The organism is Nonomuraea sp. B12E4, from assembly GCF_039871825.1.
Classification (GTDB): domain Bacteria; phylum Actinomycetota; class Actinomycetes; order Streptosporangiales; family Streptosporangiaceae; genus Nonomuraea.
Genome location: NZ_JBDPME010000012.1, coordinates 115,344 through 171,614 on the forward strand (window position 1 = coordinate 115,344; position 56,271 = coordinate 171,614).

Sequence of the window (56,271 nt, forward strand, 5' to 3'; positions counted from 1 at the left end):
CTTGGCCTCGATCAAGGCCAGGGTGAGCTTGGACCCGATGAGGGGAATATCGCGCCGCTCGCGCAGCAGATATGGCACCGCCCCGATATGGTCTTCGTGGGCGTGCGTCAGCACCACGGCTTCGATGTCGTCGAGCCGGTCCCTGATGTATTCGAAGTCGGGCAGGATCAGGTCGACGCCCGGCTGGTCCGGCTCGGGGAACAGCACCCCGCAATCGACGATCAGCAAACGGCCGTCATATTCGAAGACGGCCATGTTCCTGCCGATCTCCCCCAACCCGCCGAGCGCTACGATGCGCAGGCCGCCGTCGGGCAGCGCCGGAGGAGGGCCAAGCTCAGGATGCGGATGACTCATGCCTGGCCCCCACGGTCAGATCTTGTTCTCAAAACTCCCGGTTCCTCCCCATTCCTATGCGTCTGCCAACTTCACCCCGCCGGCTACCAGACAAGTACGCAGCTCGGCGATTTGCTTCTCTGTGGCGTCCACCAGCGGCAGCCGCACCGGACCCACCGGCACGCCCACCAGGCTCAGCGCCGCCTTGGTCATGATCGCGCCACCCGCGCGCATCATGATGCCGTCCACCACGGGGGCCACCCGAGTGTGGAGATCGCGCGCCTCCGTGACGTCGCCACTCCTGTGCCGCTGGATCATCTGTGCCAAGTCCGCGCCGACCACGTGCCCGACGACACTCACGAACCCGGCCGCACCCACGGAGAGCCAGGCCAGGTTGAGCAGGTCGTCGCCAGAGTAGAAGACGAGGTCCGTGGCCGTCATCACCTGGCTGCCCGCGAACAGATCGCCCTTGGCATCCTTCACAGCCACGATGCGCTCGTGCTGCGCGAGACGAATCAGGGTCTCCGTCATGATCGGCACGCCACTGCGCCCCGGGATGTCGTACAACATTACGGGAAGGTCGGTCGCATCCGCTACGGCGGTGAAATGCTGATAAAGGCCCTCTTGCGGGGGCTTGTTGTAGTAAGGCGTCACCACCAGCAGCCCGTGGGCGCCGGCACGCGCCGCCTGCTTCGCGAGCTCGACGCTGTGGCGAGTGTCGTTGGTGCCCGCCCCCGCCACCACGGTCGCGCGATCACCGACCGCCTCGAGAACGGCGCTGACGATTCGCTGCTTTTCCTCGTCGGAGGTGGTAGGCGACTCACCGGTCGTCCCATTGACGATCAAGCCGTCATTGCGCTGCTCATCCACCAGATAGGCGGCGAGACGTCGTACAGCCACATAATCGACCTCGCCGTCGGACTTGAACGGCGTGACCATCGCGGTCAGCATACGGCCGAAGGGTGCGTCGGTGGTTCCAGTTGGCGATGCCATAGTGCGAACGCTACCTGGATTCAGAAATCCGTTGGACGTCGCCACCCCGCTTTGCCTGCCTGGAGCCGCTTTTTGCCCCCTTTCGCCGGCATCTCACCATCCAGCCCCCCTCGCGATCCCCTCTCTGATCCTCCTCCGCCAGATGCCCGGTACAGACCCGGCCAACACTCCATCAACCCCGCGCCGTCACAGCGCTCCACAGATCGACCCAGGCTCCCAAAGCTCCATACCCGGTCCGACCGAATTCTCCGGCCGGACCGTCACAGGCTCACCTTGCGCCAGGGATCGCCCGCCTCCCATCGCGTCCAGCAGAGGAGGACAAACCTCCGGCGCCACCACAAAGGGCCGCGCGAAGCAGATCACGCAGGACGGACTTCACGCTGGCACCGCACACCAAGCCCGAAGCGGATGGGTGACGTCCCCGCATAGCGGCGTGGTTGCTCACGCGCTGAGCCCCGTTTGCCCAGCTGGACAGCACACGACGAGATCGCGTTGATACACCAGCCAGCGGGACGCCGCCTGCGGAATGAGATGAAGCCGAACGGGCTGAACCAATGCAGAGCGCCGTAGCACGGGCCGGACAGGCCAGCCCGATCCAGGCTCCGGTGGGGTGTCTGGCGACCATTGGTGGATCGACATGGGATCGCCCGTTCTCGCACGTTCCTGGGCCGTCGGCAACCTCTCATTCGGCACATTCCCACCATCAGCCGAACAGTCCCACCCTGGTGGCCGGAGCGGCTTTCAGGGTAGTGACCGCAGTTTTGGCTGGTCTTGGTTGGGCACCGAAGGAAGTCGGCGGTCCGCCATGGGAAGGGGAGTCAACGCTCAGGTGCCACAGGACGGCTTGCCCAGGGGGCTCGGTGACCAGACTCCGGAGGACGACCCTGCGTTCAAGTGTCGCGACCGACGCATCCGCTCCGAGTTCCGGAGAGTGTCCGCACCGACGGGGGGACTTTCACCGTGTAAGGCCACCCGCTCTACCAGCCGTCCGGACCAAGGGCCGGGACACTCGCCGGCCAGGGCCATCGCGTGCCGCCAGGGACAGCCTTGGAGGTCTGTTGTACCGGTGGGACAGCGACGTACGATGCGCGGCGGCGGGATCAGGGATCGCCCCGCTGGGGGCGTGGTCACAGGTGTGATCGGAAGCGTGGGCATCCCGTCGCCACCAGCAGAAAGAGTCGGCGACCAGCGCAAGGAGGGCTCAGGACGTACGGCCGATCGAGGGTGCGGGCATTGGAAGAGGCCGCCGATATGTGCTCGGGGGTACACACAGCGACGACCTCTACCGGAGAATCGGTACCCCTTACATCGGCGTTACAGGGTTTCTCCGATAATTTTCCGCCATCGCAAAGTTGGGGCTCCAGCACTCCTCGATGACGGTCGGTTACCTGTCGAATACGGCAACATAGGGCAACGCCTCACACGAACCCCCAGGGATGGACTAGTGGCCACCTCAGATCCGGTCTACCTGCGTGTCGTCGAAGACATTCGACGGCAGATCACCGACGGCTCCCTTCCCCCCGGCGCGCCCATTCCTTCGCGGGCGCAGCTGACCCGCAAGTACCAGGTCGGCGAGACCGCCGCCCGGCACGCGCTACGCGTGCTCGCGGGCGAAGGCCTCATCATCGGCCGCGTGGGCTCGGGCCATTACGTCAGGGAGCGCCCCGACCTCACATCGCTCCACCGATGGCGATTTCTCGACCATCCGGCCCCGTTCGCGGCCGACCTGCAGTCCCAGGGCAGACGCGTGACCTGGGACTGGCACAGCGAACCCACCGAGGCCGGCCCCGACCTCGCCAGACGGCTACGCGTCGGCGAGTCGACCGCGCTCACCAAAACCCACTACGTCTTCCGTGGCGACGGCAGGCCACTGCAGTTGGCCACGTCCTACGAGCCACGGGAGTTCGCCGCCCATTCGGAGGAGGAACGACGAAGCCTGGTGGCAAGGTTGTACGCGCATGGCATAAAGATCACCGAAGTCGTGGAGAGCGTGCACACTCGCATACCTCGTCCGGCGGAGAGCGACGCACTCGATCTGGCGGCCGGCGTTCACGTGCTGCACATCGAACGTACGCACTGGGCTGGCGATCGTCCCGTGGAGACGAGCGACATCGTCATCCCGGGCGATCGCTTTCGGATCACTTACAGCATGCCGGTTTAGAACCCAGGACCCCGGGCGGGTGTCTCGCCTCGCCCGGGATTTTCAATGTGACGGATCGGATTCCCACGTCCTGTCGGCGGAGCGACGCAACGCGGGAGATGAGGCGATAGCACGTCGAGACCGCCTGCTGTGGCGCTCGGCCCGAGACGATGGCCACCCCGGGAAACTCCAGCACCGGCACCCCGATCGGCTGCTCCGCTCCCGGCGAGGATTCCACGTCCCCGATGAGGGCCCCCGTCCGATGTGACCCCATCCCGCAAGCCCTGGGTGTCTGTCATCGCCATAACCGATTTCCGTACCCTTCACCTGGTCGCGATCATCGATTCCCGAACCCAGAAGGTCGTCCCGCGTCACGACGCCACGCCTGTGACCAGGCGAAACCCGTACCACGACGCCTGCGGACGAAACCGTTGTTCCACGTACTGATCGCGAGCATCGAGGGGTGCCGGCTGGGGCGCATCAAGGTGGGGTGATGCTCCGCCCGTACGCGGGGACTTTGGCTTGCCCTTTTCGAGGTGACGGGGTTGGCGCCGTACGAGGTGGCTGTGCGGGCTGGGGCGTTGATGTGTTGAGGGCGGCCATTGGAACGGTCGGATTGTTCGATATTTCGTGCATGTGTTGACGTGTGGAAGCCGCCTGCTCGTGCTGAACGTGCAGGTCAGGGATTGTCGGTGCGCGTTGATACAACGGTTGCGGAGGGTGCCGATGCGAGTCAAAGACCTGCCCAACAGAGACAGGCCACGTGAACGGCTCATGGCCAGCGGAGCCGCCGCGCTGGCCGATTGGGAGTTGCTGGCCGTGCTGCTCGGCTCGGGATTCCGCGGGTCGAGTGCCATGGACCTGGCAGCCCGAGTGATCGAGCATTGCGGGGATCTCAATGCGCTCAGCCATTCCGATCCGCATCGGTTACTGGCCGTGCCCGGTGTCGGTCCGGCGAAGGCCGCACGGGTGGCCGCGGCCTTTCATCTCGTACGGCGAGCGGCTGCGCGGCCCGAACGTGAGCGGATCACCAGCACGTCCGACCTGGCCGAGTCTTGCGCTCCGCTGTTGCACGGCCGCAGGCACGAACGGCTGGTCCTGGTGACGTGCGACACGCGTGGCCGGGTGCTCAAGCGTTCCGTGCTGACGGAAGGGGGGACCGACCACACGGCGGTGCCGATCCGGGAGGTGATCAGGGAAGTGCTCACCGCGGGTGGGGTGGTGTTCGGGGTTGCCCACAACCATCCGGGCGGTTCCCTCGAGCCGAGTCCGGACGACCTGGAGGCCACGGCGCAGCTCGTCGAGGCCGCCGAGACGGTCGGGCTGCGACTCCTGGACCATCTGATCATCACAGATGGGGCCTGGCGCCGGATCCCCACGTAAACCAAATCCACCGTGGACTATAAACGCACCGGACATGAAAGGGAATCTTCCTATGCATAGCGCCGAACCACAGTTTTCCAAGAGACCGCCATGAGAATCTAATGGGGCGCGGGTCAGGGCCGACTCGGACGTCAGTCGGCCCTTTCTCGCCATGGCGGGATCCCATGCCATCCTGGAAGGTATGGGATCACGTCGGCGGGTTCGCAACGATCTCAGGCGGAGCTCCTCGCTCACACCGAATCTGGGTGGGGGCTCCGTCTGGGATGCCTCACCCAGGATCGAGGGGGGCTCCCGATCAGGGTCCCATGCCTTGGTTCCGGGTTGAATCCGGCCAACATTTCACGCCCAGGTTCGGGGCGCTGGCGTCCATCTTGGATTCTCTATCCGGATTCGGGTAAGGGCTCCGCCCGTGGGACCCGTAAGGCTCGTTTCCGAGATCGGTCGATTCCCCGAATTCGCCCCGAGTTGCGTACGTCGAGTAGGGTTGGCGTGCTTGCCCGAGTCACGGGCTTCAGGGAACTATGACGCCCCCTAGCATGGGCCGTGAGCGCCGCTTGAGCAGCTTCTTCCTCAGCCGGCCATGGGCGCCGCCTCGCCCGAGGAGCACAACAAAGTCGGGGCCACTGGTTGAAATATGCTTTACCGTCAGACCAGCTAGACGCCACAATGTTGCCTGCGGCCATCGCCTTGGAGCCCTTCGATCTGAACTGCGTCTTCGAAGGGCGATGCGATGGCCGTCACCATTTTTCGCCATCCCCGTGTCGCCGTTTCCGTCGCATGTCCGTGCGACCGAAGGCGATGTCGATGTGCGCTCTTCGAGGCCTGGTAAGGCATAAGTTACCTTTCAAGCGCGGAGCCTTACTCCTTATGCCTACAACCTTACGACAAGCAGTTGGGCATCCGACAATAGGGCCACAATGTGCTTTTACGCTCAGCACGATTTGTCGATTGAAACTGCCCACGCGGTTGGGAGTCGGTCATGGCAGGGGGCGCAGTTCGGCTCGTGTGGTGGGGCAAAGTGGCGGCCCGCATTACGGTTTAGCCCCTCACTCTCGCTCAGCCCTGTTGGCTAAGGCGTGACGCCGCGACAACTCCCACCGGTGCGCGACCTGGACTGTGCCGGCGAGGGTGGTGGCCTGCCAATTGGTGGGTCAACGATCTCGTCGTGCGCTGTGACGGCCGGTGCGGGTGGCGCGGCGGCTGGAGTTCTCGGCGCTGGGTCTGTGCATCTGCCCGGGTTGCGGGCCGGTGTATGCCGCCGGGCCTTACGCGGGTCGGGCCGATACGCGGGTCGGGCCCGTACACAGGCCGAGCCCCGCACACAGGTCAGTTTGGTCGTCGGCCCTCGCAAGCCGTGGCGCAACTGAGGCTCGTCGCCAACCTAGTGCGCGGCTTCAGGCTTGCGAGGGCGGTGGAAGGCCCCCGGCAGGTGCTGTGCCTGGAGTTGGCACCTACCGGGGGGCGACAGGCGTGGCCCACCAATGCCTGTCGCGGTACACGGGCTCGTGTGAGTGAGTGCTGTCGAGACCCGTGAGAGCCCGGCTCAATGGCGGCAGGAATGAGCCGGGAGGCATAGGGAGTGAGTTGAGATCCAAGGGCGTCAGCAGTCTCATGAGGAGTCGGCCCCCGGATCGGCTGGGGTGGGCGTGGTTCTGTGAAACGGGTGAGGGAGTGCACGGCCTACTGGCCGTATGGGGAACGCGGCGGTTTGCCAACGGAATGTTGGGGGTTGCGAATTGCTGGGTCGGGGTTGGGTGGCAGGACGCCCTGGCTGGATTTGCAGCGCAATGGCCCGGGGGCTGCGTCGCCATCGCCGTGGCGCGGTCGGGGGCGGTACGGGACAGGTGGTGGCCCGGCGTCTTGTGGGGCCGGATTTCCTGGGCAGGAGCATGGCCACGTGTGGCAGCGTCGCGCGGGAGGTCTGTCGTGAGCCGCCAGGCGGCGGTGAGCATCGGGTGGGGCTGGGGGGTTTCGAACGGGCGCGGTCTCGTTGTGGCGAGCGTCGGCCGCCAGAAATTTGGCCGTAGGTCGCGAAGGCCATGCGTATTGCGCAGGCCGGGCGCGTCCTCCCGTTCGCGAAGGTACGAAGGTCGTGCTGGTCACGCTGGTCGTCCTGGTCGCCGGGGTCGTGCTGGTCGTCCTGGTCGCCCGGGTCATGCTCGTCACGCTGGGTTGTGCCGGTCGCGCTGATCGTCCTCGTCACACAAGATTGCGCAGGTCCTGCGCCTCGCAAAGGTGGCGAAGGTCGAGGAAGCCATCTGGTCGCGCAAGTCATACAAGGCTCGCAGGTCGCGCAGGCCGCTCAAGGCGCGCATGTCGCTCGAGGGCGCGCGGGACGGGCTCGTCACGCAACGCAGGGCGCGCGGGACGGGCTCGTCACGCAAGGCCGCGAAGGTCCTGCTTCTCGCAAAGGTCCTGCCAGATGGCGGATGAGGCCGGGCTTCCCCTGGACCGCAGGTGTGTTCGCCGGTGGGATGTCCAGAACAGGGCTGCAGGGGCGAAGGTCCAGATCGGGCTCAGGGTCGGGTTCGGCGTCGAGATCGGGCGCCGGGTCGGGTTCGGGTTCGGGTTCCAGTTTGAGCGCTGGTTCGGGGTCCGGGGCGGGCTTGGGGTTCATTTCCGGCTCGGGCTCCGGTTGGGACTTGTCGCTTTTGTCTCCTCTGTCGAGGAGTAGCTGCCAGACTTTTCTTACCGTCGAGCCGAGCCGGCTACTGAATTCCTCCGTCGTTATTATCCCGTTTTTGCGGGTTACCTTGCGAATGAAGGTGACGCCGCCGGCCTGGCACAGTTCGTAGACCACTGATCGGCACTCGCAGGTGTAGTCCCGGACGCGGAACCGGCCTCGCGGGGCTTCTGGCATCCATCTGATGGTGATAGATGCCAGTCCGGCTACTGGTACGTGGCGACCGTGCTGGTCGCCCTCCTCCCATTGCATGGCTTCACCATACACCCATCCGTCTTCACTGGTCTACAAGACGTATGTAGAGACTCAAGTGAACGTCTACTTTGAGCAGGCATGTACGGTTTCGTCTATAATCCGAGCGTGCTAGATCGCGAAGGACCCGTACCTATTTACAAGCAGGTCGCCGAACTGGTCCGCGATCAGATCGAACGCGGCGAGCTCAAAGCAGGTGATCCCGTACCCAGCGAGGCCACCCTGGAAAAGGACTACGAAATCGCCCGGACGACCGCCCGCCGGGTCGCGCGCGAACTCCGGGAGCAGGGGCTCGTGTACACGGTCCAGGGCGAGGGCACGTTCGTCGGCCGGCCGGGAACGCCACGCTCCCCGAGAAAGACGCCGATTTATCAGAAGATCGCGGACGACGTCGCGGACAGCATTCAGCGCGGCGAGATCTCGCCGAATCGGGCCATTCCCGGCGAGAAAGTCATGATGCGGCAATACGGCGTCGCGAAGGTGACGGTACGGCAGGCGGTCGCGTACCTGCGGGAGCAGGGATGGGTCTTCACGGTCCCTTATCGGGGCACATACGTGGCGACTCCCGAGAAATGGCCCATAAATCGGGGATCATAATCTCCCGCCTTGACGGTGCCGTTGTATACCCTTGATGCGTGCTGAATCGCGAGGGTGACACTTACCTCTATCTGCAGATCAGCGACGTCATCAGGTCGCGCATCATGGCCGAGCTCTCCCCCGGGGATGTGGTGATCAGCGAGGCGGGGATCCAGCGAGAGTTCCAGGTGGCCCGCACCACCGCACGCCGGGCGATCCGGGTGCTGCGCAACCAGGGGCTGGTGCACACCCGTCAGGGCGAGGGCACGTTCGTGAGCTCCCCCGACGAGTTCGGGCGGCCGTCAGGGCCGCAGACCCCGCTCTACCGGCACATCGCCGAGGACGTCAGGCGACGCATCAAGGCCGGCGAGCTGCCCGCCTCCCATCCGATCCCGAACGAGGCCGCGCTGGTGCGGCAGTTCGGCGCCGCCCGCGAGACCGTCCGCCGGGCCGTGGCGCTGCTCAGGGAGCAGGGATGGGTCTGCAGCGTCCCCCATCGCGGCAGCTACGTCACGCCCGAGGATCGCTGGCCCGGCTGAGCGACGACCCGATACCACAGGCAGACCACGATCGAGTCGCCCGCCACCGTGTGACCCACGTCCGACCAGAAGCGGCGATGGGCCTCCCGCCAATCGGCCGTCGACCGGAACCCCTCGCCCTCCGCCTCGGCGAACTCCCAGGAGACCTCGGCGAACGGCATCAGCTCCACCCTCGTTATCTCGAGCTCCGCCACGCTCTCACCCGAGTCGCCCACGAGGATCAGGTGCTCGCCGACCCGCTCCACCTCTTCGCCCTCGGCCTCGTAGTCGAGGGCGAGTAGCCCGGCCGTCGCCTGCTTGCGGCCGGACAGGGTCAGGTCGGTGAGCCACGTACGCATCTCGCCCGGGGTCCCCAGCTCCATGGTCCTGAGTCCGTCTCTACGAGGCCACATGCCGCCAGATTAGAAGACCGGGATGATCTCCTCCGGATCGATGAAGTCCACCGGCACGCCTTCCAGATCCAGCTCCGGAATGGCCGGGAAGGCGATGCCCCAGCGTTCGACGATCGCACGGATCTTGGCCATGGCCACGCGCCAGTTCTCCGCCTGCTCCTCGTACGACAGCACACCCAGCCCCGCCTGCCTGGCCTCGTCCATGAGGACGCGGTGGTTGGGCAGGAAGTACGGCGGCAGCTCCCAGAAGCCCTCCGGCGGCTCCCAGAGGATCATGCTGAGGAAGACGAAGCCGGCCCGGAGCTGGCGCGTGATGAGGGAACGTACGCCGTCCGTCAGCCCGGGCCATTCGTTCTCGAGAATGGTCATGCAGATCTGAAGATGGCGGGACTCGTCCCGGCCGATGCGCTTGAACATCTCGCCGAAGACCGGATGCTGCGTGCCCGACGACATGCCCCTGAAGAGGGTCGAGGCCGCCATCTCCCCCATCATGAAGCTGGTGAACAGCACCGGCAGCGAGTATTTGCCCACGGCCGAGCTGTAGCCGTTCCAGTAGCGGCCGCCGTTGTGGTAGAGCCAGCCGATGTTGTTGTGCGCGGCGCGTTCCAGGTCGTCGGTGGGACTCCAGTCGAGCGGGCCGCCCGGCCAGAGCTTGGCGATGGTGCGCTGGCAGCATTCCTCGTGGTTCATCTCGTCGCGGGTGATCGAGAAGAAGCACTTCCTGACCGGGTCCTCCTCGTGCTTCTCGAACGCCTGGATGGTGGCCCGGGCGAACACCGCCGGCCCCGAGGCGTCGAAGTTGGCCAGGACCGCGAACCAGTACATGATGCCCAGCCGCTGCTCCCTGGTGAAGTCCTCCGCCCTGAGGCCGTCCCAGGGAAGATCGGCCGGGTTCCAGACCATGCGCTTGGACTTCTCGTAGATGGCGGCGAGCTTCTCGGTCTCCACTCGCCATTCCATCGGATAGATGTTGGGCTGCGGGATCTCCGGCGGCGGCCAGAACCCGCCCTCTGGGATCGTGAGGTCTGCCATATTGTGACACCTCCCCTCATATCCTGCGGCGATGCGTCACGTCTTTCAAGTGCGGGCACGCTGCGTGATGATGACGCAGGTCAGTACGGCCAGCGCGGCGACCATGGTGGTCGGGCCGAATCGCTCCCCCAGCAGAAACCAGGCCCAGAGGAGCGTCAGGAGGGGCTGCGTGAGCTGGGTCTGGCCCGCTCTGGCGATCCCGCCCTTGGCCAGGCCCGCATACCAGGGGATGAAGCCGATGAACATGGAGATCGCCGACACGTAGGCGAAGCCCGCGATGGCGTGCGGGGCCGGGGTCACGGGGGTGGTCAGGGCCAGGACCGCCGTGACGGGGAACGTCAGAGGGAGGGACAGGACCAGGGTGTGGGAGATCACCTGCCAGCCGGGAGTCTGCCTGGACAGGCGGCCGCCCTCCGTGTAGCCGACGGCCGCCGAGACGAGGGCGCCGATGAGGAGGAGGTCGGACCAGGTTGGGGTGCCGTGGCCCTGGGCGAGGGTGAAGGCGGTGACGACCAGGGCGCCTGCCGTACTGGCTGTCCAGAAGAGCGGGCCGGGGCGTTCGCCGGCCCGCAGGACGGCGCAGACGGCCGTGGCCGCGGGGAGGAGGGCGATGACCACCGCGGCGTGGGACGTGCTGGTGCCCAGATCCAGGGCGAGGGAGCTGAAGACGGGGAAGCCGAAGACCACGCCCAGGGAGATCAGGGCGTAGGCGGGCCAGGTGTGTCTCGGGGGGAGGAGGGGACGGCCGGTGGCTCTGAGGCAGGCCGCGGCCAGGACACCCGCGACGGCGGCCCGGCCCACGGCCACCAGCCACGGGTCGAAGCCCTCCAGGGCGTAGACGGTGCCCGGGAAGGAGCCGGAGAAGGCCAGGACGCCCAGGAAGGCCAGGGCCGTGCCCTGGCGGGCCTGACGGGAACTCGGCGGGCGACGGGATCGGGCGACCGGGGACGGGGAGGGGAGCGCTACTTCGGGCATGGGAGTAGCGCTATCGTGATCCTTCATGGACAACGATAGCAGTGTCGATCAGATCACCGCGATACTGCGTCAGGAGGCCGAGCGGCTGGCGCCGGGGGCGCGGTTGACGTCCAGCAGGGAGATCATGCGGCGCCACAACGTCAGCCCCGTGACCGTCTCCAGGGCCATCGGGCAACTGGCGGCCGAGGGGCGGGTGGTCACCAAGCCGGGGATCGGTGCGTTCGCGGCTCAGCCGGTCGGCGGGGCGCGGGATACCGCCGACCTGTCCTGGCAGACCGTGGCGCTCGGGGCCCGGATGGTCGACGACGAGCCGGTGGCGGCGTTGCTGGGGGCGACACCCGACGGGACGGTGCCACTGACCGGCGGTTATCTGCGGCCGGGGCTGCGGCCCGACAAGCAGTTGGCGGCCGCGGCGGTGCGGGCCGTGCGGCGGGCGGAGGCGTGGGCGATGCCGCCGCTGACGGGGGTGGTGGAGCTGCGGAGATGGTTCGCCACACAGGCCGGGGGTGACGTGACGGCGGGCGACGTGCTGGTCGTGAGCGGGGGGCAGGCGGCGCTCACCCATGCCCTGCGGGCGCTCGCAGCTCCCGGTACGCCGGTGCTGGTCGAGACGCCCACCTACCCCGGAGCGCTGGCGGCGGCCAAGGCGGCGGGACTGCGGGCCACGGCCGTACCCATGGACCGGGACGGCGTACGACCGGAGCTGCTGGCCGAGGCGTTCGCCGTGACCGGGGCCCGGGTGTTCTTCTGCCAGCCCACGCTGCACAACCCGACGGGGGCGACCCTCACCGTCGAGCGCCGGGAGCAGGTGCTGCAGGTGGCCAGGGCGGCGGGGGCGTTCGTCGTCGAGGACGACTACGCCCGCTTCCTGACCGCGCAGCCACCGCCCTCGCTGGCGTCCATGGACCGGCACGGCACCGTGGTCCACCTGGTGTCGCTGACGAAGATCCTCTCCCCCAGCCTGCGGGTGGCCGCCGTGATCGCCCGGGGGCCGGCCGCCCGGCGGCTGCGGGCCGGTCAGCTCGTGGAGTCGTTCTTCGTGGCCCGGCCGCTGCAGGAGACGGCGCTGGAGTTCGTCGGGTCGCCGGGCTGGCGGCGGCACCTGGCGGCGGTACACGGCGAGATCGGCACCAGGCGCGACGCCCTGGCGGCGGCGCTGGCCGCGCGCATGCCCACGGCGGAGCTGCACCTGATGCCCATCGGCGGGATGCACCTGTGGGTGCGGCTGCCCGCCGAGGTCGATGAGCAGGCGCTGGTGGAGGCGGGCAAGCGGAACGGGGTGCTGGTGAGCCCGGGGCGGATCTACTATCCGTCCGAGCCCCAGGGGCCGCGGCTCCGGGTGACGCACATGGCCGCCGCCCATCTGGCGGAGTTGACCGAAGGAGTGCGGCGGCTGTCCCAGGCACTGGCCGAGGTCTCGTCGTGACAGAATTCGGAGATCCCCGGGTTGACGTCTGATGATGCCTTGCGGGGGTACATGGTGGAATGCGGCGACCGTACCGAGACGCGGGCTTACCGGGCGAGGAAGCGGGGTTCGCGTCGTCTCCAAGGGTCAAACACCGATACGGTGTAACTCGTGCCTTGTGGCATGGACGGCAGGCGAAGGAGCGGGCCCAGATGGCAGACGTAGGCGTCCGGGCGGCCCGGCGCGAGGATGTGCTCCAGGTTGCGAACACTCAGATCCGCGCCTGGCGCTACGGCTATCGGGATTTCCTCCCCGAAGGCCCACTCGAGCAGATGACAGGCGCGGCGGCCGAGAAGATGTGGCTGCGCCAGTGGGACGAGGCGATCGTCGCCCCGCCCACGCCCATGCACAGGGTTTTGGTCGCGGTGGAGACCATCCTCGACACCGAGGGTTTCCCCGCCCTCGGCGCGGGCGGCAGCGCCGCGCTGACCACCCCACGCGGCGGTGAGCGCGTGGTGGGCCTGGCCTCCCACGCCCCGGCAGAGGACCCCGACCTCGACCCCAGCGTGGTGGCCGAGATGCTGACGCTGCTGGTCGACCCCGATTTCGTCCGCCGGGGCCACGGCAGCCGCCTGCTCAACGCCACAGTCGACCACCTGCGCGAGGACGGGTTCCGCCAGATCGTCACCTGGGTGTTCGCCGACAACCACGCGGTGCTCGGTTTCCTGGAGTCGGCCGGTTGGGGCGAGGATATGGCCGAACGCGTTCTTGACATGGGCCGTCCGATCCGGATGGTCAGGCTCACCACGGATATCAGCTAGAGGTTTCGACAGATATGGCAACACCCGGCCAGTGGATCGCCGGCGCCCGCCCGCGCACCCTCCCCAACGCCATCGTGCCCGTCATGGTGGGCACCGGCGTGGCCATCGGCGAAGACGGTTTCGTGTGGTGGCGGGCGATCCTGGCGCTGCTCGTGGCGCTTTCGCTGCAGATCGGCGTCAACTACGCCAACGACTACAGTGACGGCATCCGCGGCACCGACGACCAGCGGGTCGGCCCGATGCGGCTGGTGGGGTCGCGCGCGGCCACGCCACGGCAGGTGCTGGTCGCCGCGCTGGGCTGTTTCGCGGTCGCCGCGGTGCTGGGGTTGATCCTGGTCCTCGCCACGCAGGCGTGGTGGATCCTGCTGGTGGGCGCCGCGGCCATCGCCGCGGCCTGGTTCTACACGGGGGGCAAGCGTCCCTACGGCTACCGTGGGCTGGGCGAGCTGGCCGTGTTCGTGTTCTTCGGGATCGTGCCCGTGGTGGGCACGGCCTACGTACAGACCGAGCACCTGAGCTGGCCCGCGTTCTTCGCCTCGATCCCGGTGGGCCTGCTGTCGTGCTCGATGCTCGTGGTCAACAACCTGCGTGACGTCGGCACGGACGGCAGCTCCGGCAAGCGGACGCTGGCCGTGCGGCTGGGGGCCGAGCGCACCCGTACGCTCTACGTGGCCCTGCAGGTCGTGCCGTTCGTGGTGGCGCCGGCGATGATCCCGGTGACGCCGTGGGCGGCGCTCGTGCTGCTCGCCGTGCCGCTGGCGATCCCGCCGATCAGGACGGTGCTGGACAAGGCGGTGGGCCCGGCACTGATCGCGGTGCTGCAGCAGACCGGTAAGTTGCAGATGGCCTACGGCGTGCTCTTCGCGGTGGGTCTGGCCATCGTCTTCTGACGAGGGCGGTGAGACCGGCTTCTGACAAGGAGGAGAGCGGTGAAGGACTTCGTCGCCGGACTGCCCAAGTGCGAGCTGCACCTGCACATCGAGGGCACGCTGGAGCCCGAGCTCAAGTTCGAGCTGGCCCGCCGTAACGGCCTGGAGCTGCCGTACGCCTCCGTGGCGGAGATGCGGGCCGCCTACACCTTCGACAGCCTGCCCTCCTTCCTGACGATCTACTACGAGAGCATGTCGGTACTGCGCACCGAGCCCGACTTCTACGACCTGGCCATCGCCTACCTGCGCCGGGCCGCCGAGCAGAACGTCCGTTACGCCGAGATCTTCTTCGACCCGCAGGCGCACACCTCCCGGGGCGTGCCGTTCGACGTGGTGATCCGCGGGCTGCGGCGGGCGCTGATGGACGCGCAGGCGCGGCTCGGTGTGCGGGCGCAGCTCATCATGTGCTTCCTGCGCGACTTCCAGGCCGAATATGCGATGGCGACGCTGCTGGAGTCGCTGCCGTACAAGGAGTGGATCGTGGGCGTCGGGCTTGACTCCGACGAGAAGGGCAACCCGCCGGTCAAGTTCGCGGCGGTCTATGAGCGTGCCCGGCAGGAGGGCTACCTGCTGACCATGCACTGTGACGTGGACCAGGACGACGCGATCGAGCACATCCGCCAGGCCGTCGAGGACATCGGGGTCGACCGGATCGACCACGGGGTCAACCTCCTGGAGGACCAGCGGCTGGTGGAGACGGTCGTGGCGCGCGGCCTGGGGCTCACCTGCTGCCCGGTCTCCAACGGTTTCGTCACGGGCTCGTTGCAGGCCGAGGGCATTCGCAAGCTCATGGATCTGGGGGTGCGGGTGACGGTCAGTTCCGACGATCCGGCGTACTTCGCGGCGTACGTGCAGGAGAACCTGATCGCGTTGCAGGAGGCGCTGCAGCTCACCCGGGAGGAGCTGGCGCAGCTCGAGCGCAACGCGTTCGAGATCGCCTGGCTGCCCCGGCAGGTCAAGGACGCGTATGTGGCCGAAGTGGACGCGTACGTCTCCCGTTGATGTTCTGAATCGTTAGCTTGAGGGGCTAACGGGAGCGCCCATTTGCAGTCGGCCGGCGGCGACGGACCGGTGCTCGACGCGATCAGCAGCGGCCGCCCGGTGACGGCGACGGACCTGGCGGCGGACGCCCGCTGGGGCCGCTGCACCGCCGACTCCCGGGGGATCCGCAGCCTGCACTCCGAGGGCCTGGAGTCCGAGGGCGGGCCGCTGGGTGCGCTCACCCTCTCTTAGTGCGGCGACACTGCGCCATGACGATGCCCTCCCACGAGGGTCCAGCCGGGCGCGGGGCCCTTCCCGTGGGTGGACGGACCCGCGCGCGTTCGCGGCCACGGTGGCGGATTTCCTGACCGGGCCTACGGGCTAGCGGCGCATCACCACGCGCGGCGCCACCTCGATGCCCAGCTCGCGCTCGTGGGCCACCAGCGCGCGCAGCTCCGGCCCCCACTCGGCCTCCGGCATCACCGAGAACCCGTGCCGCGCGTACCACGGCGCGTTCCAGGGCACGTCCCGGTAGGTCGTCAGCGTCACCGCGGGCGCCCCGCAGGCGCGGGCGTGGTCGATCACGGCCGTCACCAGCCGTCCGCCGATGCCCTGCCGCATGCTGTCCGGGTGCACGGCGAGCTGCTCCAGATGCAGGTTGTCATCCACCCACCCGACCAGCGCGAAGCCCGCCGGGGGCTCCCCCTCGACCAGCACGGGGCCGGGACCGGAAGCCTCTTCGATCATGGTGGTGCCCGGCGGGAACACGATGCCCACCTGCTCGAACAGCCCGTCAGCCGCCTGCTCGATCGAGGCCAGCCCGGCGAGCTCCCCGGCCTCCGCCCATCGCACCATGCCGACACGATCTCATGTTTCGGGCGCATCGCGCCGCTCGTATTAGTGTTGATGATCGCAGGCCCGGCTGTGCGGAGCCGGAACCCTCTCCTCACGACGTGCCCACGACCCACGGGTGGTGGGCACGTCGTGCACGGCCCCGGTCGGGGGCCGAGCGTCGTGCACGGCCCCCTGGTCAGAGGTCGAGCAGGGGCTCCAGGCCCACCGTGAGGCCCGGCACCTCGCGCACCCTGCGCACCCCGAGCAGCACTCCGGGCGTGAACGCCGACCTGCTCATCGTGTCGTGCCGGATCGTGAGGATCTCGCCGTCGCCGCCCAGCAACACCTCCTGGTGCGCGATGAGCCCGGACAGCCGCACCGCGTGCACGTGCACCCCGCCGACGTCGGCTCCGCGGGCGCCGTCGAGGGCCGTGGTCGTCGCGTCGGGCATCGGGCCGAGCCCGCCCTTGCCGCGCGCCTCGGCCACCAGCTCAGCGGTGCGCCGGGCCGTGCCGGAAGGGGCATCGGCCTTGTTGGGGTGGTGCAGCTCGACGATCTCGACGGACTCGAAGTAGCGGGCCGCTTGCTGCGCGAAGTGCATCATGAGCACGGCCGCGATGCCGAAGTTGGGGGCGATCAGGCAGTTGGTGCCAGGCGAGCCCGCCAGCCACCCTCGCACGGTCTCCAGCCGCCCCTCGTCGAACCCGGTCGTGCCCACCACGGGGTGGATGCCGTGCCCGATCGCCCATTCGAGGTTGCCCATGACCACGTCGGGATGGGTGAAATCGACCACCACCTCGGCGCCTCGCAGCCCCTCGATGGGGTCGTCCTTGTCGAGCGCGGCCACCAGCTCCATGTCGGTGGCCGCCTCGACCGCCTTGCACACCTCGACGCCCACCCTGCCGAGGGCGCCCAGCACACCTACCCTGATCACAGGGGCAACCCTATCGGACGGCGTCGCTGAAGTCCTTGTCGCCGTACGGGCCGATCACGGCGAGCGTGAGCGGCCGGTTGAACACGTCCGCGGCCACCTCGGAGATCTCGTCGGGGGTGACGGCCTCGATGCGCGACAGCACCTCGTCCACCGACATCAGCTCGTCGTAGACCAGCTCGTTCTTCCCGATTCGGGACATCCGCGAGCCGGTGTCCTCCAACCCGAGCACGAGCCCGCCACGCATCTGCCCCTTGCCACGCATGATCTCGTCGGCGCTCAGGCCCTCGGCCACCACCCGAGACACCTCGTCCCGGCAGATCTTGAGCACGTCGTCGATCTTCGACGGCAGGCAGCCCACGTAGATGCCGAACTGCCCGGTGTCGGCGTAGGCCGAGGTGTAGCTGTAGGCGGAGTAGGCCAGGCCGCGCTTCTCCCTGATCTCCTGGAAGAGCCTGGACGACATGCCGCCGCCCATTGCCGCGTTGAGCACGCCCAGCGCGAACCTGCGCTCGTCCGTACGGGCCATGCCGGTCGTACCGAGCACCAGGTTGGCCTGCTCGGTCGGCCGGTCCAGCACCTTGACGCCCGACCGGGTCTCGGCCCCGGGACCGCTGGTGCGCGGCGGCGCGAACTCCGCCGGGCCGGACAGCGCGCCGGCCCGTTCGTAGGCCCTGGTGACCAGTTCGACGACCTGCTCGTGCCGTACGTTGCCCGCCACCGACACCACCGTGCGGCGGGGCCGGTAGTAGCGGTGGTAGTACTCGGCGATCCGCTCGCGCCCCAGGGCGTTGATCGAGTCGACCGTGCCCAGGATGGGCCGGCCGATCGGCGAGTCTCCGTAGAGCGCGGCGGCGAACTGCTCGTGCACGACGTCCGAGGGGTCGTCGTCGTGCATGGCGATCTCCTCCAGGATCACGCCACGCTCGGACTCGACGTCCTCGTCCGTCACCAGCGAGCCGGTCACCACGTCGGCGAGCACGTCCACCGCCACCGGCAGGTCCTCGTCGAGGACCCGGGCGTAGTAGCAGGTGTACTCCTTCGCGGTGAAGGCGTTGATCTCACCGCCGATGCCCTCGATGGAGGCGGAGATCTCCATGGCGTCGCGCGTCGGAGTGCCCTTGAACAGCAGGTGCTCCAGGAAGTGGGTGGCCCCCATGTGCTCGGGGGCCTCGTCACGCGAGCCGATGCCGACCCACATGCCGACCGCGACACTACGCACGGTCGGCATGGTCTCGGTCACCACGCGCAACCCGCCCGGCAGGACAGTACGCCTCACCACCCCGGCTCCGTCCTTGCCGGGATGCAGCGTGGTGGTGGTCACAGGGCCTCCGCGCCACGTTTGTCCGTGATCCCCGTCACGGGACCTCCTTCACCGGCCACGTGACCGAACTCGGTTGTCACCCTCACGAGTTGCGGTCGTCGCCGTCGGTGCGGGTGCTGCGCACGCGGGTGCGGGTGCGGCGGGGCTTGTCCGGCTTCTCCTCGGCGGCCGGCGCGGCGGCCTCGGGCTCGGGAGCGGACTCGGAGCCACCCTCGGCGGGCTTGCCCTCCTTCTCCGCGGCCTCCTTCTCGATGACCTCGACCGGCACCAGGGAGAGCTTGCCCCGGCCGTCGATCTCGGCGATCTCGACCTGGATCTTCTCGCCGACGCTCATCACGTCCTCGACGTTCTCGATGCGCTTGCCGCCGTGCAGCTTGCGGATCTGGGAGACGTGCAGCAGGCCGTCCTTACCCGGCATGAGCGAGATGAACGCCCCGAAGGCGGCGATCTTGACGACCGTGCCCAGGTAACGCTCCCCGACCTCCGGCATGTGCGGGTTGGCGATGCCGTTGATCGCCGAACGGGCCGCCTCGGCGGACGGGCCGTCGGTGGCGCCGATGTAGATCGTGCCGTCGTCCTCGATGGTGATCTCGGCGCCCGTGTCGTCCTGGATCTGGTTGATCATCTTGCCCTTGGGGCCGATGACCTCTCCGATCTTGTCGACCGGGACCTTGATCGTGATGATGCGCGGCGCCGTCGGGTTCATCTCCGCCGGGGAGTCGATGGCCTCCTGCATCACGTCGAGGATCGCCAGGCGGGCGCCCTTGGCCTGCTTGAGAGCGGCGGCCAGCACGGAGGCCGGGATGCCGTCGAGCTTGGTGTCCAGCTGCAGGGCGGTGATGACGTCCTTGGTGCCGGCGACCTTGAAGTCCATGTCGCCCATGGCGTCCTCGGCGCCCAGAATGTCGGTCAGGGTGACGTAGGTGTCGCCCTCGCCGATCAGGCCCATCGCGATGCCCGCGACCATCTCCTTGAGCGGCACGCCGGCGTCGAGCAGCGCCATGGTGGAGGCGCAGACCGAGCCCATCGAGGTCGAGCCGTTGGAGCCGAGCGCCTCGGAGACCTGGCGGATCGCGTACGGGAACTCCTCGCGCGAGGGCAGCACCGGGATCAGCGCCCGCTCGGCCAGCGCGCCGTGACCGATCTCGCGGCGCTTGGGCGAGCCCACCCGGCCGGTCTCGCCGGTGGAGTAGGGCGGGAAGTTGTAGTTGTGCATGTAACGCTTGGTGCGCTCGGGGTTGAGCGTGTCGATGACCTGCTCCATGCGCAGCATGTTGAGCGTGGTGATGCCCAGGATCTGGGTCTCGCCGCGCTCGAACAGCGCCGAGCCGTGCACCCGCGGCACCACGTGGACCTCGGCGGACAGGGCGCGGATGTCCTTCGTGCCGCGGCCGTCGATGCGCACGCCCTCGTTGATGACCCGCTCGCGCATGAGCTTCTTCATCACCGAGCGGAACGCGGCGGAGATCTCCTTCTCCCGCCCCTCGAACTCGGGCAGCAGCTTCTCCCCGGCCAGCGCCTTGACCTTGTCGAGCTCGCTCTCGCGCTCCAGCTTGCCGGCGATGGTCAGCGCGGCGGCCAGCTCGGTCTTGACCGCGCTCTCGACCGCGGCGTAGACGTCGTCCTGGTAGTCGAGGAAGACGGCGTATTCGGCGGTCTCCTTGGCGGCGACCTGCGCGATGCGCGACTGCGCCTCGCACAGCACCTTGATGAAGGGCTTGGCCGCCTCCAGGCCCTGCGCGACGGTCTCCTCGGTCGGCCCGACGGCACCGTCGGCGACCAGCTTGAGCGTGTCCTTGGTGGACTCGGCCTCGACCATCATGATCGCGACATCGCCGTCGTCGAGCACGCGCCCCGCCACGACCATGTCGAACGTGGCCCGCTCCAGCTCGTGGTGCGTCGGGAAGGCCACCCACTGACCGTCGATCAGCGCGACGCGCACGCCGCCGATCGGGCCGGAGAACGGCAGCCCGGCGAGCTGCGTGGACAGGGACGCGGCGTTGATGGCCACCACGTCGTAGAGGTGGTCAGGGTTGAGCGCCATGACGGTGGCGACAACCTGGATCTCGTTACGCAGGCCCTTGACGAACGACGGGCGCAACGGCCGGTCGATCAGCCGGCAGGTGAGGATCGCGTCCTCGGAGGGACGGCCCTCACGACGGAAGAACGAGCCGGGGATGCGGCCCGCGGCATACATGCGCTCTTCGACGTCGACCGTGAGCGGGAAGAAGTCGAAGTTCTCCTTGGGCGATTTGGACGCCGTGGTGGCGGAGAGCACCATGGTGTCGTTGTCGAGATAGGCGACGGCGGAACCCGCCGCCTGGCGCGCGAGTCGGCCGGTCTCGAACCGGATCGTACGCGTGCCGAAAGAGCCGTTGTCTATGACGGCTTCAGCGGTGTGGACACCCTCCACGGGGGACCTCCTTGTGGTCGGTCTCCCGCGCCCTTTCCACCGGCACCCTCGTTAGGTGCAGCGCCGGTCTTCGATCGAAGCGCCCGGTCACAATCTCTCTGTCATACCTACCGGAAGCCACTACCGAGGACCGGCCCGCAGGCGTCGCGGGTCGCATGGTGCTGAGCGGACGCGGGGGCTGTGTGTCTCGGATATTCAGTTGTACGCCAGGTACGCGGCCGTTTCACGTCGCCACGCGCCTGACGGTGCGGCCGCGCCGATATGGAAAGGGGAGCGGCGCGGACGCCGCTCCCTTCACGCTATCGGCGCAGGCCGAGCCGCTCGATGAGCGAGCGGTAACGCTGGATGTCGACCTTCTGCAGGTACTTCAGCAGGCGGCGCCGGCGCCCGACGAGCAGGAGCAGACCACGACGGCTGTGGTGGTCGTGCTTGTGCGTCTTCAGGTGCTCGGTGAGCTCGCTGATGCGCTTGCTGAGCAGAGCGATCTGCACCTCCGGCGACCCGGTGTCGCCTTCGGCCGTCGCGTATTCGCTGATGATGGTCTTCTTGGCAGCGGTGTCGAGGGACACGGCTCTCCTTCGATCTACGGACACGCACGAATGAGATAAAGGTGCGAACGACCGTGCGTGCCTACAGTCGCCGCGTGAAGGCCGTCATGGGCAGCGCGCAACAGCGCCGTCACAGAGCCGACATGCAAGGCTACCACCTTGGGCCGGGTGCTCCGCCGCATCGACATCATCCTCCTGCGAGACTGTCGCCATCCGCAGGCATCATCCGCCGTCGGCGGCCCTGCCTTGCGGCATGCCCTTCTCACAGAGAGGACACCCGATGCGGATCGGAATCTTGCTGTTCGAGGACGTGGAGGAGCTCGACGCGGTGGGCCCGTGGGAGGTGTTCGGGATGTGGGAGCGTCTGTGGCCGGGCGAGGTCGAGCTGCTCACCCTCGCCCGTACGGCCGGTCCCGTCAGGGCGGCCAAGGGCCTGACACTCCTCGCCGACCACGGCTTCGCCGACGCGGGCCGGCTCTTAGCCCAAAAGACCCACCCACCGGTCAGCGGGCGCTTCCTGGACTGAGGTGCGCCAGCGTCGGTGGGTGGTTGGCGGTGGCGCGCGTACAGGATGGTGATGGTCTTAGCAAAGGAAATGGTCTTAGCTTGTGAGGCGGCGGGTGGCGGCGACGTCGCCGCGGATGCCGGCGATCAGCGCGTCGATCGAGTCAAAACGCGTGTTCCCGCGCAAGTGCGCGATGAACTCGACCGCCACGTGCACCCCGTAAAGCTCAAGATCATCACGATCCAGCGCATAAGCCTCAACCGTCCGAGGCACCCCCTCGAACGTGGGATTGGTGCCGACCGAGATCGCCGCCGGCCACCGCTCCCCCGCATAGAGAGCGGGCAGGTTGGCCACGGGCACGCACTCCAGCCACCCCGCGTACACCCCGTCCGCCGGAATGGCCGTCTGCTGCGGCGTCTCGACGTTGGCGGTCGGGAAGCCGAGCTGGCGTCCCCGCTGGTAGCCGCGCACGACGACGCCTTCCACCCGATGCGGCCGCCCCAGCATGGCAGCGGCGGCCTCGACATCGCCCGCGACTAGCCGCTCGCGGATCGCGGTCGAGGAGACGTCCGCGAGCTTGGGCACGACCTCCACCGCGAAGTCGTATTTGTCGCCCATCATGCGCAATGTCTCAACATCGCCGCTAGCCCCGCGCCCGAACGCGAAGTCCTCCCCCACCACGACGGCGGCGGCCTTGAGGCGCTCGGCCAGGATGCTCTGGGCGAAGTCGTCAGCGCTGGTCCGCGACAGCTCCAGCGTGAACTCCAGCACGTCGACCTCGTCCACCCCCAGCCCGGCCAGCAACTCGGCCCGGCGCCGCGGGTTGGTGAGCCGCTGCGGCCGCGCCCCCGGCCGCACCACCTCGTCAGGATGCGGCTCGAACGTGACGGCCACGCTCCGCAGCCCTCTCTCGCGGGCGCTGGCGACGGCACGCTCGACAACCCGCTGGTGCCCGCGGTGGACCCCGTCGTACACGCCGATGGTGACGACAGACCTTCCCGAACCCTGCACGCTAGGCCCCATTCGCTTGTGGCGGATCAATCCACACAAGCGTGCCATGCTCGTCCTCGTTCCCTCCAATCGAGCCCCGGGCGGCCACGTCAGGGGCGGTAGGATCGCACATCATGCCTCGATACGCGCTTCTGATCCTGCCTGCCTTCAACCGGGTCTACGGTGAGAGCTCCGTCCGGCTGACCCTGAGCGAGCTGGCCGTGTTCGGCAGGCGCGCGCTCGGCGACGAGGTGCCGGCCGGCGAGGAGACCGAGATCGGCGGCGTGCCGTACGTGACGTTCGAGACCCCGACGCCGCTCACCCAGCCGGACATATCCCTTTTGTCAAACCTTTCATCGGTTTACGCGATTTTTCAGGTCGAAGGCGAGCTGCTCAGGCCGCTGACCATGGACCGCCTCGACCGGCTGAGCAGCGACCTGATCACCATCCAGAAATACGCCGGCAAGACCAACGAGCACTTCACCAAGCTGCTGCTCAACGTCACCGTCCTGGCGTGCGACAAGGAGCTTGGCGACCGGCTCGCGGTGTTCGACCCGCTCTGCGGCCGCGGCACGACCCTCAACCAGGCTCTCACGTACGGCTACGACGCCTACGGCATCGACGTGGACGGCAAGGACTTCGAGGCCTACACCGGCTTCATCAAGACCTGGCTGCGCAACAAGCGGCTCAAGCACACCGCCGAGACCGTGCCGGTGCGCCGCGAGCGGGCCCTGGTGGGGCGGCGGCTGAACATCACGTTCGGCCTGTCGAAGGAGTCGGTCAAGGCGGGAGACGTCCAGCACCTGACCATGGTCAACGCCGACACCCTCAGGAGCCGCGAGTTCTTCAAGTCGCGCTCGTTCGACGTCCTGGTGACCGACGCTCCCTACGGCGTGCAGCACGGCAGCAAGGGCGGGCACGGCGGCCTGTCACGCAGTCCGATGGAGCTGCTCAGGCAGGCCGTGCCGATCTGGGCCGAGTTGCTGCGCCCCGGCGGCGCCATGGGCATCGCCTGGAACACCTACGGCGGCAAGAGCGCGGAGCTGGCCGCGATCCTCAAGGGCGCGGGCCTTGAGGTGATGGACTATCCCGGCTTCGAGCACTGGGTGGACCAGGCGATCGTCCGCGACATCATCGTCGCCCGCAAGCCCGCCTGACCGCTCAAGCCCGCCTATATCGCCAGGACGCGAAGAACGGCGAGCGCTAAGGCACGAAGACGGCAAGTGGCTTGGCCACCCGGCCCTGCTCCTCCACCAGCGCCAGCAGCTCGCCCTCGGGCCCGAACACCCCGATCGGCCCCTTCCCGAGCCCGGCCGCCGGCAGGCGCCCGCCGTGCCCGATGACCCGCGCCTCCTCGGCCGTCACGTCCCTGCGCGGGAACGCCGCCGCCACCGCCTCCCCGATCGGCAGCACCACGCACTCCTCCGCGAGCTGCTCGATGCTCCTGGCCAGCGACAGGTCATAGGGCCCCACCCGGGTACGCCGCAGCCGCGTCAGATGCCCTCCGACCCCCAGCGCCGCCCCCAGGTCCCGGGCCAGCGCCCGGATGTAGGTGCCGCTGGAGCAGGTCACGACGGCGTCCACGTCCACCACGTCGGCACCCGCCGTATTCCGACCGCGCCTGACGTCCAGCACCTCGAACGACCGCACCGTCACCGGCCGGGCCGCCAGCTCCACCGCCTCGCCGGCCCGCGCCGCCTTGTAGGCCCGCTGCCCGTTCACCTTGATGGCGCTCACCTGCGGCGGGACCTGCAGGATCTCCCCGGTCAGCGCCGCGATCCCCTTGCGGATCTCGGCCTCCGTCACCTCCGCCGCCGAGGCCGTGGCGACGACCTCGCCCTCGGCGTCGTCGGTGTTGGTGCTCACCCCGAGCCTCATCGTGGCCTCGTAGACCTTCTCCGTCAGCGCGAGGTGCCCGAGCAGCCTGGTCGCCTTCTCCACCCCGACCACCAGCACGCCGGTGGCCATCGGGTCGAGCGTGCCCGCGTGCCCCACCCGCCGGGTGCCCGCGATGCGCCGCATCTTGGCCACCACGTCGTGCGAGGTCCACTCGCCCGGCTTGTCGACGATGATCAACCCGCTCTCCGCCATCACACCGCCCTGCTCGAACGCCGCCGCGCCTTCGCCAGCTCGCGCCTGAACCTCGTCATGGTCTCCGCCTCGCTGACGTGTGAGGTGTATCCGGCGGCGTCGTGGTGACCGCCGCCACCCAGTGCCGAGCACACGGCCCCCACGTCCACCGCGCCCTTGGACCGGGTCGACACCTGCCAGTCGCCGTGGTCGTCCTCCTTGAGCACGACAGCGACCTCGGCCTCGTCCGTACGTCGCACGATGTCGATGATGCCCTCAAGCTCCGCGTACGGCAGCCCCTGCGCGGCCCGGTCGACCCGCGTCACGTGGGTCCACACCAGCCCGTCCTCCAGCCTCACCCGTTCCAGCGCGGAGGCCAGCACCTTGAGGTAGCCGAACGGCGAGCGGTCCCACAGCTCGCGGGCGATCTCCTCGGTCCGCAACCCGGTGGCCACCAGCCTGGCCGCCATCTGGTGCACGGCGGGCGTCGTCGAGGGGTAGCGGAACGAACCCGTGTCGGTCACCAACCCGGCGTAGAGACACGTGGCGATGTCCCGGTCGAGCCGCCCGCCGAGCCGGTAGACCAGTTGCTCGGCCAGCATCGCCGTGGCCGCGACCGTGGAGTCGACGAGGCTGAGCGTGCCGAACCCCCGGTTGGAGGGATGGTGGTCGACCACGATGACCTCACGCGCCCGGGCGGCGTTGTCGCGCAGCAGCCCCAGCCGCTCCGACATCGAGGCGTCGAACGTGATCACCAGCTCAGGCGCGGCCGGGAAGTCCTCCGGCGGCACCAGCATGTCCTGACCCGGCAGAAACCGCAGCAACCGGGGCACCGCGAAGTTCCGGTCGCCGAACGACGCCACGACCCGCTTGCCCATCGAGCGCAGCACGAACCCGACGGCCAGCATCGAGCCGAGCGCGTCGCCGTCGGGCGTCACGTGGCAGGCCAGCGCGACCTCCTCGGTCCCGCCGATGAGACGCAGCGCCCGGTCCCACGAGATCTCGGGGATCGCACCGCCGGGGCACGGAGCCGCGCGGGACGGGCGGTCTGCTCTGTCGCGTACGTTGGGCGTCACGCGGGGTCGTCCCCGCCAGGCTCGGCCACCTCGTCGGGCTTGCGGTAGGGGTCGGCCTCGCCGGCGTAGGCGGCGCCCTGGGCCTGGCGCGCCACCTCGGCGTCCCTGGCCCGGGCGGCGGTGATCAAATCGTCAAGCTGGCGCGCGCTGTCAGGCAGGGGGTCGTGCTTGAACGTCAACGTGGGGGTGAACCGCACGCCCGTCTGGCGGCCCACCTCGGAACGGATGATCCCCTTGGCGCTCTCCAAGGCGGCGGCACTGTCGGCCCGCTCGGCATCGGAGCCGAACACCGTGTAGAACACCGTCGCCTCGCGCAGGTCCGCCGTGATGCGTGTGTCGGTCACGGTGACGAAGCCCAGGCGCGGGTCCTTGATCCGGCGCTCCAGCATCTCGGCGACGATCTGCTGGATGCGGTCGGCGAGCTTGCGCGCTCGTGCGGCGTCCACCATGTTCGCTCCCCCTCACGCACGTCCTGGCCGTGCTGTCGTTCAATCTTCGTCGTTGTAGAGCCGGTGCCTGGCCGACAGCAGCTCGATCTCGGGGCGGAAGGCCACCATCCGCTCGCAGGCGTCCAGCACCTCCTGGCAGTTCGCCGCGGAGGCGGAGACGACCGCGACGCCGACCTCGGCCCTGCGGTGCAGGTCGAGATGGCCGGTCTCAGCCACGGCGATGCTGGGATAACGTCGCTGCAGCTCGGCGATCAGCGGCCGGACGACAGAGCGCTTCTGCTTCAGCGATCTGACATCGCCGAGCAGGATGTCCAGGGTAAGGGCACCCACATACATCGTTGGCAACCACCGCTTTGACCTGGTGTGGTGAGCGCACCCCCGGCCTGCTGCGGTGGGGACCAGGCCAGGGCGCGCGAGTGGCGCCCGGCGGATGTCCCTCCGGGCGCCCGGCCGCGCGTCACACGCGCGGCTTCTCCCGCATTTCGAATGTCTCGATCACGTCGTCGATCCGGAGGTCGTTGTAGCCGACCCCGATACCGCACTCGAAGCCCTCGCGGACCTCGGTCGCGTCATCCTTGAAGCGACGCAGGGACGAGACGGTCAGGTTGTCGGCGACGACGACGCCGTCGCGGATGATCCTGGCCTTGCTGTTGCGGACGATCACGCCGGAGCGGACCAGCGAACCGGCGATGTTGCCGATCTTCGGCACCTTGAAGATCTCGCGGACCTCCGCCGTGCCCATCTGGACCTCTTCGAACTCGGGCTTGAGCATGCCCTTGAGCGCCGCCTCGATCTCCTCGATCGCCTGGTAGATGACCGAGTAGTAGCGGATGTCGACGCCCTCGCGCTCGGCCAGGTCGCGCGCCCGAGGCTCGGGGCGCACGTTGAAGCCGATGATGACCGCGTTGTCGTCGGCGACGGCCAGGTTGACGTCGTACTCGGTGATCGCGCCGACCGCGCGGTGCAGGACACGGAGCCTGACCTCGTCGCCGACGTCGATCTTGAGCAGGGCGTCTTCCAGGGCCTCCACCGAACCGGACACGTCACCCTTGATGATGAGCTTGAGCTCGTCGACGCGGCCCTTCTCGAGGTCGCTGAACAGCTCTTCGAGGGTGCGGCGACGGCTCGACTTCGCCATGTCGGCGCTGCGCTTGCGCGCCGCGCGCTGCTGGGCGATCTGCCGGGCCATGCGGTCGTCGGTGACGACGATGAAGTTGTCACCGGCGCTCGGCACGGCCGTCAGGCCCATCACCAGGACGGGACGGGACGGCGTGGCCTCCTCGACCGGGTCGCCGTTGTCGTCGAGCATCGCGCGGACGCGGCCGAAGGCCTCGCCACACACGATCGAGTCGCCGACGCGCAGCGTGCCGCGCTGGACCAGGACGGTCGCGACGGGGCCGCGACCCTTGTCGAGGTGTGCCTCGATCGCGATGCCCTGGGCGTCCATCGTCGGGTTGGCGCGCAGGTCGAGCTCGGCGTCCGCGGTCAGCACGATGGCCTCGAGGAGCTGGTCGATGCCCGTGCCGTTTTTCGCCGAGATGTCGACGAACAGCGTCGAGCCGCCGTATTCCTCGGCCACCAGGCCGTATTCGGTGAGCTGGGCGCGCACCTTGTTGGGGTCGGCGCCCTCCTTGTCGACCTTGTTGACCGCCACCACGATCGGCACGTCGGCCGCCTGGGCGTGGTTGAGGGCCTCGATCGTCTGCGGCTTCACACCGTCGTCGGCCGCGACCACCAGCACCGCGATGTCGGTGGACTTGGCACCACGGGCACGCATGGCGGTGAACGCCTCGTGACCCGGGGTGTCGATGAAGGTGATCTTCCGGTCTTCGCCCTCGTGCTCGGCGGAGACCTGGTAGGCGCCGATGTGCTGGGTGATGCCACCCGCCTCGCGCGCCACCACGTTGGTCTTGCGGATGGCGTCGAGCAGCTTCGTCTTACCGTGGTCGACGTGACCCATGACGGTCACGACCGGCGGACGCGCGGCCAGGTCGCCCTCGTCGCCCTCGTCCTCGCCGAACTCGATGTCGAAGGCCTCGAGAAGCTCGCGGTCCTCCTCCTCCGGGCTGACGACCTGGATGTTGTAGTCCAGCTCGGCACCCAGGAGCTGCAGCGTCTCCTCGTTGACCGACTGGGTCGCGGTCACCATCTCGCCGAGGTGCAGCATGATCTGCACGAGCGAGGCGGGGTTCGCGCCGATGCGGTCGGCGAAGTCGGCCAGCGAGGCGCCGCGCGGCAGGCGGATCGTCGCGCCGTTGCCGCGAGCGACCTGCACGCCGCCGATCGCCGGCGCCGACATGTTGTCGAACTCCTGGCGCCGCTGGCGCTTGGACTTGCGACCACGCGCGGGACGGCCACCGGGACGCCCGAAGGCACCCGCGGTGCCACCGCCACGGCCACGGCCGCCGCCACCGGGACGGCCGCCGAAGCCACCGCCGCCGCCGCCACCACCACCGGGACCGCCGGTGCCGGTGCGCGGACCTGCGCCGCCGCCGCCACCCGGACGGCCGGCGAACCCGCCGCCGCCGCCACCGGGACGACCGCCGCCACCGCCGGGACGGCCACCGCCGCCACCACCGGGACGACCGCCGCCACCGCCACCGCCACCAGGCCCGGGCCGGCCGCCACCGCCGCCGCCCGGACCGGAGGGACGACCCTGCGGCATCATCATCGGGTTGGGACGCGGGCCACCGGGGCGGGGACCACCCGCACCGGGACCGGGACGCGGGCCACCGGGGGGCGGGCCCGGCCGCGGCCCGGCGCCGCCGGGCCTGCCTTCGCCGCCGCCACGGCCCTGCGGCGGGCGCGGCATCGCGCCGTCGCGCGGCGGACCGTCACGACGCTCGCGCTGCCCGGGGCCGCCACCACCGTCGCGGTTGCCGCCCTGGCGCGGCGGACGGGACTGGCCCATGCCGCTGGCGTTGGAAGAGAACGGGTTGTTGCCGGGACGCGGGCCCCGGGGACCCGGCTTGGGACCCGGGCCGGGACGCGGACCGCCACGGTCGCCACCACCGGAGGCGGGACGCGGCGCCTGCTGGCCGCCGCCACCCGCGGGACCCGGACGGGGGCCGGGCTTGGGACCCGGGCTCGGACGCGGGCCGGGCCGCGGGCCCGGAGTGGGACGAGCGGGCGCGCCACTCTCGAAACGCGCCTGCGGGGCCCCGGAGGTCTCACCTCGCGCGGCCTCCGGCTGCTGCTGGGGCTGGTGTGGCATGGGCACCGGCGGGCGCGGCTGACCGCCGCCCGCGGGACCCGGACGCGGACCGGGCCTCGGACCCGGACGCGGAGCAGAGGGGATCGGCGCACCCGAGGCGCCATTACCGGCCTGGCTGTCCGCCGGCCGGGGCGCAGCCTTCGGCGGCTGCGGCTTGTTGGACGGCGAGCCGCCGCCCCTGGAGGGCCCACCCTTCGATGCGCCCAGAGCTTCGGTGAGCCTGCGGACCACCGGCGCCTCGATGGTCGAGGACGCCGAACGGACGAACTCTCCCATCTCTTGGAGCTTGGCCATGACGACCTTGCTCTCTACGCCGAACTCCTTAGCGAGCTCGTATACCCGGACCTTCGCCACTGCACTCCCTTACTCGGCCCGGGAGGCTGGCTATGCCGTCCGGACCGTCGCTACCTTGACGTCTTCATCGCCGCGTGCTCATCAGGCGCTCATAGCAATCTGACTCCGCCCATCAACTCGGCGTCCTACATGACATTTCGTGGTTCTCCCTCCAGGTGCGCCCGCAAGCGCAAGACGTCAAGCGGCCCCGGCACGCGGAACGCGCGCGGGAACGCTCGGCGGCGCTCGGCAAGCTCCAGACAACTCAGGGACGGGTGCAGCGATGCACCGCGACCCGGAAGCCGTCCTCGCAGGTCAGGGATCACATGATCCTCAACCCGCACCAGGCGGAGCAGCTCGGACTTAGCCGCGCGAACCCTGCAGCCCACACATGTGCGCTGTGGGACCGCTTGGCCACCATATTCCAGCTTACCGTGTTGACGCATCTACGGAACCGGCGGCATCTTCGGCCTGAGTATCCGGCCGGATGTCGATCCGCCATCCGGTGAGCCTCGCGGCGAGCCGGGCATTCTGCCCTTCCTTACCGATGGCCAGCGAAAGCTGGTAGTCGGGCACGGTCACCCGCGCCACGCGCCCTTCGAGATCGAGAACCTCCACGTGGGAAACACGTGCGGGCGAGAGGGCATTCCCCACGAATTCGCCCGGATCCTCGGACCAGTCGATGATGTCGATCTTCTCGCCGTGCAGCTCGGTCATCACGTTGCGCACGCGCGAGCCCATCGGGCCGATGCACGCGCCCTTGGCGTTGACGCCGGGCTTGCGGGACCTGACCGCGATCTTCGTGCGGTGGCCCGCCTCGCGCGCCACCGCGGCGATCTCCACGGTCCCGTCGGCGATCTCCGGCACCTCCAGCGCGAACAGCTTCTTCACCAGCCCGGGATGCGTGCGCGACAAGGTGACGGAGGGGCCCTTGTGACCCTTCTTCACCTGCACCACGTAGGCGCGGATGCGCTCTCCGTGCACGTATTCCTCACCGGGGACCTGCTCGGCGTGCGGCAGCACGGCCTCGATCTTGCCGAGGTCGACCAGCACGACGCGCGGGTCCTTGCCCTGCTGGATGACGCCGGAGACCAGCTCGCCCTCGCGGCTGGCGAACTCACCGAAGTTGATCTCGTCCTCGGCGTCGCGCAGTTGCTGCAGGATGACCTGCTTGGCGGTGGTGGCCGCGATCCGGCTGAAGTTGTTGGGCGTATCGTCGAACTCCCTGACGACCTCGCCCTCCTCGTCCAGCTCGGCGGCCCAGATGGTGACGTGACCGCTGCTCCGGTCGAGCTCGGCCCGCGCCTTGGCGGCGGCACCGTCGGTCCGGAAGTAAGCGATCAGCAGCGCGTCCTCGATCGCCTTGACGACCAGGTCGAAGGAGATGTCCTTTTCCCGCTCCAGGCTGCGCAGGACGCTCATGTCGATGTCCACGACGGCTCCCCCCTAGCCTTCGCCGTCGACGTCGTCGAGTCGGCGGAACTCCACCTGTACCCGTCCCCGGGTCAGGTCCTCGTAATCAAGCCTGCGTGCGGTGCCCGCGATATCGAGGTCGACACCGCTGTCATCCGCGGTCAGAATGCGGCCTTCCAGCACAGAGCCGTCTCTCATCTCCGCCTTGACCAGCCGCTTGGCGGCCCGGCGCCAGTGCCGCGGCTCGGTGAGGGGACGGTCGACGCCCGGCGAGGAGACCTCCAGCGTGTAGGCCGCCGGTCCCATCGAGTCGTCGTCGTCGAGTGCCGTGGAAACGGCCTGGCTCACGTCTGCCACGTCGTCCAGGCTCACGCCGCCGTCCCTGTCGACGATCACGCGGAGCAGCCGTCTCTTGCCTGCCTGGGTGACCGTGATGTCCTCCAGGTCGAGGCCCTCCGCGCTGACCACGGGCTCAAGGAGCTTCATCAGGTGGTCGCGGGGTGATGCGCTGCCCATATCGACCTCCCCTATTGTCATGTCTCAGCCGGGCGGACCTCGCCTCAGGCTCGCGCCGCGTGGCCGCTCAGCCAGCGACGACAGTTGACACCCTATCCGTATGCGGGCACGGAAAGAGCGCCACTCGTCGTGGTCGAATGGCGGGCGTCGCCTGACAGCCATCGTGGGTGCCAGCCCGTACGATGCTATCTGCGTCCGTAGTTACTGGAGGTCCAAGCCCGTGCGCCCGCTTCACCTGTCCCGGCGAGCCTTGCTGGCGGGCGGAGCGGCGGCTCTGACCGCCTGCAGCCCCTCCGCGCCCGCGCCCGCGCCGACACCCCAGGCCACGGACACCCCCGAGAGCCGGCTGCTGAAAGACCTGATCGCGGAGAAGGAACGCACGATCGCACTCTATTCTTCCCTGATCGCCGGCGGGGCGCAGAAGCTGGTCCCGTTCCGCGACCGCCACCAGGCGCACCTCAACGAGCTGCGCAAGCACGTGACCGTCCCCCCGTCACCACGCCAGGTCTCGGGAACGGCACAGCCCTCGCCCTCGCCGTCGGCCACCCCGCAGCGAGTGTCGCTGTCCCGGTTGCGGGATCTGGAGGGCAAGGCGGCGGCCCAGCGCGTCCGCCGGCTCGCCGACGTCTCGCCCGGGGTGGCCCAGCTCATCGCCAGCATCGGCGCCTGCGAGGCCGCTCATGTCAGGGCGCTGCCGAGGTCCCTGTGAGCGTGGTGGCGGGAGCACGGGTGACATGATCGCGATGACGGGAGCATGGTGAGCGACACGAGCGCCGACGACGTCGGGAAACTCAGCAAGGCGCTGGCGGCGGAGCACGCGGCGGTTTACGCGTACGGGCTGCTGGGGGCGCGGACGTCGGGTTCGCTGCGGGACAGGATGACCTTGGCGTTCGAGGCCCACCGGGCGCGTCGCGACCAGTTGCGCACCTACCTCAGGGCGCGGGGCGGCCGGCCGGTCGAGCCCGACGCGTCCTACGCGCTGCCGTTCTTCCCCGGCGACGCCACCCTGGCGGTCCGGCTGGCGGTTCATCTGGAGTCCGGCATCACGGCCGCCTACCTGGAGCTGGCCGCCGCGCGGGACACGTCGTTGCGCCGCTATGCCGCGCTGGCCATGCAGGATGCCGTGAGTCGCTCCTACGGCTTCCGGCCCGACCAGCCCGCGGCATTCCCCGGCATGCCGGTCGCCGCGACCCCCGCGCCCTCAGTGGTAAAGGACTGAGAGCAGGTCGGGGCCGAGGCGTTCCACGGCGCCGGCGTCGAGCCGGCAGGAGACGACCGAGCCGCGCCGGTGGGTGCGCACGAGCTGGGCCTCCCGCAGCCGGCGCGGGTGCCGGGAGACCTGGGGCGCGGTCATGCCGAGCTGTGTCGTCACGTCGGTCCTCGCCCTCCGGAAACCCTCGTGAGCACGCCCCGGGACCGCACGCGGCCGCCGGCCGGAGTCACCGGCGGGCGACCGCGGGGACGGTCCGGCGGGTGTCAGGCCATCGCTGCCAGGACGCGGTCGGCGGCCTCGACCAGCGGGATCTCCGACTTCTCGCCCGAGACGCGGTCGCGGAGCTCCACCACGCCCTGCGACAGCCCCCGGCCGACGACCACGATCGTCGGGATGCCGAGCAGCTCCGCGTCCTTGAACTTCACGCCGGGCGACACCTGGGCCCGGTCGTCCACCAGCACCCGCGCCCCGCGCGACTCCAGCTCGGTGGCCAGCTCCAGGGCGGCCTCCACCTGGTTTTCCTTGCCGGTCCCGACGATGTGCACGTCGGCCGGGGCCACCTCGCGGGGCCACACCAGGCCGAGCGAGTCGTGGGACTGCTCGGCGATGACCGCCACGGCGCGCGAGACGCCGATGCCGTAGGAGCCCATGGTGATGCGGATCGGCTTGCCGTCGGGGCCGAGGGCGTCGAGGCCGGCGGCGTCGGCGTATTTGCGGCCGAGCTGGAAGATGTGGCCGATCTCGATGCCCCGGTCGATGGACAGCGCCGAGCCGCAGCGGGGGCAGGGGTCGCCGGCGCGCACCTCGGCGGCCTCGATGGTGCCGTCGGGGGTGAAGTCGCGCCCCGCCACCACGTTGGCCGCGTGCCTGCCCGCCTCGTTGGCGCCCGTGACCCAGGACGTGCCGGTGACCACCCGGGGGTCGACGAGGTAGCGGATGCCCAGCTCGCGCAGGGCCTGCGGGCCGATGTAGCCGCGCACGAGGCCGGGGTGCGCGGCGAAGTCGGCGGCCTCGAAGATGGCGGGCTCGCCGGGCGACAGCGCCGCCTCCAGGCGCTTGAAGTCCACCTCCCGGTCCCCCGGAACGCCGATGACCAGCGTCTCCGTCTTGCCGGAGCCCGGCGTGAAGACCTTGACGACGACGTTCTTCAGGGTGTCGGCGGCGGTGATCGACAGGCCGTGGTGCTCGTTGACGTAGGACACCAGGGACTCGATCGTGGGCGTGTCGGGCGTGTCGAGCACCTGCAGCGGCGCCGCGTCGTCGATCGCGCGGGCGGCCGGGGCGGACGTGACGACGGCCTCGGCGTTGGCCGCGTAGTCGCAGGAGCGGCAGGCCACGAACGTGTCCTCGCCGGTGGGCGTGGGCGCCAGGAACTCCTCCGACGCCGAGCCGCCCATCGCCCCCGACATGGCGAACACGACCTTGTAGTCGATGCCGAGCCGGTCGAACGTGCGGATGTAGGCCTCCCGGTGCTGCTCGTAGGAGCGCTTGAGGCCGTCGTCGTCGAGGTCGAAGGAGTAGGAGTCCTTCATGACGAACTCCCGCCCGCGCAGGATGCCCGCCCTGGGCCGGGCCTCGTCGCGGTATTTGGTCTGAATCTGGTAGAGCGTGACCGGATAGTCCTTGTAGGAGGAGTATTCGCCCTTCACCATGTCGGTGAAGAGCTCCTCGTGGGTGGGACCGAGAAGGTAGTCGGCGCCCTTGCGGTCCTGGAGCCGGAAGATGTTGTCGCCGTATTCGGTCCAGCGGCCGGTGGCCTCGTAGAACTCGCGGGGCAGCAGGGCGGGGAAGAGCACCTCCTGGCCGCCCATCCGGTTCATCTCCTCGCGGATGATCCGGGTGACGTTTTCCAGCACCATCTTGCCCAGGGGCAGCCACGAGTAGATGCCGGGCGCCACGCGGCGGACGTAGCCGGCGCGGACCAGGAGCTTGTGGCTCGGCACTTCCGCGTCTGCCGGGTCGTCCCGCAGGGTGCGAAGAAACAACGACGACATGCGCAGCAACACGGCTACTCCTTGCTCGTACCTGGATGTGATGGCTTACAGGCTATCCAGTCAGGGGGGCCGCTCGCTCGGCGTTATCCGCGGGCCACCTCCGGGGTCACGCCGGCAGCGGGACCCAGCCCGCCACGGAGGCCGCGCAGCCGACGGTGATCAGGCCGGCGAACAGCGCCGACATCGCCAGCGCGCGCACCCGCCGGCGCGCGTTCCTGCGCAGCGCCGACACCAGGACGACGGTCAGCAGCCCGACCGCCACCGCGGGCCCGGGCCAGAACACCTGCTCGCCGGCGTCGAGCTCGGGCGCCACACGGTTCACCACGTGCGCGATCAGCGCCGCGCCGACGGCGCCCCCCGCCAGGTCGCCCCACAGGTCGTCCCGGCGGGTCACGTACGCCAGCAGGCCCACGGCGATGGGCGCGAGTGTCGACCAGTCGAACCCGGCTGTGCTGCCGCCGACGACGGTGAAGGGGGCCATCCCGCCGAACGCGCTCGCGCCGATGGCCGCGGCCAGCATCGAGACCACCGCCAGGAACGTCGTCAGCAACGCCCACCCGAACCCCGACGCGCTGGCCCCCACGACCAGCGCCACGGCGAGATAGACGTAGGGGTCGAAGATCTGGCCGGCCCATCCCGGGCCCTGGCCGGCGACGAGCACGCCGGCCAGCCCGACGGCGAGTCCTCCCGCGAAGGCCGCCACCAGATGGCGTTCGATGCCGCGCTGGCGACGGTCGTATTCGGCGAAGTCCCGATAGTCGATTCTCGGGCCTTCCATCTCCATTCCCTGGTAGCGATCCCCCCACTGCTTACCCGGAAGGCCACACAGAGATTATGCGGCGTTACAAAAAAGGCAAATTATGGTCATCGACGTTGTAACGCAAACAATCGCTTGGCGAACAAGCTGCCATGACGCCCGCCGAGGAGCTCCGCGCCCACCTCGCCGACCGGCCCGGCGCGCCATGGCGGGAGCCGGGTGCTGTCGCCCCGCCCGTTTCTACGGTCGGCGGCGATGGCCGCCGCCCCCGCCTCGCACGTCTTCGCCGGCTAACCGCCGAGCAGTTCTTCCCAGGGATGGCGGGTGTTGGTGCGCCGGGTGGTGTCCAGGGCCTCCGACAGGCGCCAGAAGCCGGGGCGCTCGCGTACGGTCGCCCGGCCCATCGGGTCGATCGCGCGCAGCTCGAACCGCACGCCCATCACGTCGAGCACGGCCGAGCCGTCCCCGCCGGGGCCGGCCTCGGTGACGAGCGAGCCGTCGAACTCCGGGTCGCGCACCTCATCGGCGAGCAGGGAGGCCACCTCGGCGGCGTACGGGCCGTCGCGCCACTCGATGTGCCAGCTGTGGTCGGCCCCGCGCCACCACGTCAGGTCACGGCAGGACTCGATGAAGTCGGCCTCGGTCGCGAGCGCGGCCATCACCCGGCCGAACGCCTCGTAGCGGCGGGCGCTGGTGAGCGAGAGGTCGTCGTCGGCGGCGTCGGGGTCAGCGCCGTCCTTCGGCCGCCGCGGCGCGTGCTTTCGCTTCACGAGCAACCACTCTGATCGCGTGCGCGCCCTTCCCGCAAGTGTTTACCACCGATACGCACTACCTAGCGAGCGCTTGGTTCACCAATTTCCGGAGGCGCGATGACGTCCCCACGGATCTCCCGCCCCGGCTGTCGATCCGGGACGTGGACGGCCGTGCCCCGGCCGACGAGAACCAAGGTGAGGTGCTTCTCCGCCCGGGAGCGGTGATGACCGGATACGTTGGCAGCAGCGCCGATCATGCGGTGTTCGCCCGAGACGGGTTCATCTGGACCGGGGATCGGGGATACATCGATCACACTGGCCGGTTACATCTAGTGGGACGCGTGTAGCCGGGTCTTAGGAGGCAGCGTGACGTTGCACGTGGCGGTCATCGGGTCGGGCCCCGCCGGGATCTATACGGCCGAGGCGCTGGTCAAGCAGGCGGCCGAGCAGGTCGAGGTCGATGTCCTCGAACGCCTGCCGACCCCGTACGGGCTGGTCAGATACGGGGTGGCGCCCGACCACACCTCGATCAAGTCGATCGCCAACTACCTGCGCAGGGTGCTGGAGCTGCCCCAGGTGCGCTTCCTGGGCGGCGTCACGCTGGGCACCCACCTGTCCGTCGACGACCTGCTGGGCGCCTACGACGCGGTGGTCTACTGCACGGGGGCGATGGTCGACAGGAAGCTCGGCATCCCGGGCGAGGACCTGCCGGGCAGCGTGGCCGCGACCGACTTCGTCAACTGGTACTGCGGGCATCCCGACGTGGACCCCACCCGGTTCACGCTCGACTCCTCGGAGGTCGCGGTGATCGGGGTGGGCAACGTGGCCGTGGACGTCGTACGTGTCCTGGCCAAGACCTCCGACGAGCTGCGCGCCACCGACGTGCCCCACGACGTGCTCGAACGCCTCGAAGAAAGCCAGGTCAAGGCCATCCACATGGTCGGCCGGCGGGGTCCCGAGCACGCCAAGTTCACCCTGAAGGAGCTGCGCGAGCTCGGCGAGCTGGCCAACGCCGACGTCTGCGTGCGCCCCGAGGAGGCCGTCGTGCTGGGCGGCGACTTCCCGCGCCAGATCCAGGGCAACATCAAGGTCCTGCAGTCGTGGTCCACCCGCGAGCCGGTCGGCCGGCCGCGCCGCCTCGACGTGCGGTTCTGGCTGCGGCCCGTGGAGATCCTCGGCTCCGAGCGGGTCGAGGGCCTCCGGCTCGAACGCACCCGCCTGTCGGAGGAGGGCCGCGTGGTCGGGACCGGCGAGTTCGAGACCCTGCCGGTCGGCATGGTGCTGCGCTCGGTCGGTTACCAGAGCGTCCCGCTGCCCGGGGTGCCGTTCTCGGAGCGGACCATGACCGTGCCCAACGAGGCCGGGCGGGTGCGGGACCGCGAATACGTGGCGGGCTGGCTCAAGCGCGGTCCCACCGGGGTGATCGGCACCAACAAGTCCGACGCCGCCGAAACGGTCCGCACACTGCTCTCCGACCTCGCCGATCACGAGGAGACCCCTCGGGGGTCCATCGACGCGCTGCTGGCCGAGCGTGGTGTGCGGCCTGTGACCTACGACGACTGGCTCGCCATCGAGACCGCCGAGGCCGAGCTGGCCAAAACCCTGGGCCGGGGCGAACGCGTCAAGATCGTCGGGCTGGAGGCCATGCTCCGTGCGTGCCGTCCGTCCTGAGGGCTTCGAGGAGACCTACCGCGCCCAGCAGGCCCGCTTCCCGATGGCCGAGCCCGGCTGGCAGCCGGTGCACACCGTGTACGTCCCCGCCGACCGGTTCTCCGCCGGCACCGTCTCCGAGTGGGGCGATCAGGCGTTGTCCCTGGTCAAGGCGCATCTGGCCGGGCCTTATGAGCTGGGCGAGGTGTTCGGGCCGGCCGAGGGGCTGGCCGCCGCCGTGCACGGGCGGGTGCTGCGCAAGCTGTCGGCCGAGCCGATCGAGGACCTGCGGATCGACTTCGAGGACGGCTACGGCGTGCGGCCGGACGCGGAGGAGGACGAGCACGTGGCGCGGGCGGCCGAGGCCGTGGCCGCCCTGCACGCGGCGGGGGCGTTGCCGCGGCGGTGGGGGCCGCGGGTGAAGTCGTTCGCCGACGGGGATCCGGAGCGGGCGGTGCGGACTCTGGAGGGGCTCGTCGCCGGGGTGGTGGAGCGGGTCGGGGAGTTGCCGGGCGGGTTCACGGTGACCTTTCCGAAGGTGCTGATGGAGGCATACCTGGGGCAGTTCGCCGAGGTGCTGGAGCGGCTGGAGGCGGCTCAGGGGGTGCCCCGGCTGCGTTTCGAGATGCAGGTGGAGGCGCCGCAGACGCTGGCGTTCCTGCGCGGCGAGCTGGCCGGGGCGCTTGACGGCAGGCTGGCGGCGGCGCACTTCGGCGTGTTCGACTACACGGCCGCGATCGGGCTGCCGCCGCACGAGCAGCGGCTCGACCATCCGGTCTGCGACCATGCGCGGCACGTGATGCAGACGGCGTTCGCGGGCACCGGGGTGGAGCTGTCGGACGGGTCGCTGGCCGCCGCACCCGCCTCGGACTCGGCGCGGGACGTACACGGGTTGTGGCGGCGGCACGCCGAACTGGTCGAGCATTCGTTGCGGCACGGCTTCTACCAGGGCTGGGACATGCATCCGGCGCATCTGGTGAGCAGGTTCACCACCGTCTACGCCTTCCACCTGGCCCGTTATGACGGTTACCGGGAGCGGGTGCGTGCCTGGGAGGAGCGGCGAGCGGCCGCAGACGGGCTCATGGACGAGCCCGCCACGATCCGCACCCTCACCGCGGCCCTACGCCGAGCAGACGCCGCCCTCCCCTGACCTCTGGGTGTCACACCACGCTGCCCTGACCATCGGCATCGCCCCCGGACGAACGCCGCACTCCCCCTGACGGCCTGACCGCCTGAGCTTCAGTCGCGTTCCACCAGGGCTCGCCACTGCCGGACGAGCCGCCATTCGACCGGGTCCGACCAGGTCGCCCGGACGGCGGATCCCACGTGGAAGGCGCGGATGCCATAGTCCAGCAGGGCGGGCACGTGCCCCGGCCGGAGACCTCCGCCGGCCAGGATGATGGAGCCGTCGCCCGCCTCGGCGCGCGTCTTCAGCACCGGCAGGCCCTGGCCCACCCCGGCGGGCGAGCCGGAGGTGAGCACGGTGGCGAGGTTGGGCAGCAGGCGCACGGCCCGCCAGGACGCCTGTACGTCGGCGGCGTGGTCGACAGCCCGGTGGAACGTCCACGGGAGCGGCGAGACGGCGTGGATGAGCGCCTCGGTGGCCGCGAGGTCGACGACGCCCTGGCCGTCCAGAAACCCGAACACGAATCCGGCCGCTCCGGCCTGCGCCAGCGCCTTGGCATCGCGCCGCAACCGGTCCAGGACGTCGGCGTCGGCCACGAAGTTGGCGTCGCAGCGGAGCATCACCATCTGCGGCAGAGGGCAATCGGCGGCGATCGCGGCCACGGTCTCGGGCGATGGGGTCAGCCCGTCGGCCGCCATGTCGGCGACCACTTCCAGCCGGTCGGCTCCGCCCTGTTCAGCGGCCACGGCGTCACGCACGTTCAGCGCGATCACCTCGAGCAGGGATCCGGTCATGCAGGAGAGGTTATATGGTGCTCTGACCCATTCTGTCGCCGATGACAGAGAACCTCACTTCACCCCACAGCGCTCCTACGTCCTCGCTTCCGGCCAACCACGTCCGCCGCATCCCGAGCGATCGTGGGGCGGTCGATGGCAGGGGCGTCTCAATGGTGCTCTCAGCGGTCCGTGGCGGGTGCGGGTGCAGGGGGCGCCGGAGTAGTCCGCTGCCCCTGTGTGCCCCCTTCTGAGAGGCTCTCGGGGCGCCGGAAGGGTCTGCGGCGGCGGGCTCGTCCGCACAGAGCGTCGCCCGCAGGGAACGGTGGCAGGACAGGGCGGCGGTTGCAGCGCGGGCCGCAACCCCGTGACTCAGCGCGGCACGGGCCGCAGCACAGTGGGCGGCAACCCGCGTCTCAGCCGCAGCGCGGGCGACAACCCCGCACATTCCAGCGCAGCGCGGGACCGCGGGCAGCGCAACCGCAGGGCAGCGCAACCGCAGGGCAGCGCAACCGCAGGGCAGCGCGACGGCAGGGCGGTGTGGGAAGAGTGGGTTGGGTGGCCGAGGCTCCTGCGGGGGTGGGGGGTGCGGGCCCGAAGGGTGGGTGGGGCGGGCCCGGGCTGGGAGGGTTAGGCGCTGATCAGTTCGGCGATCGTGAGGTCACGGAAGGCCGTGGTGGTCACGTCTTCCGACGGTCGCTGGAAGAGGGCGCCCGACGCCCGATGGGGAAGGTCCACCGTACGGATGTGCCTGAAGCCGCGGTGGCGGTAGTAGTCCTGGAGCCGCCGGTTGCCCTTGGCACAGTCGAGGCGGAGCCAGGGCAGGCCGGCGGCGTGGGCCGCGGCGCCGGCCCAGTCCAGGAGGGCGTCTCCCAGGCCGCTGCCCGACCAGGGCCGGGCCACGGCCAGTTTGTGGATGTAGAGGGCGGAGGAGGGGTCGTCGCCCGGGGTCCAGAACTCCGGGTCGGCGTGGTCGTCGAGGGCGATGGTGGCCACCGGCGGAGCGGACTCGTCGGGGTCGAGGTATCTGAGCTCGTCGTCGAGCAGATAGAGCACCCGCTCCTCGATGAGCGGCTCGATCCGCTCAGGACCGAAACCCCCGCGGGGCCACTGGCGGACGCCCTGCGAGTACAGCCACTCGGCGGTGTCCGCGAGCAGCCTGAGGACGCCGGGAAGGTCAGAGGGCTCCGCCTGACGGAGGGCGAGCGGGTGAAGCAGAGTGTTCGTGTGCATAGTATAACTCCCGTTGCGTTGGGTGTTCGCGCTTGCACATAGCGTGATGGCGCTATGGTGCGCAGGGGCGAAATTCGGCCATAGACCCGATATATATGGATAAATGGCGATTTAGGGGAGTATGCACGACTCCCCATGGCCAGCGAGGCGGCTATTTCTCGCTGCGCCCGGCCGGCGGGATCACCCCTTCAACCGAGCCCGTCAGCGGCGATCGAGCTCGTATCTGATCAAATGTTTGTCGGCGGGCAGCACCGACACCGCGACACGAACCGGCAAATCGGCCCCGTCGAAACCAACTCGGACATAGACCATGACCGGCGTGCCGAGCTCTAGTTGGAGACGCTCGGCCTCCTCCTGGTTGGGCATGCGGGCCCAGATGTCGTCGACGACGCGTACCTGCGCATGACCCAGCTCTTCCAGCACCCGGTTCGCCCCTCGCGCGATGTCTCCGGGCCTGGCGATCTCGGAGTCGGCAACCAGATCACGGGGGAAATAGGAATCGTTGGTGTTGTACGGCTGGCCGTCCACGAAACGTAGACGACGTCTCACCACCGCCAATTCCCCATCCGCCAATTCCAGCCTGCTGGCGATCTCCTCGACGGGAGACACCGTCAGCACCTCGATGTACTGGCTTGGCGCGCGGCCTTCCTGCGCCACGGCATAGGCGAAGGCCTCCCGCAGCTCCCCTGTGGGTTGGGGCTCCAGCTCACGCTGCGGATAGATCAGCAGCGGCCTACGGTCTCTGACCACGGTCCCGCGCCGCGGAGTGCGCGTTACGAGCCCTTCGTTGACGAGCTCACCGAGGGCCAGCCTTACGGTGTTCCTGCTCACCCCATGGTCTTCCATGAGCTGTGCCTCGGTCGGTAGCTGTGCCCCCGGGCCGAGGACACCCGAGTAGATGGCTCGTCGCAACTCCGAAGCCACCTGCTGATACAGCACCGACCTTGCCACTTTCACCCCTTTTGTTCCAACAATTTAGACGATCTGGTTCTAGCAGGCCACAACCCCTTGACCAAACCCCCTTGACCGGCCCATCATCCATTCGTTGGTACAAATCCATCTAAAGGCCGGTGAGGGGGTGAAGGCCAGTGTTGCCGGTCCGCACGGGTACGCCGCACCCGCTCTGGCATGACCCCCACGGAGCAACGCGTTTACTGCGTTACGCGTTGCCACGCGAGGGGTTCACCCACACCTACCAGAGCCACGGCGAACCTGCGCTATCGGCGTTGACTGAGCTGACCGTGTGGTGCAACGACGGATCCTTTGTCTGGAACAAGGAGGGTGGCGCCCCCGTCACGCACCCCAATGATGACCCGGTTGGTGCAGCTCGACGCATCGCCGCACGTTACCGGCACCTTGAGCCTTCGCACTCTCCCACCGACTCCGTGCGCGAACCAGCGGCCTAGGACTCCATCCCTCGCCGGAGTCCTGGCGCCGCCGCTCACGGGGCAGGAAGCGCGTCCTGGCGGGTCCCCCACGCCCGCCAGGACGCGCCTTCCTCCTTGGGAACCGCCGCTCCACCCCCCACACCGGGGGGCTTTTCTTTTGTACGAGGGGGCGCCCGCGCCGCCCGGACCCTTCCCGCCGGCGCGGGGCCGCCCGCGACGAGAAGGTACGGGCCACGCGACCCTGATGACCGGCGGGCAGGCATGATCGTGACCCGTGACCTCGTGGCCACGCCTGACACCAAGTCCGAACCACTCACGACCGCCGCCAAATCCGAGTCGTCCACATCGACGCCTACGCCAATCATCGACCCTCGGAGCCCAACCTGGGGGCAGCTTCGGGATGGTGGGACTGATGGGGTTTCAGGGTACGAATCCATTTTCAGGACCAAGATCATATAGCGCGAGAACTTGCGGCCGAGCGGATGAGTATCCGCACTACGGGACGCGCCCCCGGTGGCCGCGCGCCGCGCAGGCCGCACTCCTGCGCGTGATGACGCGACGGGTCGTACGGATTTCAACTTGACACGTTTTCCGCTCGCCTCTACCGTCCAAGCAAGCGCTTGGTAATATGGCGCAGACGGTGGACGAGGAGGCGGACCATGAGCACACGCGCTGCCCGGCTCATCGCGCCGGACGGCTGTCGCGGCCTTCCGACGCCCCGCAGGATCCGCAACGGAGCCGCCATGCCGAAGGGGCCATCCCAGCACAGCCCGAACGGCCACCTGGACAGCCGCCGTTTCCGGCAGGTGCTGGGCAGGTTCGCGACGGGCGTGGTGGCGATCACGGCGGTCGACCCGATGACCGGCCTGCCCTGCGGCCTGGCGGCCAACTCGTTCACCTCGGTCTCGTTCAGCCCGCCGCTGGTGGCGTTCTGCGTGGCGCACACCAGCACGAGCTGGCCGAAGGCGCGCGGCTCCAAGGTCGTGACGGTCAACGTGCTGGCCGAGCACCAGCAGGCCGTCTGCCTGCAGATGGCGGCCAAGGGCGGAGACAAGTTCGCGGGCCTGGAGTGGACCGGCTCCCCCGGCGGCAACCCGGTGCTCGAAGGCGCGCTGGCCTGGATCGACTGCGCGGTCGAGGCCGAGCACCCGGCGGGCGACCACGTGATCGTGGTGGCCCGGGTGCTCCAGCTCGACACCCACGCGGAGGGCGGCCCGCTGGTGTTCTTCCGCGGCGGCTACGGCGGCTTCGTCGAGCCCGCCTGAAGCCGGGTCAGCCCGAAGCCGGCGGCCAAGGAGGCGTTCGGGCGCTCGGCGGGACCGTGGGAGGTGGCAACGTGATCGTCTTCCAGGCCGGCGACTACTCCTCGTACATGACCGGGGGAGGTCGTCCCGTCGCCCCACAGCACCTCTGGCTCCCGGTCGCTTCCCGGTCAATGGACCCCGGGGTAGGCGAGCGATGAGACGCGATCTACTGTCGTGGGCTATGGGCACACGCTCCTCCTTTCTCCTCGACGTCCTCATGACGGAATTCGGCGAGTCGATCAAGCGGGACCCCGCCGCGTTCAGGCGCAAGTTCCGGAAGATGGCGGCCTCCCCCTTCGCCTTCTACCGGGGCAGCGCCTGCCTGTTCTACGCGGACATGACGGGGACGTTCGCCGACGAGTCCTACCTCGACGAACCCACCAGCAGGGTGTGGATCCACGGCGACCTGCACGCGGAGAACTTCGGCACCTACATGAACGCCTCCGGCGAGCTCGTCTTCAACGTCAACGACTTCGACGAGGCGTACGTGGGCCCCTATGTCTGGGACCTCAAGCGGTTCGCGGCCAGCGTGGCGCTGATCGGGTACGCCAAGGCGCTGTCCGACGACTCGATCAGCGTGCTCGTGACCGACTTCGCCGGGGCGTACCTGGTCGAGCTGGCCGGGATCTCCGGCGGCGGGGACGACGCGATCGGCTCGCTCACGCTGGGCACCACCGGCGGCGTGCTGCACCGGGTGCTGCAGACGGCGCGGCTCAACACGCGGGTGGCGATGCTGGACGTCGAGACCGTGATCAGCGACTACGACCGGCGGTTCGCGCTCATGGAGGGGCGCGAGGCGGTGGACGCGGCGACCAGGAACGCCGTGCTGAGCGCGTTCGAGGAGTATCTGACCACGCTGCCCGCGCAGGGCAACCCGGTTCAGCACGTGATCAAGGACGTGGCGTTGCGCAAGGGCGTGGGGATCGGGTCGGCGGGGCTGCCGTCGTACAACCTGCTGCTCGAAGGGCACACCCAGGCGCTGGAGAACGACGTCATCCTCTATATGAAGCAGGCGGCGGTGCCGGCGGTGGCGCGGCACGTCACCGACGAGAAGGTGGCCTCCTACTTCCTGCACCAGGGGCACCGCACGGCCGAGTCGCAGCGTGCGCTGCAGGCTTACGCCGATCCGTGGCTCGGCTACACGACGCTCAACGAGGTCGGGCATCTCGTGGCCGAGGTGTCGCCGTACTCGGCCGACCTGGACTGGGACGACGTGAACGAGCCGGACGAGCTGCGCTCGATCGTGCAGGACCTCGGGCGGGCGGTGGCGCGCATGCACTCCGTGGCCGACGACGAGTCCAGCCACGACCTCGTCGACTTCTCGACGGAGGACGCGATCATGCGGGTGATCGGCGATGACCGGTCCGGATTCATCGCGATGCTGGTGGACTTCGCCCATCGGTACGGGTTGCAGGCCCGCGAGGACCACCAGCGCTTCGTCGACCTGTTCCGCAACGGCCGGCTCCCCGGCGTCTGAGGCCCGGCTGGCTACCGACCGCTCGGTATGGCATGCTGCCCGAACATGACTCTGTTCTCTGTGGAAGGCAAGACCGTCGTCGTCACCGGGGGTTCTCGGGGAATCGGGCGCATGATCGCCGCCGGGTTCGTCGCCGCGGGCGCGACGGTCCACATCTCCGCCCGCAAGACGGCCGAGGTCGAGAAGACCGCCGCCGAGCTGGGATGTTTCGGCGTTCCCGCCGACCTGTCCACGCCCGAGGGGGTGGAGCGGCTGGTCGCGGCGGTGGACGGGCCGCTGCACGTGCTGGTGAACAACGCGGGGGCGACCTGGGGCGCGCCCCTGGAGGACTATCCCGAGAGCGCATTCGACAAGCTCTGGAACATCAACGTCAAGGGTGTCTTCTACCTGACCCAGAAGTTCCTGCCGCAACTGAGGGAGGCGGCCACGGCGGACGATCCGGCGCGCGTGATCAACGTGGGGTCGGTCGACGGCATCCGGGTGCCCGCGTTGCCGACCTATGCCTACTCCTCGACGAAGTCGGCCGTGCACATGCTCACCCGGCATCTGGCCAGGCATCTGGCGCCGGAACACGTCACGGTCAACGCCATCGCGCCCGGGCCGTTCGACTCGAAGATGATGGCCTTCGCCCTGGACGACCCCGCGACCAGGCAGTCCGTCGCGTCGAGTGTGCCGCTGGGGCGGATCGGGCGGCCCGATGACATGGCCGGGGCCGCGATCTTCCTGTCATCGCGGGCGGGGGCGTACCTGACCGGCGCGGTGATCCCCGTGGACGGTGGGATCACCTCCTGATCGGCCGCCCCCGCCGCGGCGCGGACCGGCCCCTAATGCCAGGGCGGGGCCGGCTCGCGCGACCTGGGGAGCGCGACCGCGTTCTGGCGGTCCGCGGCGCGACCCAGCGGGCTAGTCGACGACGTCGTCGACGACCACGTCGCTGCCGTTGGTGCCGGTCACGGCGTTGCCGTTGACGTTGTTGACACCGGTCGCGCCATAGCCGTTGACGTTGGTGCTGACGACGTTGCCGAAGTTGTTGCCCGACTGCGACGAATTGCTGTTGGCGCTGGAGTTTCCGGCGTTGGTGTCCGCGAGCGCAGGGGTCGACAGCAGGGTCACGCCCGCCGCGGCGGCAATGAGGCCGGTCACGCAGAGCTTCTTCATCATGTCGTGTCCTTTCGAGTGTGTCCGTCTCGGACGTCAGCCGGTCAGTAGAAGATGTACGTCACCGCGATGCCACCGTGGGTGGCGGTGGTGGCGACACCGTTGACGTTGTTGACGTTGGTCGAGTCGCCCTCGCCGTGGTTGCCGGCGAAGACGTCTCCGAAGTTGTTGCCGGACTGGGACGAGTCGTCGTTGCCGCTCCAGTTGCGGGACCAGTTGTGGCCGCTCCAGGGGCCGGCCCAGTCGTCGTCGGCGTGAGCGGGGACTGCCAGTAGCACGCCGCCGACGACCGCTGCCACCACGGCCGCGACGGCACATACCTTTGTGATCACATCTGCTCCCTTCGCATGGTGAGGGAAGCCCTCCGGGGGGTGCGCACCACGGGCCCCAAGGCACACAACGGCCCCCTTTGACCTTCCTTGACCCCAAGGGATCAAGGCCAAGGTGAGCCTATAACCATGCGTGGCCGATTGATAGCTCTACGTGATCAGAACATTATTCGACCCATACGCTGACAGGAGGTGTCAGTGTCCGGCGCATAAGGTCCGCCGCATGATCTTTGAACTGCGGCAGTACACGCTGCACCCCGGGCGGCGGGACACGCTGATCGAGCTCTTCGAGCGGGAGTTCGTCGAGGGGCAGGAGGCGGCCGGGATGCGGATCACCGGCACGTTCCGCGATCCGGACGCGCCCGACACGTTCCCCTGGCTGCGGGCCTTTCCCGACATGCCCGCCAGGCAGGCGGCGCTGACCGCCTTCTACGACGGCCCCGTGTGGCGGGCCCACGGGGACGCCGCCAACGCCACGTTGATCGACTCGGACGACGTGCTCCTCCTCCGGCCCGCGGGTCCCGCGGAGTTCCCCGCCTGGGAGCGCCCGCCGGTCGGCGCTCGGGAGCTGCCCCCGGCCCTGTACGTGGCCACGATCTATCACGTCGAGGCCGGCTTCTCCGCCTTCTTCGCGCGGGAGGTCGCTCCCGTGCTGGCCGAGGCCGGGGTGCCGGCGATCGCCTGCCTGGAGACCGAGCACGCGGAGAACAACTTTCCCCGGTTGCCGGTACGGACGGGGGTGAACGTGTTCGTGTGGTTCGCCCGGTTCGACGCGGTCGAGGACGAGCGGGAGGTGGAGCTGCCGATGCTCGGCTCCCGCCTCACCGCCGCCCCGGAACGCCTGCGCCTGCGCCCGACGGCCCGATCCGCCCTGCGCTGACGGGTGCCGCCGTCAGAGGACCGTGATGCCGCGGGCGGCGAGGATGGCGTTGGCCTGGGCCTGGTTGATGAGGGCGCCGGCGAAGGCCCGCAGCTTGGCGTCGTCGGGCTGGCCGAGGTCCGCGCCCCGCAGGTCGGCCTTCGTGAACGTGGTGTTGAGCAGCCGGGTCCCGATCAGGCGGCACTCGGACAGCGTGGCCTCCGTGAAGTCGCAGCCCGACAGGTCGGCGTCGTCGAAGCGGACGCCCTCGATGAGCTCCCCGCGCAGCGAGCAGCCGCCGAGGTTGGCCAGGGTCAGGTTGGAGCGGGCGACCTTGAAGCCGGTGCCGCGGGAGGCCGTCAGGGCGGCTCCGATCATGCGGCAGCCGGTGAACGTCGTGTCCGTCAGCAACGCCCCGCCGAACTGGGCCGACGACAGGTCCACATCCGTGAACGTCGCGTCGATCAGGTCGGCGTCGTTGAAGCGGACGCGCATCCCGCCACCGCCCACGAACGCCGCCCCGTCCAGGTCGGCCTTGCGGAAGTCGGTCTGGTCCAGCACGCAGGACTCGAAGCGGGCGCCCGCCAGCGGGGCGCCCCACAGGTCCGTCTCCGTGAGGTCGCAGTCGCGGAAGACGTGCGTCTCCTCCGCGGAGAGCCGGTCGGCCAGGGCTTTGCGCGAGAGATCCTCGCCGTCGAATTCCACGGGGGGCAGCTTATGGCGGTCACGACACGCCCGTGAGGGCCTCGGCCGCCGCCTGGCCGCAGACCCGGGCCGCGCCGTGCGTGGCGATGTGCACGGCGCCCAGGTCCGCGCGGGCGGGCAGGCCCATCTCCACCACCACCGCGTCCGGACGGGCGCTCAGCAGGTGGCGCAGCGCCTCGGCCTGCCACTCGTGGCGGTGGACGTCCCGGACCACCGCGACCAGCGGGTGGCGGGCGGCCCGCGCGATCAGGTCCTCCAGGACGGCGCCCGTGGCCTCCCCCGCCGCGAGCCGGGTCACCTCGGTGCCGGGCAGGAGCCGGGCGAGCGGCTCGCCGACGCCCCAGGGGGTCTTCCTGTCGATGGCCAGGTTCATCTCCGGAGACAGCTCCACCACGTGGGCGGCGGCGGTCAGCGGCAGCACCGGGGCCGTCGACCGGCGGGTGATCCGCAGCGCCCGGCGGGCGGCCACGAGGCCGAGGTAGCCGTCCTGCGGCGCCCGGCTGCCCGAGGAGGCGGCCCAGGCGGCCAGCTCGCGGACCCTGCGAGCGGCCTCGGCCAGTCGCTCCTCGGGCAGCAGTCCCGTGGTCACCGCCGCGGCGATGGCGTCGCGGATCTCGACGGCGGTCGCCTCGTCGGCCCGCTCGCCGCCGACGCAGATCGCGTCGGCTCCCGCGGCGATGGCGCGGGCGGAGGCGCCCCCGATCCCGTACGCCCCCGACACCGCGGCCATCTCGATGCCGTCAGTGATGATCACCCCCTGGAACCCGAGCTCCTCGCGCAGCAGCCCGGTGAGGATCTTGGGACTGAGGGTGGCGGGAAGTTCGGCGTCGTACGGGGGCACGAGGAGGTGGCCGGTCATGACGGCCCTGACGCCCTCCTTGATCGCCTCCTGGAAAGGGAACAGCGCGCCCTCGATCCCGTCCCCGGCCACCACGGGCACGCCGTGATGGGAGTCGACCGAGGTGTCCCCGTGCCCGGGGAAGTGCTTGGCGCAGGCGGCCACCCCGGCCGACTGCAGGCCGCGTACGAACGCCCTGGTGTGCCGGGCGACCAGCGCCGGATCCGTGCCGAAGGCCCGCAGACCGATGACCGGGTTGTCGGGGTTGGAGTTGACGTCGGCCGAGGGGGCGAAGTCGAGCGTGATGCCCACCTTCGCCAGGTCGCCGCCGAGGTCCTGGGCCACGGCCTCGGTCAGGTCCACGTCGTCCACGACGCCCAGCGCGTACCCGCCGGGGCGGCTGCTGCCGGTGGTCGCCTCCAGCCTGGTGACCTCGCCCGACTCCTCGTCGATCCCGACGAGGACGGCGGGGTTCTCCGCGCGCAGGGCGGCGGTCAGCCGGGCCACCTGGTCGGGGCCCGCGATGTTGCGTGAGAACAGCACCGCCCCGGCGAGCCCCGCGCCGAGCCTGCGGCGGAGCCAGTCGGGGGGCGCGTGGCCCGCGAAACCGGGGAAGAGGACGGCGTCGGCGAGGCGAAGAAGGTCACCGCTCAGGGGCATGGAAGGAAATCTAATAGGAAAGTTTCCTATTTGCTAGAGGCATTTTCTGACGTCAACCCGTTTCCGGCCACATCTCATGGTCTCGCGGCGAGCCGCCCGATGACGGCGACGTTCGCCTGTCCGCCGCCCTCGCACATGGCCGGCAGGCCGTGCCCGGCGGCCGCGCGCTCCGCCACGCGCGGCAGCTTCACGGCCGGCACGGCCGACGACGCGCGCCCCCTCGGTCCGGTTTCGTAACAAGCGCTTGGTCTAGCTCGGAACGCCGTATGAGCTGGGGCGGTTAGGTGAACAAGCGATTGTCTGAGGGCTCATAATGGTGACGTGACCACCCGTAAGAACTCCGGCACCACGACCACCCCGGCCAAGCGCCAGCGCGCCAGCGTGTCAGGGTCGGCCTCCGAGCGCCGCGACCACCTCGTCAAGCTCGCCGCGGAGCTCTTCGCGCGCAAGGGCTTCCAGGCCACGACAGTACGCGAGATCGCCCTGGAGGCGGGCATCCTCTCCGGGAGCCTCTACCACCACTTCGACTCCAAGGAGACGATCGTCGACGAGGTGCTGTCCACCTTCCTCGACGATCTTATCGCCCGCTACCGCGCCGCGCTCGACACCAGCTCCGACGCCCGGGCCGTGCTCTCGGAGATGGTCCGCATCGGCTTCGGCACCCTGGAGCCGCACCGCGCCGCGATCACGGTCATGCAGAACGACTGGAATTACCTGCGCCAGTTCGAGCGGTTCAACTACCTCGTCAAGGCCGAGGACGAAGTCGAGCAGATCTGGGTGTCGCAGATCAAGAAGGGTCAGGCCGCGGGGCTGTTCCGGTCGGACGTGGACCCGAAGCTGACCTACCGGCTGATCCGCGACACCATCTGGGTGGCGGTGCGCTGGTTCCGGCCCGGTGGCAGGCTCAACACCAGCGCGCTGGCCGAGCACTACATCACAGTGCTCTTCGACGGGATCGCCACCGGCGAGCGCACCACCCAAAAGGGATGAGCCTGGGCAAGGCTGTGCGGCTGGCCCTGCAGGAGGTGGCCCAGCCCGACAAGGCCGAGGCGATGCGGGCGTACATGAAGTCCCCCATGCCCTTCCTGGGGGCGCAGGCCGTGCCCCGGCGGGCGGCGCTGCGGCGGGTGTTCGCCGAGCACCGGCTGGAGAGCGCGCCGGACTGGCGGCGGGCCGTGCTCACGTTGTGGCGGGAGGCCGAGTTCCGCGAGGAGCGCTATGCCGCCATCGAGCTGTCCGGCTATCACCTCTACCGGGAATACCAGACCCTCTACACGGTGCCGATGTACGAGGAGATGGTCGTCACGGGCGCCTGGTGGGACCTGGTGGACGAGCTGGCCACACACCGCGTCGGCGGGCTGCTGGCCACCTATCCCGACTCCATGCGGCCGCTCATGCTGGAGTGGGCGCACGACTCCGACCTGTGGAAGCGGCGCACCTCCATCCTGTGCCAAAACCGGTTCAAGCGGCGCACCGACACCGCCCTGCTGTACGCGTGCATCGAGCCGAGCCTGTCGGACAACGACTTCTTCGCGCGCAAGGCCATCGGCTGGGCGTTACGCGAATACGCCAAGACCAACCCGGCCGAGGTGCTGCGCTATGTCAGGGCGAAGGGCATCTCGGGGCTGAGCCGCCGCGAGGCGCTGAAGAACCTGCCCGCCGCCTAGCCACCGCAGGCCGTCACCTGGTCCACAGGGCGTCCTGGACGGCCTGGACCAGGGCCATCAGCTCCGGTGTCACGTGCTCCTTCGACCAGGCCAGCCCGTAGGTGATGCGCAGGTCGCCCGCCTCCAGGGGCACGAAGCGCACGTCGTCCCGCCTGATCGTCCTGGTCAGGAGCTGCGGGATGGGTAGCAGGCCGGCGCCCGCGGCGACCAGGTCGAGGGCGGCGGCGAAGTCGTCGTCGGCCACCATGCGCGAACGCCCCGGCAGGCCGGGCCAGGGCCTGGTGCCCGGCGTGAGCAGCACCTGGCCGCCCAGGTCGGCCGGGGTGACCCGGGGCCGGGCCTGCAACCGGTGCCCGGCCGGGACGGCCAGGTGGTCGACCGTGACGTGAAACCTGGCCCCGGTGACGAACCTCGTGACGTACGCCGTGGGCGCGGGAATGGCCAGGATCGCGGCCGAGACCTCGCCGTCCGCCAGCGCCCTGGCCGCCTCCGCGCGGCCCGCCACCCGCAGCTCCACGCCGACGGCCGGGTTACGGCCCGCGAGCCGCCTGACGATCCGCGCCGCCAGCGTGCCGACGAGTGGTGGATAAGCAAGGTGAATGGTCGGCCTGGCCAGCCGGGCGGCCTCCGCGGTGAACGCCCCGGCCGCCTCGATCGCCTGTTCCGCGTACGGCAGGAGCGCCTTGCCCTCTGCCGTGAGCCGCACCTCGCGGGCGGTGCGCTGGAACAGCCGGATCCCGGCGGCGCGTTCCAGCCGCGTGATGGCCTGGCTCATGGCGGGCTGGGACATGCCGAGGTCGGCGGCGGCCGCGGAGAAGCTGAGCCGCGCCGCGACCCTGGTGAAACAGTGGATCTCGCGGAGCATAAGCAACACCAATACATGGTGCACGATCCTCGCCGTACTCGGCAGGATGCCTGCGATCCGACCGACTTACCAAAGGAGTCGAGAACATGTCCCCATTTCCCGCGTCCACCGTGCTCGGATACCCGCGGATCGGGCCACGGCGGGAGCTGAAGCGGGCGCTGGAGTCGTACTGGGAGGGGCGGTCGAGCCGGGCCGAGCTGGACCGGGTGGGCGCCGAGATCAGGGCGCGGACCTGGCGCAGGCTGGCCGAGCTGGGACTGGCGGGGTTGCCGTCGAACACCTTTTCGCTCTATGACCAGGTGCTGGACACGGCGGCGCTGGTCGGCGCGGTGCCCGCACGTTATCGCGCGGCGGACGACCCCTACTTCGCCATGGCCAGGGGCACCGAGGGGCTGGCGCCGCTGCGGATGACGAAGTGGTTCGACACCAACTACCACTACATCGTGCCGGAGATCGAGCCGGAGACGGTGTTCAAGCTGGACGCGGCCAAGCCGCTCGGCGAGGTGCGGGAGGCGCGGGCGCTGGGGTTCGAGACGCGGCCCGTGGTGCTGGGGCCGGTGACGTTCCTGCTGCTGGCGGGGGCCCTGGACCGGCTGGCGGACGTGCTGGTCTGCTACGAGGAACTGCTGGCGGCGCTGGCCGCCGAGGGGGTCGAGTGGGTGCAGCTCGACGAGCCCGCGCTGGTGAGCGACCGGACCGCGGAGGAGCTGGCCGCCGTCGCGACCGCCTACGAGCGGCTGGGGGCGGCCGGCTCGCGGCCGGGGCTGTTCGTGGCCTCCTACTTCGGGGACCTGGGCGAGGCGCTGCCGGTGCTGGCCGGCACGCCGGTGGAGGCCATCGGGATGGACCTGGTGCGGGGCGGCGTGCCCGGTGCCGACCTGACCGGGAAGACCGTGGTCGCGGGCGTGGTGTCGGGGCGCGACGTGTGGCGGACCCCGCCGGAGCGGGCGCTGGCCGCGCTCGGCGCCGTCCGGGCCTCCCACGTGGTGGTCTCCACGTCGTGCTCGTTGCTGCACGTGCCCTATGACGTGGCGGCCGAGCAGGCGCTCGATCCGGCGCTGAGGGCCCGGCTGGCGTTCGCGGAGCAGAAGGTGGCCGAGGTGGTGGCGCTCTCCCAGGCCGCCTTCCACGGCTCGCCACCGGCCGCGCCCTCCGTGGCTCTGCCGGCGCCCGTCCCGGCGGAGGGGCGCAGCCCGTACGCGGTGCGCGCCGCGGCCCAGGCCGGGCACCTGCGGCTGCCGCCGCTGCCGATCACCACGATCGGGTCTTTCCCGCAGACCGGTGAGCTGCGCGCGGCCCGGGCCGCCGTGAGCGCGGGCACGCTGTCGCCGGAGGACTACGAGCGGCGGGTCGAGGCTGAGATCGAGCGGGTCATCCGGGTGCAGGAGCGGCTCGGGCTCGACGTCCTGGTGCACGGGGAGCCCGAGCGCAACGACATGGTGCAGTACTTCGCCGAGCACCTCGACGGCTTCGCGGTCACCCAGCACGGGTGGGTCCAGTCGTACGGGTCGCGCTGCACCCGGCCGCCGATCCTGCACGGCGACGTGGCCCGGCCGGAGCCGATCACGGTGCGGTGGGCCACCTATGCGCAGTCGCTCACAGGCAAGCCGGTCAAGGGCATGCTCACCGGGCCCGTGACCATCGTGGCCTGGTCGTTCGTACGGGACGACCTGCCACTGCGGGAGGTCGTGTTCCAGGTGGCGGACGCCGTCAGGGACGAGGTGCGGGACCTTCAGGCCGCCGGGATCTCGATCATCCAGGTGGACGAGCCGGCCCTGCGCGAGCTGCTGCCGCTGCGGCGGAGCGCGCAGGCCGACTACCTGGAGTGGGCGGTGGCGGCCTACCGGCGGGCCACCTCGGCGGCCGGTGACCGGACGCAGATCCACACCCACCTGTGTTATTCGGACGCCGACCAGATCCTGGCGGCCATCGACGGCCTCGACGCCGACGTCACCACCATCGAGTCCGCCCGGTCGGGGGCACGGATTCTGCGGGCGGTGGAGACGTTCGGGCGGGGGCTCGGGCCGGGAGTGTACGACATCCACTCGCCCCGGGTGCCGGGATCCGAGGAGGTCGAGGAGCTGCTGCGCCGGACGCTTCGGGCGCTGCCGGTCGAGCGAGTCTGGGTCAACCCGGACTGCGGGCTGAAGACGCGGACGTACGAGCAGGTGGAGGCGTCGCTGGCCAACGTCGTCACGGCGACGCGCCGGCTGCGCGCGGAGCTCCCCGCGTGACGTGCCGGGGCGCGCGGCCTCCTACTTCAGGGCGCCGGACGTGAGGCCGGACTGGATCTGGCGCTGGAAGAGCGTGTAGACGATCAGCATCGGCAGGATGGCCAGGGTCAGGGCGGCGAAGAGGGCCGACCAGTCCTGGTCATATCCGGCGGCGGTGGAAATATCGGAGATGCCCTGAGTGAGCACCCACTTGTCCCGCTCCTGCAGCAGCACCAGCGGGAGCTGGTACTGGTTCCACTGGCCCAGGATGTTGAAGATCGTGATGCTGATGATCCCCGGCCGGGCCATCGGCAACATGATCTGGAAGAACACCCGCGTGTGCGAGGCCCCGTCCACCATGGCCGCCTCCCCCACGGCCGTCGGCAGCGTACGGAAGAAGGCCGACAGGAAGAACACGGTGAACGGCATCGAGTACGCGATATAGACCAGCACCAGCCCGGCATGCGTGTTCAGCCCGATGAAGGGCCCGATGACCGGAAGGTTGCCCATGTTCTGCACCACGAAGAACAGCGGTGTCAGGGCCAGGTAGACCGGGAACGCCAGCCCCGACACGAACAGCAGGTAGACCGCCCGGTTGCCGCGGAACGGGTAACGCGCCAGCACGTACGCCGCCATCGACCCGACCAGCATGGTGCCGAACGTGCTGAACCCCACGACGATGACGCTGTTGAGCATGTACTGGCCGATGTGCGCCTGCTCCCAGGCCCGGGCGAAGTTGTCCCAGCGCAGCGTGGCGGGCAGCGACCAGGCGTCGCCGAAGATCTCGTCCTCGCTCTTCACCGAGGCCAGGAACGTCCACAGGATCGGCACCATGACCAGCAGCGTCCAGATCAGCAGCGCGACGTGCGTGAGCACCCCGAGCGGGCCGAGCCGCCGCCTGCGTTCCTCGCGGGCGACCTTCCGCGAGTTGGCCGCGGTCCACGAGATCATGGTGGTCATCAGTACTCGATTCGTTCACGCCGTGACAGGCGCAGGGACAGGATCGCGAAGCCGACGGTGAAGAAGAACATGACCACGCCCAGCGCGGAGGCGTAGCCGAAGCGGGAGTACTGGAAGGCGTTGCGGTAGATCTCGGCCGCCATCACCGTGGTCGACCAGTCGGGCCCGCCGTGCTGGTCGGTCATCACCCACACGATCGCGAACACGTCGAGCGCCAGGATGCCCAGATAGACCCAGGCCACCTGTACGGTGTCCCAGAGCAGCGGCAGCGTGATCCGGAAGAACAGGCTGATCCGGCCG

General features: G+C 69.5%; 56 protein-coding genes (2 of these 56 running past the window's edge). 22 read left to right on the plus strand and 34 right to left on the minus strand.

Annotation, left to right across the window (positions count from 1 at the left end; all coding sequences use genetic code 11):
* A protein-coding gene (locus tag ABGB18_RS26340) for a ribonuclease J (RefSeq protein WP_347698267.1) crosses the window boundary here: on the minus strand, nt 1-354 show its 5' portion. 1,332 nt of this gene lie to the left of the window's left edge; only the first 354 of its 1,686 coding nucleotides appear in the window; the start codon lies at nt 352-354; its stop codon lies beyond the left edge, outside the window.
* Between the two features lie 54 nt (nt 355-408).
* The gene (dapA, locus tag ABGB18_RS26345) at nt 409-1,326 is read right to left on the minus strand and encodes a 4-hydroxy-tetrahydrodipicolinate synthase (RefSeq protein ID WP_347698268.1); all 918 of its coding nucleotides are present in this window, start codon (nt 1,324-1,326) and stop codon (nt 409-411) included.
* 1,444 nt (nt 1,327-2,770) lie between these two features.
* Between dapA and ABGB18_RS26350 the strand changes: the two genes are divergently transcribed.
* Nucleotides 2,771-3,487 carry a GntR family transcriptional regulator gene (locus tag ABGB18_RS26350; protein ID WP_347698269.1) on the plus strand — a complete coding sequence of 239 codons (717 nt, stop codon included), beginning with the start codon at nt 2,771-2,773 and terminating at the stop codon, nt 3,485-3,487.
* Between the two features lie 705 nt (nt 3,488-4,192).
* Entirely contained in the window at nt 4,193-4,849 is a 657-nt protein-coding gene (gene radC / locus ABGB18_RS26355; RefSeq protein WP_347698270.1) for a DNA repair protein RadC, read from the plus strand.
* Between the two features lie 2,344 nt (nt 4,850-7,193).
* Here the strand turns inward: radC and ABGB18_RS26360 are convergent.
* Nucleotides 7,194-7,649, minus strand: coding sequence for a hypothetical protein (locus ABGB18_RS26360; RefSeq protein ID WP_347698271.1), 456 nt, complete (start codon nt 7,647-7,649; stop codon nt 7,194-7,196).
* A 216-nt stretch (nt 7,650-7,865) separates the two neighbouring features.
* On the opposite strand from ABGB18_RS26360, the gene ABGB18_RS26365 reads away from it, so the two are divergent.
* Together ABGB18_RS26365 and ABGB18_RS26370 are read left to right on the plus strand one after the other, a co-directional pair.
* Complete coding sequence (locus ABGB18_RS26365) at nt 7,866-8,381, plus strand: GntR family transcriptional regulator (RefSeq protein ID WP_347698272.1); 516 nt, start codon at nt 7,866-7,868, stop codon at nt 8,379-8,381.
* 38 nt (nt 8,382-8,419) lie between these two features.
* A complete protein-coding gene (locus ABGB18_RS26370; RefSeq protein ID WP_347698273.1) occupies nt 8,420-8,899 on the plus strand; it encodes a GntR family transcriptional regulator in 480 nt (159 codons plus the stop codon).
* On the opposite strand, the gene ABGB18_RS26375 is transcribed toward ABGB18_RS26370, so the two are convergent.
* Genes ABGB18_RS26375 through ABGB18_RS26385 form a run of 3 tightly spaced genes read right to left on the minus strand, consistent with a single transcriptional unit; the run spans nt 8,866 to nt 11,298 of the window.
* The gene (locus ABGB18_RS26375; protein WP_347698274.1) at nt 8,866-9,291 is read right to left on the minus strand and encodes an ASCH domain-containing protein; all 426 of its coding nucleotides are present in this window, start codon (nt 9,289-9,291) and stop codon (nt 8,866-8,868) included. The two genes, ABGB18_RS26370 and ABGB18_RS26375, sit on opposite strands and share 34 nt — an antisense overlap.
* A gap of 9 nt (nt 9,292-9,300) precedes the next feature.
* Nucleotides 9,301-10,323, minus strand: a complete 1,023-nt coding sequence (locus tag ABGB18_RS26380; protein WP_347698275.1) for a hypothetical protein — start codon at nt 10,321-10,323, stop codon at nt 9,301-9,303.
* 45 nt (nt 10,324-10,368) lie between these two features.
* The gene (locus ABGB18_RS26385; RefSeq protein WP_347698276.1) at nt 10,369-11,298 is read right to left on the minus strand and encodes a DMT family transporter; all 930 of its coding nucleotides are present in this window, start codon (nt 11,296-11,298) and stop codon (nt 10,369-10,371) included.
* 25 nt (nt 11,299-11,323) lie between these two features.
* On the opposite strand from ABGB18_RS26385, the gene ABGB18_RS26390 reads away from it, so the two are divergent.
* From ABGB18_RS26390 to ABGB18_RS26410, 5 genes are all read left to right on the plus strand, one after another.
* Entirely contained in the window at nt 11,324-12,724 is a 1,401-nt protein-coding gene (locus ABGB18_RS26390) for a PLP-dependent aminotransferase family protein (protein WP_347698277.1), read from the plus strand.
* 191 nt (nt 12,725-12,915) lie between these two features.
* Entirely contained in the window at nt 12,916-13,524 is a 609-nt protein-coding gene (locus ABGB18_RS26395) for a GNAT family N-acetyltransferase (protein WP_176993724.1), read from the plus strand.
* A gap of 14 nt (nt 13,525-13,538) precedes the next feature.
* Nucleotides 13,539-14,414: a 1,4-dihydroxy-2-naphthoate polyprenyltransferase gene (locus ABGB18_RS26400; protein ID WP_347698278.1), complete on the plus strand. Its 876-nt coding sequence runs from the start codon at nt 13,539-13,541 to the stop codon at nt 14,412-14,414.
* A gap of 39 nt (nt 14,415-14,453) precedes the next feature.
* Nucleotides 14,454-15,455 (plus strand): adenosine deaminase, encoded by a 1,002-nt coding sequence (locus ABGB18_RS26405; RefSeq protein ID WP_347698279.1) that lies wholly within the window; start codon nt 14,454-14,456, stop codon nt 15,453-15,455.
* Between the two features lie 42 nt (nt 15,456-15,497).
* Nucleotides 15,498-15,686, plus strand: coding sequence for a GAF domain-containing protein (locus ABGB18_RS26410; RefSeq protein WP_347698280.1), 189 nt, complete (start codon nt 15,498-15,500; stop codon nt 15,684-15,686).
* 129 nt (nt 15,687-15,815) lie between these two features.
* Here ABGB18_RS26410 and ABGB18_RS26415 read toward each other — a convergent pair whose 3' ends face one another.
* The 5 genes from ABGB18_RS26415 to rpsO all read right to left on the minus strand — a co-directional run bounded on the left by ABGB18_RS26415 (nt 15,816) and on the right by rpsO (nt 21,505).
* Entirely contained in the window at nt 15,816-16,289 is a 474-nt protein-coding gene (locus ABGB18_RS26415; protein ID WP_347698281.1) for a GNAT family N-acetyltransferase, read from the minus strand.
* Between the two features lie 175 nt (nt 16,290-16,464).
* Complete coding sequence (gene dapB / locus ABGB18_RS26420) at nt 16,465-17,202, minus strand: 4-hydroxy-tetrahydrodipicolinate reductase (protein ID WP_347698282.1); 738 nt, start codon at nt 17,200-17,202, stop codon at nt 16,465-16,467.
* Nucleotides 17,203-17,212: 10 nt separating this feature from the next.
* A complete protein-coding gene (locus ABGB18_RS26425; protein ID WP_347698283.1) occupies nt 17,213-18,523 on the minus strand; it encodes a pitrilysin family protein in 1,311 nt (436 codons plus the stop codon).
* Between the two features lie 82 nt (nt 18,524-18,605).
* Nucleotides 18,606-20,936, minus strand: a complete 2,331-nt coding sequence (locus tag ABGB18_RS26430) for a polyribonucleotide nucleotidyltransferase (RefSeq protein ID WP_347698284.1) — start codon at nt 20,934-20,936, stop codon at nt 18,606-18,608.
* 299 nt (nt 20,937-21,235) lie between these two features.
* Nucleotides 21,236-21,505: a 30S ribosomal protein S15 gene (gene rpsO / locus ABGB18_RS26435; RefSeq protein ID WP_090945762.1), complete on the minus strand. Its 270-nt coding sequence runs from the start codon at nt 21,503-21,505 to the stop codon at nt 21,236-21,238.
* 259 nt (nt 21,506-21,764) lie between these two features.
* On the opposite strand from rpsO, the gene ABGB18_RS26440 reads away from it, so the two are divergent.
* Nucleotides 21,765-22,010, plus strand: coding sequence for a hypothetical protein (locus tag ABGB18_RS26440; RefSeq protein ID WP_347698285.1), 246 nt, complete (start codon nt 21,765-21,767; stop codon nt 22,008-22,010).
* A gap of 75 nt (nt 22,011-22,085) precedes the next feature.
* Here ABGB18_RS26440 and ABGB18_RS26445 read toward each other — a convergent pair whose 3' ends face one another.
* A complete protein-coding gene (locus ABGB18_RS26445; RefSeq protein WP_347698286.1) occupies nt 22,086-23,012 on the minus strand; it encodes a bifunctional riboflavin kinase/FAD synthetase in 927 nt (308 codons plus the stop codon).
* Between the two features lie 101 nt (nt 23,013-23,113).
* Between ABGB18_RS26445 and ABGB18_RS26450 the strand changes: the two genes are divergently transcribed.
* Entirely contained in the window at nt 23,114-24,136 is a 1,023-nt protein-coding gene (locus tag ABGB18_RS26450) for an SAM-dependent methyltransferase (protein WP_347698287.1), read from the plus strand.
* 46 nt (nt 24,137-24,182) lie between these two features.
* On the opposite strand, the gene truB is transcribed toward ABGB18_RS26450, so the two are convergent.
* From truB to rimP, 8 genes are all read right to left on the minus strand, one after another.
* Nucleotides 24,183-25,070, minus strand: a complete 888-nt coding sequence (gene truB, locus ABGB18_RS26455) for a tRNA pseudouridine(55) synthase TruB (protein WP_347698288.1) — start codon at nt 25,068-25,070, stop codon at nt 24,183-24,185.
* Nucleotides 25,070-26,125, minus strand: coding sequence for a bifunctional oligoribonuclease/PAP phosphatase NrnA (locus tag ABGB18_RS26460; protein WP_347698289.1), 1,056 nt, complete (start codon nt 26,123-26,125; stop codon nt 25,070-25,072). The genes truB and ABGB18_RS26460 overlap by 1 nt, the downstream gene beginning before the upstream one ends.
* Nucleotides 26,122-26,574 carry a 30S ribosome-binding factor RbfA gene (rbfA, locus tag ABGB18_RS26465; RefSeq protein ID WP_347698290.1) on the minus strand — a complete coding sequence of 151 codons (453 nt, stop codon included), beginning with the start codon at nt 26,572-26,574 and terminating at the stop codon, nt 26,122-26,124. Before rbfA ends, ABGB18_RS26460 begins: the two co-directional genes overlap by 4 nt.
* A gap of 39 nt (nt 26,575-26,613) precedes the next feature.
* Nucleotides 26,614-26,910, minus strand: coding sequence for a DUF503 domain-containing protein (locus ABGB18_RS26470; RefSeq protein WP_347698291.1), 297 nt, complete (start codon nt 26,908-26,910; stop codon nt 26,614-26,616).
* Nucleotides 26,911-27,031: 121 nt separating this feature from the next.
* Complete coding sequence (gene infB / locus ABGB18_RS26475; protein ID WP_347698292.1) at nt 27,032-30,142, minus strand: translation initiation factor IF-2; 3,111 nt, start codon at nt 30,140-30,142, stop codon at nt 27,032-27,034.
* 125 nt (nt 30,143-30,267) lie between these two features.
* The gene (locus tag ABGB18_RS26480) at nt 30,268-30,567 is read right to left on the minus strand and encodes a YlxR family protein (RefSeq protein ID WP_347698293.1); all 300 of its coding nucleotides are present in this window, start codon (nt 30,565-30,567) and stop codon (nt 30,268-30,270) included.
* Nucleotides 30,551-31,555, minus strand: a complete 1,005-nt coding sequence (gene nusA / locus ABGB18_RS26485; RefSeq protein WP_347698294.1) for a transcription termination factor NusA — start codon at nt 31,553-31,555, stop codon at nt 30,551-30,553. Before nusA ends, ABGB18_RS26480 begins: the two co-directional genes overlap by 17 nt.
* A 12-nt stretch (nt 31,556-31,567) precedes the next feature.
* Entirely contained in the window at nt 31,568-32,050 is a 483-nt protein-coding gene (rimP, locus tag ABGB18_RS26490) for a ribosome maturation factor RimP (protein WP_347698295.1), read from the minus strand.
* 220 nt (nt 32,051-32,270) lie between these two features.
* Between rimP and ABGB18_RS26495 the strand changes: the two genes are divergently transcribed.
* Nucleotides 32,271-32,759: a hypothetical protein gene (locus tag ABGB18_RS26495; protein ID WP_347698296.1), complete on the plus strand. Its 489-nt coding sequence runs from the start codon at nt 32,271-32,273 to the stop codon at nt 32,757-32,759.
* Between the two features lie 45 nt (nt 32,760-32,804).
* Nucleotides 32,805-33,269 (plus strand): ferritin-like domain-containing protein, encoded by a 465-nt coding sequence (locus tag ABGB18_RS26500; protein ID WP_347698297.1) that lies wholly within the window; start codon nt 32,805-32,807, stop codon nt 33,267-33,269.
* Here the strand turns inward: ABGB18_RS26500 and ABGB18_RS26505 are convergent.
* The 4 genes from ABGB18_RS26505 to ABGB18_RS26520 all read right to left on the minus strand — a co-directional run bounded on the left by ABGB18_RS26505 (nt 33,252) and on the right by ABGB18_RS26520 (nt 36,784).
* Nucleotides 33,252-33,422, minus strand: a complete 171-nt coding sequence (locus ABGB18_RS26505; RefSeq protein ID WP_347698298.1) for a hypothetical protein — start codon at nt 33,420-33,422, stop codon at nt 33,252-33,254. The two genes, ABGB18_RS26500 and ABGB18_RS26505, sit on opposite strands and share 18 nt — an antisense overlap.
* A 104-nt stretch (nt 33,423-33,526) precedes the next feature.
* Nucleotides 33,527-35,269 (minus strand): proline--tRNA ligase, encoded by a 1,743-nt coding sequence (locus tag ABGB18_RS26510; RefSeq protein WP_347698299.1) that lies wholly within the window; start codon nt 35,267-35,269, stop codon nt 33,527-33,529.
* 94 nt (nt 35,270-35,363) lie between these two features.
* Nucleotides 35,364-36,035: a hypothetical protein gene (locus ABGB18_RS26515; RefSeq protein ID WP_347698300.1), complete on the minus strand. Its 672-nt coding sequence runs from the start codon at nt 36,033-36,035 to the stop codon at nt 35,364-35,366.
* A 269-nt stretch (nt 36,036-36,304) separates the two neighbouring features.
* Nucleotides 36,305-36,784 carry a hypothetical protein gene (locus ABGB18_RS26520; protein WP_347698301.1) on the minus strand — a complete coding sequence of 160 codons (480 nt, stop codon included), beginning with the start codon at nt 36,782-36,784 and terminating at the stop codon, nt 36,305-36,307.
* Between the two features lie 348 nt (nt 36,785-37,132).
* Between ABGB18_RS26520 and ABGB18_RS26525 the strand changes: the two genes are divergently transcribed.
* Together ABGB18_RS26525 and ABGB18_RS26530 are read left to right on the plus strand one after the other, a co-directional pair.
* Complete coding sequence (locus ABGB18_RS26525) at nt 37,133-38,437, plus strand: FAD-dependent oxidoreductase (protein ID WP_347698302.1); 1,305 nt, start codon at nt 37,133-37,135, stop codon at nt 38,435-38,437.
* Nucleotides 38,418-39,566: an aldolase gene (locus ABGB18_RS26530; protein ID WP_347698303.1), complete on the plus strand. Its 1,149-nt coding sequence runs from the start codon at nt 38,418-38,420 to the stop codon at nt 39,564-39,566. Before ABGB18_RS26525 ends, ABGB18_RS26530 begins: the two co-directional genes overlap by 20 nt.
* Nucleotides 39,567-39,655: 89 nt before the next feature.
* On the opposite strand, the gene ABGB18_RS26535 is transcribed toward ABGB18_RS26530, so the two are convergent.
* The 3 genes from ABGB18_RS26535 to ABGB18_RS26545 all read right to left on the minus strand — a co-directional run bounded on the left by ABGB18_RS26535 (nt 39,656) and on the right by ABGB18_RS26545 (nt 42,487).
* Nucleotides 39,656-40,336: a copper homeostasis protein CutC gene (locus tag ABGB18_RS26535; protein WP_347698304.1), complete on the minus strand. Its 681-nt coding sequence runs from the start codon at nt 40,334-40,336 to the stop codon at nt 39,656-39,658.
* Nucleotides 40,337-40,945: 609 nt separating this feature from the next.
* Complete coding sequence (locus ABGB18_RS26540) at nt 40,946-41,548, minus strand: GNAT family N-acetyltransferase (protein ID WP_347698305.1); 603 nt, start codon at nt 41,546-41,548, stop codon at nt 40,946-40,948.
* A 201-nt stretch (nt 41,549-41,749) separates the two neighbouring features.
* A complete protein-coding gene (locus tag ABGB18_RS26545) occupies nt 41,750-42,487 on the minus strand; it encodes a GntR family transcriptional regulator (RefSeq protein ID WP_347698306.1) in 738 nt (245 codons plus the stop codon).
* Between the two features lie 1,192 nt (nt 42,488-43,679).
* Between ABGB18_RS26545 and ABGB18_RS26550 the strand changes: the two genes are divergently transcribed.
* The 3 genes from ABGB18_RS26550 to ABGB18_RS26560 all read left to right on the plus strand — a co-directional run bounded on the left by ABGB18_RS26550 (nt 43,680) and on the right by ABGB18_RS26560 (nt 46,509).
* Entirely contained in the window at nt 43,680-44,201 is a 522-nt protein-coding gene (locus ABGB18_RS26550) for a flavin reductase family protein (RefSeq protein WP_347698393.1), read from the plus strand.
* 220 nt (nt 44,202-44,421) lie between these two features.
* Entirely contained in the window at nt 44,422-45,717 is a 1,296-nt protein-coding gene (locus tag ABGB18_RS26555) for a DUF2252 domain-containing protein (protein ID WP_347698307.1), read from the plus strand.
* Between the two features lie 45 nt (nt 45,718-45,762).
* Complete coding sequence (locus tag ABGB18_RS26560) at nt 45,763-46,509, plus strand: SDR family oxidoreductase (RefSeq protein ID WP_347698308.1); 747 nt, start codon at nt 45,763-45,765, stop codon at nt 46,507-46,509.
* Nucleotides 46,510-46,620: 111 nt separating this feature from the next.
* Here the strand turns inward: ABGB18_RS26560 and ABGB18_RS26565 are convergent, their stop codons facing one another.
* Complete coding sequence (locus ABGB18_RS26565) at nt 46,621-46,878, minus strand: hypothetical protein (protein WP_347698309.1); 258 nt, start codon at nt 46,876-46,878, stop codon at nt 46,621-46,623.
* Nucleotides 46,879-46,919: 41 nt separating this feature from the next.
* Nucleotides 46,920-47,207 carry a hypothetical protein gene (locus ABGB18_RS26570; RefSeq protein ID WP_347698310.1) on the minus strand — a complete coding sequence of 96 codons (288 nt, stop codon included), beginning with the start codon at nt 47,205-47,207 and terminating at the stop codon, nt 46,920-46,922.
* 220 nt (nt 47,208-47,427) lie between these two features.
* Here ABGB18_RS26570 and ABGB18_RS26575 point away from each other — a divergent pair, with 220 nt between their 5' ends.
* Nucleotides 47,428-48,084 (plus strand): NIPSNAP family protein, encoded by a 657-nt coding sequence (locus tag ABGB18_RS26575; RefSeq protein WP_347698311.1) that lies wholly within the window; start codon nt 47,428-47,430, stop codon nt 48,082-48,084.
* A gap of 12 nt (nt 48,085-48,096) precedes the next feature.
* Here the strand turns inward: ABGB18_RS26575 and ABGB18_RS26580 are convergent, their stop codons facing one another.
* Together ABGB18_RS26580 and ABGB18_RS26585 are read right to left on the minus strand one after the other, a co-directional pair.
* Nucleotides 48,097-48,768 carry a pentapeptide repeat-containing protein gene (locus ABGB18_RS26580; RefSeq protein WP_347698312.1) on the minus strand — a complete coding sequence of 224 codons (672 nt, stop codon included), beginning with the start codon at nt 48,766-48,768 and terminating at the stop codon, nt 48,097-48,099.
* Between the two features lie 19 nt (nt 48,769-48,787).
* Nucleotides 48,788-50,266 (minus strand): glycoside hydrolase family 3 N-terminal domain-containing protein, encoded by a 1,479-nt coding sequence (locus ABGB18_RS26585; protein ID WP_347698313.1) that lies wholly within the window; start codon nt 50,264-50,266, stop codon nt 48,788-48,790.
* 321 nt (nt 50,267-50,587) lie between these two features.
* Here ABGB18_RS26585 and ABGB18_RS26590 point away from each other — a divergent pair, with 321 nt between their 5' ends.
* Nucleotides 50,588-51,256 carry a TetR/AcrR family transcriptional regulator gene (locus ABGB18_RS26590; protein ID WP_347698314.1) on the plus strand — a complete coding sequence of 223 codons (669 nt, stop codon included), beginning with the start codon at nt 50,588-50,590 and terminating at the stop codon, nt 51,254-51,256.
* Nucleotides 51,253-51,933, plus strand: a complete 681-nt coding sequence (locus ABGB18_RS26595) for a DNA alkylation repair protein (RefSeq protein ID WP_347698315.1) — start codon at nt 51,253-51,255, stop codon at nt 51,931-51,933. The genes ABGB18_RS26590 and ABGB18_RS26595 overlap by 4 nt, the downstream gene beginning before the upstream one ends.
* Nucleotides 51,934-51,946: 13 nt before the next feature.
* Here ABGB18_RS26595 and ABGB18_RS26600 read toward each other — a convergent pair whose 3' ends face one another.
* Nucleotides 51,947-52,798 (minus strand): LysR family transcriptional regulator, encoded by an 852-nt coding sequence (locus tag ABGB18_RS26600; RefSeq protein WP_347698394.1) that lies wholly within the window; start codon nt 52,796-52,798, stop codon nt 51,947-51,949.
* A gap of 86 nt (nt 52,799-52,884) precedes the next feature.
* Between ABGB18_RS26600 and metE the strand changes: the two genes are divergently transcribed.
* Nucleotides 52,885-55,032 (plus strand): 5-methyltetrahydropteroyltriglutamate--homocysteine S-methyltransferase, encoded by a 2,148-nt coding sequence (metE, locus tag ABGB18_RS26605; protein ID WP_347698316.1) that lies wholly within the window; start codon nt 52,885-52,887, stop codon nt 55,030-55,032.
* 21 nt (nt 55,033-55,053) lie between these two features.
* Here metE and ABGB18_RS26610 read toward each other — a convergent pair whose 3' ends face one another.
* A complete protein-coding gene (locus ABGB18_RS26610; RefSeq protein ID WP_347698317.1) occupies nt 55,054-55,971 on the minus strand; it encodes a carbohydrate ABC transporter permease in 918 nt (305 codons plus the stop codon).
* Nucleotides 55,971-56,271 carry the final stretch of a sugar ABC transporter permease gene (locus tag ABGB18_RS26615; protein ID WP_347698318.1) on the minus strand. Its footprint extends 611 nt past the window's final position, so only the last 301 of its 912 coding nucleotides appear in the window; its start codon lies beyond the right edge, outside the window — the gene reads right to left on this strand; the stop codon is at nt 55,971-55,973. Before ABGB18_RS26615 ends, ABGB18_RS26610 begins: the two co-directional genes overlap by 1 nt.

Coding starts and splice junctions, on each gene's coding strand:
- dapA (WP_347698268.1), bottom strand. CDS start 1,326: ATGGCATCGCCAACTGGAACCACCGACGCACCCTTCGGCCGTATGCTG.
- radC (WP_347698270.1), top strand. CDS start 4,193: ATGCGAGTCAAAGACCTGCCCAACAGAGACAGGCCACGTGAACGGCTC.
- ABGB18_RS26365 (WP_347698272.1), top strand. CDS start 7,866: ATGTACGGTTTCGTCTATAATCCGAGCGTGCTAGATCGCGAAGGACCC.
- ABGB18_RS26375 (WP_347698274.1), bottom strand. CDS start 9,291: ATGTGGCCTCGTAGAGACGGACTCAGGACCATGGAGCTGGGGACCCCG.
- ABGB18_RS26380 (WP_347698275.1), bottom strand. CDS start 10,323: ATGGCAGACCTCACGATCCCAGAGGGCGGGTTCTGGCCGCCGCCGGAG.
- ABGB18_RS26385 (WP_347698276.1), bottom strand. CDS start 11,298: ATGCCCGAAGTAGCGCTCCCCTCCCCGTCCCCGGTCGCCCGATCCCGT.
- ABGB18_RS26390 (WP_347698277.1), top strand. CDS start 11,324: ATGGACAACGATAGCAGTGTCGATCAGATCACCGCGATACTGCGTCAG.
- ABGB18_RS26395 (WP_176993724.1), top strand. CDS start 12,916: ATGGCAGACGTAGGCGTCCGGGCGGCCCGGCGCGAGGATGTGCTCCAG.
- ABGB18_RS26400 (WP_347698278.1), top strand. CDS start 13,539: ATGGCAACACCCGGCCAGTGGATCGCCGGCGCCCGCCCGCGCACCCTC.
- ABGB18_RS26415 (WP_347698281.1), bottom strand. CDS start 16,289: ATGGTGCGATGGGCGGAGGCCGGGGAGCTCGCCGGGCTGGCCTCGATC.
- ABGB18_RS26440 (WP_347698285.1), top strand. CDS start 21,765: ATGCGGATCGGAATCTTGCTGTTCGAGGACGTGGAGGAGCTCGACGCG.
- ABGB18_RS26445 (WP_347698286.1), bottom strand. CDS start 23,012: ATGGGGCCTAGCGTGCAGGGTTCGGGAAGGTCTGTCGTCACCATCGGC.
- ABGB18_RS26450 (WP_347698287.1), top strand. CDS start 23,114: ATGCCTCGATACGCGCTTCTGATCCTGCCTGCCTTCAACCGGGTCTAC.
- truB (WP_347698288.1), bottom strand. CDS start 25,070: ATGGCGGAGAGCGGGTTGATCATCGTCGACAAGCCGGGCGAGTGGACC.
- rbfA (WP_347698290.1), bottom strand. CDS start 26,574: ATGGTGGACGCCGCACGAGCGCGCAAGCTCGCCGACCGCATCCAGCAG.
- ABGB18_RS26470 (WP_347698291.1), bottom strand. CDS start 26,910: ATGTATGTGGGTGCCCTTACCCTGGACATCCTGCTCGGCGATGTCAGA.
- ABGB18_RS26480 (WP_347698293.1), bottom strand. CDS start 30,567: ATGCGTCAACACGGTAAGCTGGAATATGGTGGCCAAGCGGTCCCACAG.
- rimP (WP_347698295.1), bottom strand. CDS start 32,050: ATGGGCAGCGCATCACCCCGCGACCACCTGATGAAGCTCCTTGAGCCC.
- ABGB18_RS26500 (WP_347698297.1), top strand. CDS start 32,805: ATGGTGAGCGACACGAGCGCCGACGACGTCGGGAAACTCAGCAAGGCG.
- ABGB18_RS26515 (WP_347698300.1), bottom strand. CDS start 36,035: ATGGAAGGCCCGAGAATCGACTATCGGGACTTCGCCGAATACGACCGT.
- ABGB18_RS26535 (WP_347698304.1), bottom strand. CDS start 40,336: ATGACCGGATCCCTGCTCGAGGTGATCGCGCTGAACGTGCGTGACGCC.
- ABGB18_RS26540 (WP_347698305.1), bottom strand. CDS start 41,548: ATGCACACGAACACTCTGCTTCACCCGCTCGCCCTCCGTCAGGCGGAG.
- ABGB18_RS26550 (WP_347698393.1), top strand. CDS start 43,680: ATGCCGAAGGGGCCATCCCAGCACAGCCCGAACGGCCACCTGGACAGC.
- ABGB18_RS26555 (WP_347698307.1), top strand. CDS start 44,422: ATGGGCACACGCTCCTCCTTTCTCCTCGACGTCCTCATGACGGAATTC.
- ABGB18_RS26560 (WP_347698308.1), top strand. CDS start 45,763: ATGACTCTGTTCTCTGTGGAAGGCAAGACCGTCGTCGTCACCGGGGGT.
- ABGB18_RS26565 (WP_347698309.1), bottom strand. CDS start 46,878: ATGATGAAGAAGCTCTGCGTGACCGGCCTCATTGCCGCCGCGGCGGGC.
- ABGB18_RS26575 (WP_347698311.1), top strand. CDS start 47,428: ATGATCTTTGAACTGCGGCAGTACACGCTGCACCCCGGGCGGCGGGAC.
- ABGB18_RS26585 (WP_347698313.1), bottom strand. CDS start 50,266: ATGCCCCTGAGCGGTGACCTTCTTCGCCTCGCCGACGCCGTCCTCTTC.
- ABGB18_RS26595 (WP_347698315.1), top strand. CDS start 51,253: ATGAGCCTGGGCAAGGCTGTGCGGCTGGCCCTGCAGGAGGTGGCCCAG.
- ABGB18_RS26600 (WP_347698394.1), bottom strand. CDS start 52,798: ATGCTCCGCGAGATCCACTGTTTCACCAGGGTCGCGGCGCGGCTCAGC.
- metE (WP_347698316.1), top strand. CDS start 52,885: ATGTCCCCATTTCCCGCGTCCACCGTGCTCGGATACCCGCGGATCGGG.
- ABGB18_RS26610 (WP_347698317.1), bottom strand. CDS start 55,971: ATGACCACCATGATCTCGTGGACCGCGGCCAACTCGCGGAAGGTCGCC.